This is a genomic window from Sulfurospirillum arsenophilum NBRC 109478 (assembly GCF_000813345.1).
In the GTDB taxonomy this organism is placed as follows: Bacteria; Campylobacterota; Campylobacteria; order Campylobacterales; family Sulfurospirillaceae; genus Sulfurospirillum; species Sulfurospirillum arsenophilum.
This window is the reverse complement of sequence record NZ_BBQF01000005.1, coordinates 1-57,671: the sequence shown is the minus strand read 5'-3', so window position 1 is coordinate 57,671 and position 57,671 is coordinate 1. Positions and strand designations below refer to the sequence as shown.

The 57,671-nt window shown below is 40.0% G+C and carries 50 protein-coding genes (1 of these 50 running past the window's edge); 20 read left to right on the top strand and 30 right to left on the bottom strand.

Annotated elements, in window-relative coordinates:
• On the bottom strand, window positions 1-378 hold the 5' portion of the coding sequence (locus tag SAR02S_RS12105) for a HesA/MoeB/ThiF family protein (RefSeq protein WP_041960100.1). It extends 408 nt beyond the left edge of the window; the window shows 378 of its 786 coding nt (coding positions 1-378); its start codon is at window positions 376-378; its stop codon lies beyond the left edge, outside the window.
• 40 nt (window positions 379-418) lie between these two features.
• Between SAR02S_RS12105 and SAR02S_RS12100 the strand changes: the two genes are divergently transcribed.
• Entirely contained in the window at window positions 419-694 is a 276-nt protein-coding gene (locus SAR02S_RS12100; protein WP_041960099.1) for a MoaD/ThiS family protein, read from the top strand.
• Here SAR02S_RS12100 and SAR02S_RS12095 read toward each other — a convergent pair.
• From SAR02S_RS12095 to SAR02S_RS12030, 14 genes are all read right to left on the bottom strand, one after another.
• Window positions 691-918, bottom strand: coding sequence for a MoaD/ThiS family protein (locus tag SAR02S_RS12095; RefSeq protein WP_041960097.1), 228 nt, complete (start codon window positions 916-918; stop codon window positions 691-693). The two genes, SAR02S_RS12100 and SAR02S_RS12095, sit on opposite strands and share 4 nt — an antisense overlap.
• Window positions 918-2,654 carry an aldehyde ferredoxin oxidoreductase family protein gene (locus SAR02S_RS12090; protein ID WP_041960095.1) on the bottom strand — a complete coding sequence of 579 codons (1,737 nt, stop codon included), beginning with the start codon at window positions 2,652-2,654 and terminating at the stop codon, window positions 918-920. The genes SAR02S_RS12095 and SAR02S_RS12090 overlap by 1 nt, the downstream gene beginning before the upstream one ends.
• 152 nt (window positions 2,655-2,806) lie before the next feature.
• Window positions 2,807-5,341 carry a glycosyltransferase family 2 protein gene (locus SAR02S_RS12085; protein ID WP_041960093.1) on the bottom strand — a complete coding sequence of 845 codons (2,535 nt, stop codon included), beginning with the start codon at window positions 5,339-5,341 and terminating at the stop codon, window positions 2,807-2,809.
• Window positions 5,342-5,574: 233 nt separating this feature from the next.
• Window positions 5,575-6,021: a hydrogenase 3 maturation endopeptidase HyCI gene (locus SAR02S_RS12080; protein ID WP_041960091.1), complete on the bottom strand. Its 447-nt coding sequence runs from the start codon at window positions 6,019-6,021 to the stop codon at window positions 5,575-5,577.
• A gap of 17 nt (window positions 6,022-6,038) precedes the next feature.
• A complete protein-coding gene (locus SAR02S_RS12075; RefSeq protein WP_041960089.1) occupies window positions 6,039-6,392 on the bottom strand; it encodes a formate hydrogenlyase maturation HycH family protein in 354 nt (117 codons plus the stop codon).
• On the bottom strand, window positions 6,393-7,214 hold the full coding sequence (locus tag SAR02S_RS12070; protein WP_041960087.1) for an NADH-quinone oxidoreductase subunit B family protein: 822 nt from the start codon (window positions 7,212-7,214) through the stop codon (window positions 6,393-6,395).
• Window positions 7,211-7,750: a formate hydrogenlyase complex iron-sulfur subunit gene (locus SAR02S_RS12065; protein WP_041960085.1), complete on the bottom strand. Its 540-nt coding sequence runs from the start codon at window positions 7,748-7,750 to the stop codon at window positions 7,211-7,213. The genes SAR02S_RS12070 and SAR02S_RS12065 overlap by 4 nt, the downstream gene beginning before the upstream one ends.
• Entirely contained in the window at window positions 7,747-9,486 is a 1,740-nt protein-coding gene (locus tag SAR02S_RS12060) for a hydrogenase large subunit (RefSeq protein ID WP_041960083.1), read from the bottom strand. Before SAR02S_RS12060 ends, SAR02S_RS12065 begins: the two co-directional genes overlap by 4 nt.
• 8 nt (window positions 9,487-9,494) lie before the next feature.
• Window positions 9,495-10,964 (bottom strand): hydrogenase 4 subunit F, encoded by a 1,470-nt coding sequence (locus tag SAR02S_RS12055; protein ID WP_041960081.1) that lies wholly within the window; start codon window positions 10,962-10,964, stop codon window positions 9,495-9,497.
• A gap of 1 nt (window position 10,965) precedes the next feature.
• On the bottom strand, window positions 10,966-11,613 hold the full coding sequence (gene hyfE, locus SAR02S_RS12050) for a hydrogenase 4 membrane subunit (protein ID WP_041960079.1): 648 nt from the start codon (window positions 11,611-11,613) through the stop codon (window positions 10,966-10,968).
• 2 nt (window positions 11,614-11,615) lie between these two features.
• A complete protein-coding gene (locus SAR02S_RS12045; RefSeq protein WP_041960077.1) occupies window positions 11,616-12,542 on the bottom strand; it encodes a respiratory chain complex I subunit 1 family protein in 927 nt (308 codons plus the stop codon).
• Window positions 12,543-12,554: 12 nt separating this feature from the next.
• Window positions 12,555-14,495, bottom strand: coding sequence for a proton-conducting transporter transmembrane domain-containing protein (locus tag SAR02S_RS12040; RefSeq protein WP_041960076.1), 1,941 nt, complete (start codon window positions 14,493-14,495; stop codon window positions 12,555-12,557).
• A complete protein-coding gene (locus tag SAR02S_RS12035; protein ID WP_041960074.1) occupies window positions 14,495-15,145 on the bottom strand; it encodes a 4Fe-4S dicluster domain-containing protein in 651 nt (216 codons plus the stop codon). Before SAR02S_RS12035 ends, SAR02S_RS12040 begins: the two co-directional genes overlap by 1 nt.
• 349 nt (window positions 15,146-15,494) lie before the next feature.
• Entirely contained in the window at window positions 15,495-17,672 is a 2,178-nt protein-coding gene (locus SAR02S_RS12030; protein ID WP_232294055.1) for a bifunctional diguanylate cyclase/phosphodiesterase, read from the bottom strand.
• Between the two features lie 265 nt (window positions 17,673-17,937).
• Here SAR02S_RS12030 and SAR02S_RS12025 point away from each other — a divergent pair, with 265 nt between their 5' ends.
• The 3 genes from SAR02S_RS12025 to SAR02S_RS12015 are packed head-to-tail and all read left to right on the top strand — an operon-like array spanning window position 17,938 to window position 20,775.
• Complete coding sequence (locus SAR02S_RS12025) at window positions 17,938-19,533, top strand: ABC-F family ATP-binding cassette domain-containing protein (protein WP_041960070.1); 1,596 nt, start codon at window positions 17,938-17,940, stop codon at window positions 19,531-19,533.
• Window positions 19,523-19,861: a translation initiation factor gene (locus SAR02S_RS12020; protein WP_041960068.1), complete on the top strand. Its 339-nt coding sequence runs from the start codon at window positions 19,523-19,525 to the stop codon at window positions 19,859-19,861. The genes SAR02S_RS12025 and SAR02S_RS12020 overlap by 11 nt, the downstream gene beginning before the upstream one ends.
• A gap of 2 nt (window positions 19,862-19,863) precedes the next feature.
• Window positions 19,864-20,775 carry an AEC family transporter gene (locus tag SAR02S_RS12015; RefSeq protein ID WP_041960066.1) on the top strand — a complete coding sequence of 304 codons (912 nt, stop codon included), beginning with the start codon at window positions 19,864-19,866 and terminating at the stop codon, window positions 20,773-20,775.
• Here SAR02S_RS12015 and SAR02S_RS12010 read toward each other — a convergent pair.
• From SAR02S_RS12010 to SAR02S_RS11965, 10 genes are all read right to left on the bottom strand, one after another.
• Window positions 20,770-21,465: a potassium channel family protein gene (locus tag SAR02S_RS12010; protein WP_041960064.1), complete on the bottom strand. Its 696-nt coding sequence runs from the start codon at window positions 21,463-21,465 to the stop codon at window positions 20,770-20,772. The genes SAR02S_RS12015 and SAR02S_RS12010 overlap by 6 nt on opposite strands.
• Window positions 21,462-23,021 carry a potassium channel protein gene (locus SAR02S_RS12005; protein ID WP_041960062.1) on the bottom strand — a complete coding sequence of 520 codons (1,560 nt, stop codon included), beginning with the start codon at window positions 23,019-23,021 and terminating at the stop codon, window positions 21,462-21,464. The genes SAR02S_RS12010 and SAR02S_RS12005 overlap by 4 nt, the downstream gene beginning before the upstream one ends.
• A gap of 46 nt (window positions 23,022-23,067) precedes the next feature.
• Window positions 23,068-23,274 (bottom strand): Rdx family protein, encoded by a 207-nt coding sequence (locus SAR02S_RS12000; protein WP_041960060.1) that lies wholly within the window; start codon window positions 23,272-23,274, stop codon window positions 23,068-23,070.
• A 60-nt stretch (window positions 23,275-23,334) separates the two neighbouring features.
• Window positions 23,335-24,567, bottom strand: a complete 1,233-nt coding sequence (locus tag SAR02S_RS11995) for an EAL and HDOD domain-containing protein (RefSeq protein WP_041960058.1) — start codon at window positions 24,565-24,567, stop codon at window positions 23,335-23,337.
• A gap of 76 nt (window positions 24,568-24,643) precedes the next feature.
• The gene (locus SAR02S_RS11990; RefSeq protein ID WP_041960056.1) at window positions 24,644-25,960 is read right to left on the bottom strand and encodes a M99 family carboxypeptidase catalytic domain-containing protein; all 1,317 of its coding nucleotides are present in this window, start codon (window positions 25,958-25,960) and stop codon (window positions 24,644-24,646) included.
• A 79-nt stretch (window positions 25,961-26,039) separates the two neighbouring features.
• Window positions 26,040-26,414, bottom strand: a complete 375-nt coding sequence (locus tag SAR02S_RS11985) for an HIT family protein (protein ID WP_041960054.1) — start codon at window positions 26,412-26,414, stop codon at window positions 26,040-26,042.
• Window positions 26,414-27,286, bottom strand: a complete 873-nt coding sequence (locus tag SAR02S_RS11980; protein ID WP_041960052.1) for a radical SAM/SPASM domain-containing protein — start codon at window positions 27,284-27,286, stop codon at window positions 26,414-26,416. Before SAR02S_RS11980 ends, SAR02S_RS11985 begins: the two co-directional genes overlap by 1 nt.
• A gap of 8 nt (window positions 27,287-27,294) precedes the next feature.
• Entirely contained in the window at window positions 27,295-29,121 is a 1,827-nt protein-coding gene (locus tag SAR02S_RS11975) for a GGDEF domain-containing protein (protein WP_041960050.1), read from the bottom strand.
• Between the two features lie 19 nt (window positions 29,122-29,140).
• The gene (gene glmS, locus SAR02S_RS11970; protein ID WP_041960048.1) at window positions 29,141-30,952 is read right to left on the bottom strand and encodes a glutamine--fructose-6-phosphate transaminase (isomerizing); all 1,812 of its coding nucleotides are present in this window, start codon (window positions 30,950-30,952) and stop codon (window positions 29,141-29,143) included.
• A gap of 13 nt (window positions 30,953-30,965) precedes the next feature.
• Window positions 30,966-33,491, bottom strand: coding sequence for a [protein-PII] uridylyltransferase family protein (locus tag SAR02S_RS11965; protein ID WP_041960046.1), 2,526 nt, complete (start codon window positions 33,489-33,491; stop codon window positions 30,966-30,968).
• Between the two features lie 115 nt (window positions 33,492-33,606).
• Here SAR02S_RS11965 and trpB point away from each other — a divergent pair, with 115 nt between their 5' ends.
• Complete coding sequence (gene trpB, locus SAR02S_RS11960; RefSeq protein ID WP_041960214.1) at window positions 33,607-34,815, top strand: tryptophan synthase subunit beta; 1,209 nt, start codon at window positions 33,607-33,609, stop codon at window positions 34,813-34,815.
• A 29-nt stretch (window positions 34,816-34,844) separates the two neighbouring features.
• Window positions 34,845-36,095 carry an FIST signal transduction protein gene (locus tag SAR02S_RS11955; RefSeq protein WP_052433635.1) on the top strand — a complete coding sequence of 417 codons (1,251 nt, stop codon included), beginning with the start codon at window positions 34,845-34,847 and terminating at the stop codon, window positions 36,093-36,095.
• A 76-nt stretch (window positions 36,096-36,171) separates the two neighbouring features.
• Here SAR02S_RS11955 and SAR02S_RS11950 read toward each other — a convergent pair whose 3' ends face one another.
• The gene (locus SAR02S_RS11950; protein WP_041960044.1) at window positions 36,172-36,576 is read right to left on the bottom strand and encodes a DUF350 domain-containing protein; all 405 of its coding nucleotides are present in this window, start codon (window positions 36,574-36,576) and stop codon (window positions 36,172-36,174) included.
• 121 nt (window positions 36,577-36,697) lie between these two features.
• Here SAR02S_RS11950 and mqnE point away from each other — a divergent pair, with 121 nt between their 5' ends.
• From mqnE to SAR02S_RS11930, 4 genes are read left to right on the top strand one after another with little or no spacing between them, the layout of a single operon-like run.
• The gene (gene mqnE, locus SAR02S_RS11945) at window positions 36,698-37,762 is read left to right on the top strand and encodes an aminofutalosine synthase MqnE (RefSeq protein ID WP_041960042.1); all 1,065 of its coding nucleotides are present in this window, start codon (window positions 36,698-36,700) and stop codon (window positions 37,760-37,762) included.
• Between the two features lie 22 nt (window positions 37,763-37,784).
• On the top strand, window positions 37,785-39,074 hold the full coding sequence (locus SAR02S_RS11940; protein WP_041960040.1) for an NCS2 family permease: 1,290 nt from the start codon (window positions 37,785-37,787) through the stop codon (window positions 39,072-39,074).
• Window position 39,075: 1 nt separating this feature from the next.
• Window positions 39,076-39,525: a phosphoribosyltransferase gene (locus tag SAR02S_RS11935; RefSeq protein ID WP_041960038.1), complete on the top strand. Its 450-nt coding sequence runs from the start codon at window positions 39,076-39,078 to the stop codon at window positions 39,523-39,525.
• Window positions 39,509-40,702, top strand: coding sequence for an MFS transporter (locus tag SAR02S_RS11930; protein ID WP_232294054.1), 1,194 nt, complete (start codon window positions 39,509-39,511; stop codon window positions 40,700-40,702). Before SAR02S_RS11935 ends, SAR02S_RS11930 begins: the two co-directional genes overlap by 17 nt.
• On the opposite strand, the gene SAR02S_RS11925 is transcribed toward SAR02S_RS11930, so the two are convergent.
• Window positions 40,699-41,748, bottom strand: a complete 1,050-nt coding sequence (locus tag SAR02S_RS11925; protein ID WP_041960037.1) for a response regulator — start codon at window positions 41,746-41,748, stop codon at window positions 40,699-40,701. The two genes, SAR02S_RS11930 and SAR02S_RS11925, sit on opposite strands and share 4 nt — an antisense overlap.
• 5 nt (window positions 41,749-41,753) lie before the next feature.
• Entirely contained in the window at window positions 41,754-44,849 is a 3,096-nt protein-coding gene (locus tag SAR02S_RS11920; RefSeq protein ID WP_052433634.1) for a response regulator, read from the bottom strand.
• A 292-nt stretch (window positions 44,850-45,141) separates the two neighbouring features.
• Here SAR02S_RS11920 and SAR02S_RS11915 point away from each other — a divergent pair, with 292 nt between their 5' ends.
• Window positions 45,142-46,605 (top strand): anion permease, encoded by a 1,464-nt coding sequence (locus tag SAR02S_RS11915; RefSeq protein ID WP_041960035.1) that lies wholly within the window; start codon window positions 45,142-45,144, stop codon window positions 46,603-46,605.
• Between the two features lie 15 nt (window positions 46,606-46,620).
• Here SAR02S_RS11915 and SAR02S_RS11910 read toward each other — a convergent pair whose 3' ends face one another.
• A complete protein-coding gene (locus SAR02S_RS11910; RefSeq protein ID WP_041960033.1) occupies window positions 46,621-47,307 on the bottom strand; it encodes a response regulator in 687 nt (228 codons plus the stop codon).
• Window positions 47,300-48,886: an ATP-binding protein gene (locus SAR02S_RS11905; protein WP_041960031.1), complete on the bottom strand. Its 1,587-nt coding sequence runs from the start codon at window positions 48,884-48,886 to the stop codon at window positions 47,300-47,302. Before SAR02S_RS11905 ends, SAR02S_RS11910 begins: the two co-directional genes overlap by 8 nt.
• Window positions 48,887-49,078: 192 nt before the next feature.
• On the opposite strand from SAR02S_RS11905, the gene SAR02S_RS11900 reads away from it, so the two are divergent.
• From SAR02S_RS11900 to SAR02S_RS11860, 9 genes are read left to right on the top strand one after another with little or no spacing between them, the layout of a single operon-like run.
• Window positions 49,079-50,134, top strand: coding sequence for an AbrB family transcriptional regulator (locus SAR02S_RS11900; RefSeq protein WP_041960029.1), 1,056 nt, complete (start codon window positions 49,079-49,081; stop codon window positions 50,132-50,134).
• Window positions 50,131-51,150, top strand: coding sequence for a [citrate (pro-3S)-lyase] ligase (citC, locus tag SAR02S_RS11895; RefSeq protein WP_041960027.1), 1,020 nt, complete (start codon window positions 50,131-50,133; stop codon window positions 51,148-51,150). Before SAR02S_RS11900 ends, citC begins: the two co-directional genes overlap by 4 nt.
• Window positions 51,147-51,446, top strand: a complete 300-nt coding sequence (citD, locus tag SAR02S_RS11890; protein ID WP_041960025.1) for a citrate lyase acyl carrier protein — start codon at window positions 51,147-51,149, stop codon at window positions 51,444-51,446. Before citC ends, citD begins: the two co-directional genes overlap by 4 nt.
• Window positions 51,443-52,330, top strand: a complete 888-nt coding sequence (locus SAR02S_RS11885) for an aldolase/citrate lyase family protein (protein ID WP_041960023.1) — start codon at window positions 51,443-51,445, stop codon at window positions 52,328-52,330. The genes citD and SAR02S_RS11885 overlap by 4 nt, the downstream gene beginning before the upstream one ends.
• Window positions 52,327-53,826, top strand: a complete 1,500-nt coding sequence (citF, locus tag SAR02S_RS11880; RefSeq protein WP_041960022.1) for a citrate lyase subunit alpha — start codon at window positions 52,327-52,329, stop codon at window positions 53,824-53,826. The genes SAR02S_RS11885 and citF overlap by 4 nt, the downstream gene beginning before the upstream one ends.
• The gene (citG, locus tag SAR02S_RS11875; protein WP_041960020.1) at window positions 53,827-55,173 is read left to right on the top strand and encodes a triphosphoribosyl-dephospho-CoA synthase CitG; all 1,347 of its coding nucleotides are present in this window, start codon (window positions 53,827-53,829) and stop codon (window positions 55,171-55,173) included.
• Window positions 55,174-55,227: 54 nt separating this feature from the next.
• A complete protein-coding gene (locus SAR02S_RS11870; RefSeq protein ID WP_041960017.1) occupies window positions 55,228-55,797 on the top strand; it encodes an aminodeoxychorismate/anthranilate synthase component II in 570 nt (189 codons plus the stop codon).
• Window positions 55,794-56,984, top strand: coding sequence for an ArnT family glycosyltransferase (locus tag SAR02S_RS11865; RefSeq protein WP_041960015.1), 1,191 nt, complete (start codon window positions 55,794-55,796; stop codon window positions 56,982-56,984). The genes SAR02S_RS11870 and SAR02S_RS11865 overlap by 4 nt, the downstream gene beginning before the upstream one ends.
• A gap of 12 nt (window positions 56,985-56,996) precedes the next feature.
• Window positions 56,997-57,659: a pilus assembly FimT family protein gene (locus SAR02S_RS11860; protein ID WP_041960013.1), complete on the top strand. Its 663-nt coding sequence runs from the start codon at window positions 56,997-56,999 to the stop codon at window positions 57,657-57,659.
• Window positions 57,660-57,671 lie beyond the last annotated feature (12 nt).

Here is a 57,671-nt window from a genome sequence, read left to right as displayed (position 1 = left end):
TTTTAAAACTTCGGCTTTAAAGCGCCCTATAGTTTTAGGTGATGAAAAATTTTGACGATTTAAGTTATGTTCTTCAAAAACATCGCCATCGCATAAAATGAGATTTCCCACACCTATGCGTGTCAGCATTTCAGAGACAAAACCACCCAATCCGCCACAGCCGATGATAAGCACGGTGGATTGAAAAAGAGCATACTGTTCTTGTGTTGAAATCGTTTTTTGATTGCGTTTGTAACGAAGCGGTAAAATGCCATTTTTAAGAGCCGTCTCTTCGACCTCTCTAAAGTTACATGTAAAGCGTTCCATTGCGGCATAAGACGATTGAAGTGGGAGAAATCCATCAATGGCTTGCTCTTTTAAAAACGTTAAAAGTTCCATTTTCTTTATCCTAGTGTATAATTTTATATAAGGATATTTTATGCACATTATACTCAATGCTTTTTCATTTTTACGTGAAAAGCTCAAACAAAAAGGCATCCCTTATTTGGATGCTACATGGGTTGTCGAGGATAAAACACGTATTGTTGATTTGATCGACTCTTTAGGGCTTGAACAAAAAGAGGTGGAAGCAGTTTTTCTGAATTATACCGTTGTTCCCAAAGAGACAGAGCTACATGAAAATGACCGAGTAGCCCTTCTTCCACCTGGAACACCAGGCTCATTCCGTCTTCTCTCTGGGCTCAAGGGAAATTAACCGCCACCCACTTTTGGGAAGAGGGCGATGAAGTCGCCCTCTTGTAATCTATAAGATGTTTCAACATGCCTTCCATTAACCATTAAGACACCTAGAGGCGATACGCGCTCAAGCTCCAATGCGTCTATGACCGTTTGAGCTGTTGTACCATTGGGATATTCTCTTTGCTCAACTTTAAAGCGACCTTCTCGGTACTGCGCAAAGAGTTTAACCAAAACGTGCATCAGAAATTCCAGAACTCATCAATCTCTTCACCTGTGAAATCCCAAGTGACATTGTGTGGAGGAAGTGTTTCATACTTCATAAACTCTGGTAACCTGTCATCTGCTTTGCCAAGTCCTGCTTTGATATTAAATTCATGTTCTCGTTTAAGAATGGTCTTACCCAAATTGACAACATCTTCAATCGTGAGATTACAGCCAAAGCGTGCATTAATCATGTCCACTAAAGCAGGAAGACATTTTGCATCATCCAATGCTGCAAAGGCAACAAAGATACACATACCCGTACTATCCACTGCAGCAGTTGCTATCTGGAGATTGCGTGCGAGTTCCACTTGCCCCTCTTTTTTGAGCGGATCGACATGTCCACCACTGTTGAGGATGTTGGTAGCAACAGCGTAGCCTGCAGTGTGATCTGCGCCCATAGGTGTTGTAGCATACGTAATGCCTTGACCTTTAACCGCTCGTGGCTCATATGCAGGAATACCTTGACCTTTAACCGTAGGAACTCTCACTAAACCATACGCTTTTCCCAAAACGTGCGTTCCAGCCCCTAGAATTCTTCCAAGTGGCGTTCCCGTTGGTATGTCATGAGAGAGTAATTCATACGCTTTTTTACCATCACCGTATGCGAGGATACCTGCATCGACTGCAAGTCCAAGTGTAACCGATGTTTCAATAGAATCGACACCCAAGTCATCCATAAGACCGTCCATCTTTGCGATCAGATCTAAATCTTGAATACCTAAATGAGCTCCAAGCGCCCAAATGGTTTCATATTCAAAGCCAGATGTGAGGTATTTACCTTCTTTATCGTTATAGACTTGTGAACATTGGATAACACAGCCTGCATGACAGCCATGCGTTGTTTTACCACCTCTGGCTTTAATGTTTTCAGCCATCGTCTCACCACAGATGTTTTCAGCGTGTTCCCAAGAACCTTCTCTAAAGTTACGGGTTGGAAGACCACCTGCTTCGTTGAGGATGTTAACCAAAACATTCGTTCCAAATGCTGGTAAACCTTGTCCACTGATAGGATTTTCTTGAAGCGCTTTGGTGAAGATTTTACTTGCTTCTTTGAATTTTTCAGGATCTGCAATGGTGACTTCTTTATAATCAGCTGCATCAACCGTGATACATTTAATTTTTTTAGAACCCATAACAGCACCAAGTCCACCACGTCCGTGACTTCTGAGTTTTCCACTAGGGTCTTTAACTGAGACATTCGCGATGTTCATGCGCATCTCTCCGATACGACCAATACTCATAACGGCTACTTTTTTATCGTATTTTGCCATCATCGCATCTAATACAGCGTAATTATCTTTGCCAACCAGCTCAGGTACGGGGATGAATTCAACTTTATTTTTGGTTACATGTAATTGATAGAATGTATTTTCATCTTTTGGTAGACCTTCAATAATAAGTGCTTTGATACCAAGTTTTGAAAAAATACCGGCACTCGTTCCACCAACATTGGACTCTTTAATACCACCTGTCAAAGGACTTTTTGCACCCAATGAGTTACGACCCGAATTTGAAGCGCTTGTGCCTGAAAGAAGACCTGGCGCAAAAACCATTTTATTATTAGGTCCTAATGGATGACACTCTGGATCAACCTCTTCAGCAACAATAGTAGATGTAAGTCCACGTCCTCCTAGTCCCATCCATTTGGAAGGAACCTCTTCGATTTTAAAACTAAGATTGGTCATGTTGACACGGTAAACTAAATCAGCCATTTTAACTCCTTTAAATACGTTGTTTCCATCATAATATTTAAAGTTTATAGCATGAAAATAGCAAAGTCAATGAAAGATCTTAAAACAAAAACATGCTTTTTTAGCATATCTTTTTTTACACATTCCCTTAAGAAAGCAGTGGCGAAATACCACTACTTTTTAGGTTTAAGAGATTGAAGTTCGATGATGCGAAGAATAATGGCAGAGTAATAAGGAATACTCTGAATCAAAAGAGTAAATGAAAAAACATAAATTTCGGTAATGCGTGTATAGTTTGTAAAGTAAAGTGCAAAGAACGAGATGGTAAGCAAAGATGCCAAAATCATCTCATGACGAATAGGGCTTTTAGCCACTTTCTTGGTATTGCCACCTTTTTCGGTGCGTTTAAAAGGTAGTCCATCTTTAACAAAACCATCGTATACGGCTTTAAAGATAACCAACTGAAGACTCATCGATGCGATGGCACTCAGCACGGTCTCTTTGATGCCCATTTTCACACGGGTATGGTACAAGATAAACGCATGCAAGATGTTAACCAAGAACGCCACTAAGATAGGAAGGGTAAGTGGTAGCGTTGGAATCGTTACACCTACAAAGATAATAAACGGTACCCAGAAGATGTTTAAAAAGGCAGTCAACGCACCAAAAGCATCTGAGAGCCAGAAGAACCAACCAGCCACAAAGTGGTACTTTTGATAAGGGGTGAGTGTCTTGGATGAAGGCATAAAATGTCGCCAATGCTTTTTCAAAATCTGAATGGCACCGTACGCCCATCTGTGACGTTGCGTTCTAAATGCCTCAACCGTATCAGGAAGAAGTCCCCATCCATAACGTCTGTTGGTATAGTGTGCCGTATAGCCTGCTTCAAAAAGGCGAAGTCCAAGCTCGGAGTCTTCAACAATGGTATACGTCGTCCAATCACCCACTTCGTGCATTGCTGAAAGTCTTGCCATTAGCATGGTTCCGTGTGCTACGATGGCATTTTCTTCATTTCGCTCAACCATACCGATGTCAAAGAAACCTGCGTATTCTGCATTCATCGCTTGCTTGATAAGTGAATCTTTACCATCACGGTGATCTTGTGGTGCTTGGACAAGAGCCACTTTTGGATCATCAAACAAAGGTACAAGATCGACAAGCCAGTTTTCGCCAACGACATAATCGGCATCAATGACAGCTAAAATCTCTGCTTTTTCATGGGTGTATTTGAGTGCTTCATTCAGTGCTCCAGCTTTAAAACCTTTACATGTAATGTTCAAAAAGACAAATTTTTCACCGAGTTTTTTACAATGCTCTTCAATAGGCTTCCAGTAAAACTCTTCAGGTGTATTATTGATGACGACCAAAACTTCATAATTGGTGTATTTTAAATGTGCTAGTGAGTCGAGTGTTTCAATGAGAACATGCGGTTGCTCTTTATATGCAGGCACATGAATAGAGACAAATGGTACATGATCTGACTTAAGATTAAGCGGTGCTAAACGCTCAGGCGCAATTCCCAATGTACATTTAAAGAGCTCATTAATTTTGGCTAACGTTATGATGACCAGAGGAATCATCAAGATAATTCCCATTGTCCACATAATCCACATACCAAAGTTCATATAGAATATGAATGGATAGGTTGCCGCCATTGCGAGACCAAAGCCCATCGCTTGTGCCGCTGCGGCATACGTTATCGCATGGGCAAAGTTGACGCGTTGATTTCTTAAACCAAAGAACGTAAGCAATATACCAAAGAAGACTGATCCTGCCATTTGGTAACGCCATAGTGGGTTAATGATGGTTTGTTTAATAAAGTGGAATTTAGGTTGTTTGTTGGTGTCAAAAAGACCCCAGTACGGTCCAACACTTCCTTCGTGAACACCTTTCCATGGCTGGTCGAAGGCTTCAACAATGTTATAAGTCCATTTTTGATCTTTTGCCATCTCCAAAAAGCCTGTAATCGCGGCAATTTGATTGGTCAGTGTTGCTTCAGCTTTTTCGTTGTTGTAGCCACTGCTTGGCCAGCCAAACTCCCCAATGGTAATAGGTTTTTTAGGATACATTTGAGCGATAGCATCGTATTTTTCTTTCGCAAATGCCAAAGTTTGCTCAATAGGCACTTTCTCCCAATATGGCAAGATATGCACACAGATGAAATCAACATGGCGCGCTAGTTCTGTATTGGTCAACCAAACGTGTTGAACTTCCGCTGTTGTAACGGGGATACGCGTGCGAACCGAAACACGGTCAATATACGCAAATAACTCTTCAGGTGTTAAATCAGCACGTAAAAGAACCTCATTTCCAACAATGATGGAAGAAATTCGAGGGCTGTACATTTTGACAAGTTCAAAGAGCGTTTCAATTTCTGATTCATTGGCATTTTTATCCGTTGAGAGCCACAGACCAACATCGACTTTTAATTTGGTGTCTTTGACATTTTCTAAAACATGCTTTGCATCTGCAATAGCATATGTTCGGACTTTTCGTGAAATGAATTCAATGGTTTTCATATCTTCAGCAATCTCAGCATCGCTTTTAAGTGCTTTCTCAAAACCTTTAAACGGTGTATAAGAGAGAGACTCTAGCTTTTCACCAATTTGCGGTGATATGACAATTTGATCACCCGATCTTGTCCATATAAGTATTTGTACAAGGGAGGTAATAACGAGGGAAAGTAGAATATATTTGAAGTATTTCAACCGTTTGCTCCGAAAAATATAGTGATAGAGTTCTTTTACGCCACATTGCTATCAGGCATGCAACTAAAAAGTTCAATGATTTTACAACAACTTTGTTTAAAAAAATGAAGCACTACGGTTTACATGTAAATGTTTTCTCTTTTACAAAGGGAAAAAACACATTTTGGGTAGTTGATTGGAAAAGCAGAAGCCTTGGACACGATCACATCCAAGGGTAGTAAACTAGATTTTACTTACGCGTCAATGATCGCATCAAACTCTTTGAGTTTATCAAGGGCTTTAAGGGCTGAAGTTTTGGCATTATCGCTCAATCCTTCGCTAAAATGCAAGACATTTTCAAGCAAAACACAAATGCCTAAAAAGATAGTTTTGGTGCAAATGTCTCTAAGGTAGCTTATAAGAATTGGGGTAGGGATATTGTGCGTAGAGTGAATGTAGGTACGCTCATCACTGAGGTCTAAAAACTCTATCTTATCCTCTTTAAAGCCGCTCATGGCATCGACGACAACGATGACATCAGGCTCGTAAGCACGCAAATGTGCAAACTCGTCTTCGGGTGTATCGTAACCAAAAAAGACTTTCCACTCGGGCAACTGTTCTTCTACCAGTCGCCCAACAGCAATAGCAACACCATCGTCGCCTCTAAGTTCATTGCCAACACATAAAAGTGCTTTTTTCACTTGATATTCCTTAAAATTTATGTGTTATGAAAATCTTTTCTAAGGACTAAATATCCTTCTTGTAAGCCCTCTAATATCTTTTTAAGAGGGCATTCCATCATTTGGGGTAAAAGTTTCATAGCGTGTTCTGGAAAGATTTCTATTTCAAAATATTTACTCAAATTTCCAATCTTAAATTTCAGATACTCACCGCCATGGTGTAAAATTTGTTCAAATTCATCTTCGCTAATTTCGAGTACTTTCTCACTAAAATCAATCGTGCCAACACCATGCCCTATGCATGTAGAGAAAATTTTGATCTGATCAAGCGTAGCATTACCCGATTTTGCGCCATCAAGATGTCTTTTTGTGAGTTTGTAAACTTCTACCACTTATTGCCCCCATTCGACTCTGTGGAGGCTGATTTTATCTTCCTCCTCACAAGGGACGTATTGGGTGTAAATTTCGTTGTGTAGAATACCTAAACACTCTGCGTATCTTGGATCAGGTTCTGTTTTCATCGCTTCGGTGATAGCAAGTTTGGTGGCTTTTGTATCTTTAACGTTACCACTTTTGACAAGGGCATCGAGGTATTTGTCGAAGAGCTTTCGTCCAAATACATAGCTCATAAGTCTTTTAGCCTGTACGAGTAGATCTCTCTCAAAAAGTGTATTACCAAGCACAGAGTCTTTTACCAGTGGTGGCATTTCATTATCATGCTCAAAACTCACTTTTTGGAGTTTTTGATCCAAAACACCAAGGGCGGTTGTGAGCCCATAAATGATGCTTGCAGGATGAGGAGGACACCCTGGAATATAAACGTCTACGGGTATAATTTTATCAATACCGCTGAGCACACTGTACGCATCGTAAAAAATACCTCCTGATGCGCCACACGCACCGAGTGCCACAACAATTTTAGGATCGGGTGTTGCTTCGTAAGCACGAAGGAGTGGATAGTACATCTGACGTGTCACAGGGCCTGTACAGAGTAAAATATCGGCGTGACGAGGATTGGCAACTAGCTTAAAACCAAATCGCTCAGGATCCCATAATGGCGTAATAGCCGCAAAAATCTCAATTTCACAGCCATTGCAACTTCCACAATCAACACGAAAAACACTAAAGCTTCTGCCTATATGCTTTAAAAGCTCAAGTTTTTGCTCTAAAGTATTGGCAAGTTCGATTTCTGTTGGCATTTCATATGTTTTCATTCTATCACCATCTCTTTGCCACTGGTAAAGGTTGCTACCGTAGCAGTTTTTTTACATGTAGGACACATACAAAGATAATTTTTAGCCTCTTCAAGCCTTTTGTCACTTACATTTGCCTTGCTTAAACACTCAAAACTATACTTAATCAGTCTTTTTGCACTAAAGGGTTTTTTACACTCAGTGCAATATTGAACATCAAGTTCGCCTCTTTGAATGAGGGCGGATTTGTCAAATTTGACAGCGAGTTCAAACTCTTCGCTTAACTTAATGGCACCCGTAGGGCATACTTCATCACATCTACCACAAAAGATACAACGTCCACAATCAAATTCCCATACGAGTTTACTTTTATCATCATTGAAGACAACCGTAATTGCATTGGAAGGGCATGCTATACCGCATGCGGCACAACCAATACAAAGATCATATATGTAAGCTGGTTTTCCACGAAAATTTGCTGCAACTTTGTAAGGCTCAAACGGGTACTTATGGGTAATTTCGCCGTATTTTTTACTAATATCAAGAAGTTTCATCATCGGAGACTCCTCATCGGACTATTTTTGAGTGTTTTAGAAAAATCTTTTAAATCTTTGTTTGTTAAAATTTTACTCTTTTTGCTCTTGATGTCAACAACGGTGATACGCTCAGTACACGAGTAGCAAGGATCTAAGCTACAAACGATAAGTGCGGCATCGGCAATGGTGTTACCCCGGAATTGGAAACGAAGGCTTGGCCAGTTGTTGTAGGTAGCAGCACGGCATCTCCATCTAAAGACTTTTTGAGCACTACCTTGCATAATCCAGTGGACATTCTCTCCCCTTGGCGCTTCTACATACGCTAACGCGAAGTCTTCAGGTTTAACGTGGAATTTTGGATCGACAATGATCGCCGTTTGAGGCATGAGTTCAAAGCATTGACGGATAATAGAAACCGAGCTTTTAAGTTCCATATAGCGAACCATCTCTCTAGCAAAAACATCGCCGCCTTCTACAAACGAGACATCAAATTCAATCTGTTTAAAAAAGTCGTACGGATGGTCGTAGCGTGTATCGCGCTTGATGCCACTTCCTCTTATATTTGGACCCACAGCAGAGAAATCACGAGCAACTTGTTTATCAAGAATACCCACACCCTTCCATCGTTTCATTTGACGTTGATCATCCATAACGGCATCCCATACTTCTTCGACTTGTGTTTCGATGATTTGTAAGATGCGTAAACTCTCTTTGATCTCAATGCCTGTGATATCACGTCTAAGTCCACCCATGACAACATTCCCATAGGTTTTTCGACCACCCGTTACCAGTTCGGCGAGCTTCATAGAGTATTCACGGATTCTAAAAATGTGCATAAAAGCATTGTAGTTACCCGTAACTTCACACGCCAGTCCGATGTTTAAAAGATGACTGTGAAGTCTCTCTATCTCAGAACAGATAATACGAATGGCTTGAGCGCGGGCAGGTATTTCTAAATTAATTGCCTTCTCCGCAGCTTCAATACATGCAATCGCGTGGGCATAACCACAAATACCGCAGACTCGCTCTGCCAAATAGCCCATTTGGTCATAGTTCATACGGTTTTCAGCAAGTTTTTCCATGCCTCTGTGTTGGTAAAAAAGTCTATAGTCTGCATCGACGATGGTATCGCCATCACAAAAAAGTCTAAAATGTCCTGGTTCATCTGCTGTAATATGCAAAGGTCCTAGAGGAACATCGATGATTCCAGAGCCTTCTGGTCTTAAAAATTCATATTCAGGCTCATCGTAGTGACTACACATATCAGGACGATAACGGTAGTCCATCGCATCTTTTCGAAGAGGAAAGAGATCATTTGGCCAATCATCACTGAGCACCAAACGTCTTTTGTCAGGTAATCCTTCTGCAACAAGTCCGAACATATCGTACGCTTCTCTTTCGTACCAAACACAAGCAGGAACCAACGGTGTAACCGATGGATACGTGAGATTATCTGGAGAGATGAGAACTTTGACTGTGACAAAGCACTTTTCATCCTGAGCTATCTCATCACCTGCAAACATTTTGCCACCCTCCATTGAGAGTGCGTAGTAGAGGGCATAGTGTTTATTGATGCTTCTCTCATCATTGGCAATCATCGTTGAAAGGTAGCCACCCATATCATAATACAAAAAGCGAACAGCCTCAGGAAGGTCGTTGAGTTCAACCAACGCAGTGACTTGATCTTCGCATTGCCTTGTGACTTCTAGAATTTTAATTTTTGTAGCCAGTGCTTCTATAAATTTATCGCATTTCATGGTGAGTCCTATTTTTTCATTATAGTTTTAACGCTCTCATCAAGGAGAAACGTGAACGAATCAAACTGCCACACACCAAACGCTACAATTAAGATAGCTAAGGCAATCAGTGGAAAGTTTTCGGTGAATTTCATCTCATCGTTATGAACGACTGTTCCTTCGACTTTGCCAAATGTGGCAAGAAAAAAGTGCGAAAAGTCAGCAATAAAGATGATGGCTAAGGCAACGGCAAAAATACCCATTAAAAGGTACGCTCCATCGATGGCAGCGGCTTTAAAGATTAAAAATTCACTTACAAAAATCGCAAATCCAGGTACACCAACCAATGAACAGATAGAGATGCCAAAAAGGACGGCAGTTAAAGGTGCAATGCGTATCATGCCCCCCATCTTAGTCATATCTTTAGTACCGTAGATTTTGGCGATATTTCCTGTAGAGCAAAAGGCTAATGCTTTGGTAAAAGAGTGTGCGGCACAGTGAAAAAGTGCTGCAAACAGTCCAATGGCTCCACCGACGCCTAGGCCAAAGGCAATGACACCCATGTGCGCAATGGAATGGTATGCAAACATTCGCTTGACATTGTGTTGGCGAATGAGGAAAAAAGAAGATATAAAAAGGGTAAGTGTACCGCTGATGATCATTACCGATTGTACAAAGTCAAAACCAACCCCATTCGCGACGATGGCATAGTAGCGAATAAGCCCTAGCATGGCACATTTAAGCAATACACCTGAAAGTAGGGCAGATGTAGGAGCTGGACCTTCTGCGTGAACATCGGGTAACCATGTATGTGTAGGCGCAAGTCCTGCTTTCGTTCCAAATCCAATCAATGCAAAGATAAAGACAAGTTTTAATGCCATAGGATCTAGACTTGCCGCATTCGCAAGAAGATTGGTATAAAGCATCGCTTCACCCTCGATTTTGCCATTTGCTGCAGAGTAGAGTAGAATAGTTGCGTAGAGTGCAAACGCTAGTCCGATACTACACAAAACGATGTATTTGTAACCACTTTCTGTGGATTTTTTATCATTTTTAACGGCAACAAGAAAAACAGAAGCAAGTGTCGTTGCCTCGATGGCAGCCCACATAAAGGCGATATTATTACACAGTACACTTAAACTCATGGTCCATGTAAAAATGAAACTTAAAGCAAAATAGTTTTTGACTTCTTTTATCGTAATATGCCCATCTTCTAACTCCCACTTCATATACGTAGTAGCATAGATGTTGACAAGTAAACCCGTAATGGCAATAAGTGATAAAAAGATAGCTCCCAATGAATCCAAGAAAATGAAATTATGAAAAAGGGAAAGCTCAGCTCCGTTCACAATTTTACTGACAGCAGAAAGTAAAACTGATGAAACAATCACGCTCAAAAGGATATGTAAACTTTGTAAGAGCTTGAAATGCAGTGGCATCAAAAACATGACCACGCCAAAAACAAAAGGTATGATTAGTATTAATAGTAAAATATCCATTTTAGCCCCTTAAATTAACCGCTTTAGATGTATCAAGACTTCCATATGAGGCGTAAAATCGTTTCGCCAAAATACTCATAATAATCACAGCAAAAATCGCATCTGTCAAAATACCGACTTCAACAAGTTCATGAGAGGTATACGCCATAAGCGCTAGGCTTAAATGTATACCATTTTCAAACAGACAGTACGAGAGAATCTGTTTTAGAAATGAGGTTCTCAAAATAAAGCCAAAAATTCCCATCATAAAGATAAAAGAAGCAGCAAAAAGCGGCAACACATCTTTGAAAATTGAGAAATGAATAAAAACTTTATAAAACATCATCGCAACAGCAAGTGAAAAACTTAGAGCAACAACGGGTGATATGAAAAATCCACCCACTGGCTCATCTTCAACAACTACACCCAATTTATTGACAAGTCTAAGTAAATAAAGAGGCACAAAGACTACTTTAATGATAAATGCTGTGATGGACCATACAAGTAATTCGTGTGAACCGTATTTAAAATATAAGGCCAAGAAGATCGCGACCAATAAAAGCGTTTGCAAGGCATACGCTATTATGCTATGACGGTATTGTCTTAAACTAAATACCGCAAAACTTGTTCCCATCATTAAAACCGTAAAGATATCAATAATATTTGCCATAGTTAAATTCCCATAATATAGAGTGCTAATGAGGTACATGAAATCGCAAGCGCAAAGAGCATGGTTCTTTTCATCCCTTTGTTGATGGTAAACCTTGGTCCAAAGTTATCAATAAAAACGCCCATAACATAAAGAAAGCCTATCTCTGCCAAGAAAATGATTAGCGATAAAATTGGATTATCGACAAGACCCGCCCATGGCATAAAAATGACAAGGAAGAACCCTAATACCGTCATTTGTTTAAGTAAGATTGCTATGTCAATGATGGCAAAATCTTTACCACAAAACTCTCCCAAGACACCTTCTTGTAACTCTTGTTCCGCTTCAGCCAAGTCATATGGTTTTCTACCTGTTTCGACATACATTACCCACAAAAATGCTGTAGAAGCAATGGAGAATGAGGGAATAGCATAACCATAATCGCCATCTTGTACCAAAGCGGTGATAAAAGGTAAATTACTACTTCCTGTTCCCATCATCACAACGATGAGACAAATCACAGCAACTTCTTCCGTATAGAAACCGATGGTTCCCTCTCTACTAGCGCTTACCCCCGCAAAAGGGTTGGCAGTATCAAAACCAGCAACAATAAAAATAAACCGAAAAAGAGCACCAAAATAGAGTAAAACAAATATGTCAGAAAATTGTGACAAAGCAACAGAATCCGTGCTATATGTAATTGGTAAAGCACAAAACATCACCGCAGCGCTCACAAAGAGCAAGTACGGAGAGATTTGATAGATATAACTTGTACTGTATGATTTAGTTCTTCCTCTTTTTAACAATTTATAAATGTCATAATAGGTCTGAAAAATGCTCGGTCCTATTCTTGACTGAAATTTGGCTCTTAGCTTTCTTGAAATTCCATCAAAAAGAGGAGCAACTAATATCGCTGAAACAAGTTGTAATAATAGATAAAAAAAGTCCATTTCTTCTCCTTTTTATAGAAAGTAATACCCAATAATGAGTACCAAGCAAAGATAAATTAAGATATAGCCCGCATAAAGATTGGTTCTTCCGTTTTGAAAGATACCAATCTTATCCGCAATAACCATGACAGAATGAATAATGGGTGCATAAAGCTTATCCCAAAAGAGATCGTGTGTTTTATGTTTGTAGACTGCTTTTGAAAAGTATCCATCAATCTTGATCTCTTGTTCGTGTTTCAAAATAAAACTAAGAGCATTTCTAATGTCACCTGTAAAGGAGTTTGAACCGATTTGCATACTTTTGTTGTAAAGAAAACCACATGCCCATGGCTCGGTAACTCTTACCTCTTTATTGTTTGCTTTTAAAAGGTAAAGAAAGACAAAAGGAAGGATGGCGCAAAGAAACATAACCATAATGATGATAGGCATGGAGATCAATCTATCTGCGCTCACGCTTGTTTGCGGTATCAATGTTAGAACAATCTTTGAGAGCATATCGACTATATTATTCATAAAAATGCCTATTCCGACACAGAGACTTGCCAATAAACCTAATGGTAAGAGTTGTATAAAAGAGACTTCTTTGGCTTCTTCTACACTTTTGGTATCACGTGCTATCCCTAAAAATATTGAACCATATACTTTTGAAAATGCCATGATAGCCATAGCCCCGGTAATTGAAAGGGCAATGATTGCAAGTGAAAAGAAAAAGCGTGATGCAGCACCTTCTTCAATACCGCCCATAACCATTGTTTTATAGATCACCCATTCGCTAGCAAAGCCATTGAGTGGAGGTAATGCACAGATGGAGAGTGCTGTAACAAAAAAGATGATGGATGTGATAGGCATTTTTTTATGCAATCCACCAAGGGCGTCCATATTGCGTGTTTTTGTTGCAGTGAAGACATTGCCACTTAACATGAAAAGTAGTGATTTGAAAACGGCATGGTTTAAAATATGAAAGAAGGCAGCAATAAAGCCCAGTAATGCGATCATAGGTGAATTGGTTCCAATCCCGTAAAAAGCACCACCCAATCCTAAAAAGATAATGCCTACGTTTTCACATGAGCTATAAGCGATGGATGCTTTGTAGTCGTTGGAAACGAGTGAATAAATAATTCCAAATATACAGCTGAGTGCTCCAACAAAGAGTAATATATAACCAAATTGAACTAACTGTGGCAAAAGGAGTGCAAATTTTATAAAAGCGAAAAGTGCTACTTTGATCATAACCCCACTCATAAGCGCCGAAGCGTTTGAAGGGGATTGACAATAGGCTAGAGGCAACCAGACATGGAAAGGAAACATACCAGCTTTAGAGCCAAACCCTATGAGCAGTAGGACAAAGAGGGTAAGGCTCATACCAAATCCCATGTTGAGTTCATCAAACGCGCTAAACTCAAAACCACCTGCAATACTTGCCATAATTAAAAGAGCGACCATCAAACAAAATGCTCCAATTTGGGCAATTCCCAAATAAATCATAACGTTTCTTCCAGCACCTTCACCATCATTGACCAAAATGAGAAATGCGGAGATAAGTGTCATAATTTCCCATAAAAGCATAAAAGAAAAGACATTATCACTTGCGATGACTAAGAGCATGGAGAGAATAAAAGCATTAAATAGCGAAGCAAAAACTGCTAAATTGGCTTTTTTTTCATAAAACATTGCATAATCAAAGCTAAAAAGTGAAACTGCAAAAGCAATTAAACTAACTAAAAAGCTAAAAAACATTCCTAGTGAGTCAAGCCTAAAAAGAGGTGAACTGATAAAATTTCCAGGTAATCTCCACACTAACGTATTTTCAAGGTTAGAAAAGAAAAATATCGCTGCATAAAGTGAAATGAGACTTGCTAAGCCAAAGCCTATCTTTTGAGCAAGGATCGGTTTTTTATACAGCAGAAGGGAAAGAAGTGACGTTAAAAAAAAGAGAGTGAATATGGTTTGCATTATGCTTCCTCTTTGTTGGATTCTAGAGTCTCAGCGGAGGCGGGTTTAGGTTCTTTGGGTTTTTTAATTTCAGGAGCGGGGATGTTGGCAAATGTAACATTAGGCACGATAGCTTGTAAAAAAGGCGTCATGTCCCCTTTGACTTTTTTACCAAATTTACATTCACCTAGAACGGGGTCAACCATCACTAATGCACCTGTTGGACAAACGCCAACACACGCAGGACCACTTTCTATACCATCGCACATATCGCATTTAATGGCAATGCTTTTAAGCCCACTGATACAACCCGCTTCTAAATGTCGTTCTACTTCATCTAAAATGGAAGGGGGAAATTCAGCATCAATGTTTATTGCCCCATAAGGACAAGCAATTGTACAGAGTTTACAGCCAATACAGATCTCTTCACATAGCTCAACACATGCATTGGCGATACGAAGGGCACCCGTTGGGCAGACATTGGCACAAGGCGCATCATCACATTGACGACACTGGTTGGGCATTTTACCACTCTCTAATGTAAGCACATCAAGTCTTTTTTTGGAGAGTTTCCCCCTCATGTAGGCGTGTTTAATGCATGTTTTCATACAGGCATTACAAGCAATACAGAGGTCTGGATTTGTAATAACGAATTTATGAGCTTTAGGCATAGACTGTCCTCTATGGGTTATTTAGCTTAATTAATAAATTTAGTATAGCAATTTAATAACTATATCATTGCTATCTGACTTAGATATGATATTTACTCTTTTCGTGCAAGGAATTATATATTAACTTTATAGCATGAAAATAGCTTAATATTAAAATTTATATTTTATTTAAAATAACTTTTCCTCATCGTACAAATACACCTTATTTTAATGATGCTCTTTTTCTTCTAAAAGTTTTATTTTATTAAGAAGTATTGTTTTTTTCAATGTCTCTATGTAAAGTATTTTTAAATATAAGTGTGTCACAGTAGATTTAGGCGTTGAGTTTGTTAAGCATTTCTAGATGTATTTAGGGAAGTGTTTTTTCTTTTAGAAAAGTAAAAAGCGCTTCTTTCGAGAGTGGTTTTGAAAAATAGAAGCCTTGGAAACGATCACACCCAAAAGTAGTTAAAATCTCTTTTTGTTCTTTGGTTTCAACGCCTTCTGCAAGAATATGCATTCCAAAGTTTTTTCCAATCGCAATGATGTTTTGTACCATTTTAGCAGAAGCTGCATCTTCAAAAATTTCGTCAACAAAACTTTTATCAATTTTGAGTTCATCAATAGGGAGCTTACGCAACATACTCAAAGAAGAGTATCCTGTGCCAAAATCATCCATTGAGATTTGAATGCCCATTTCCCTGATCTGTTCTAAGAGCGGCAAGATGTAGTGAATATCTTCAATAAAAAGATTTTCGGTGACTTCGAGTGTAATGGAGAGACGATGCATTTGCGTGTTTTCAATAATGCTTAAAAGATGTTCTAAAAAACCAGGATCCATAAATTGACGCACAGAGATATTAATAGAGACTTGAAAAGCATGTTCTAGGCTGAGATGAAGTTCCCGCATCTCGCTACAGGTCGTCTCAATGATAAATCGTCCGATTTTTGGCATAAGCCCAGACGCTTCAGCTAAAGGTATAAAATGATTGGGTGGAACATATCCAAGCGTTGGGCTATTCCATCTTACAAGTGCTTCAACACCATGAACACAACCGTTGATGTCAATTTGGGGTTGATACGCCATGGAGAGCTCATTCTGATTAATGGCTTTGCGAAGTTCTTGTTCGATTTTGACATTTTTTAAAAAGCCCTCTTGCATTGAACTTGCAAAAATATGGGCACTATTTTTGATTTTTTTAGACTCATAAAGGGCAATATCTGAAGCACGAAGTAACATATCAAGACTTTCTCCATGATCAGGATAAATTGAAATACCAATACTTGCTCCAATGTTGAAGTGCAGTTCATGGACATTATAAGGGCGAGAGAGCGCATCGATAAGGCGTGAAGCAAATAAGAGCAGTTCTTTACGCTCATGCAAACGTGTTATGAGCACAAATTCATCTCCACCATAGCGAATAATCAACGAATCAGGCGGTGACATAACACGCAGACGTTTGGTGATTTCCACTAAAACATAATCACCAAATTGATGACCAAAACTATCATTAATATTTTTAAAATGATCCATGTCAACATAAAAAAGGCTAAATGTAGGGGCGTTTTTGTAAGCCCAGTTAAAAATATTTTGATGCAAATAACTGCGATTTGGAAGTCCTGTCAGTTGGTCATGGGTCGCTTGTACAATAAGGTCATTTCGACGTTTTTCTTCCGCGTTTGCAATTAAGCGAAAAAGAAAGAAGAAGAGTGCGCCTGAGCCAATAAAAGCGGCAAAGTAAAACATAAGGCTTTGAAAGAAATCTTTAATAACCGTATCAAGATAAGTGTGAACAATGATCCAAAGTTTATAGGTTTTATTGTACTTAAGAGATGCAAGGTATCGTACACCATCATTATGTTGATACCCAAAAGAAACCAGTGGTTCATCACGCCTTAGTTCTTGTGGCGTAAGCCCATAATTATCAAAAATGATAGTGTAAACACGTTCCATCACCTCTTTTGGAAATGGCGACTGATAAGCCTTTTCATAATTATCTTTACCTAGAGAGTTGTACTGTTGGTATAGATCGTAATCACGAATGACTGAGACAACAAGGTTTTGACGATGGTGAATCGTACTCATCAGTGTATCAAAGGTACTGGTAAGTCGAAGCAGGGTTGTCATTACAAAAAGTGGATTCCCTTGTTCATCGCGTATGGTCTTACGAATAGGCATACCCCATTTTTGCAAAGGTTTTGAAAAGTAGGTACGTCCAAAAACCATGCCATTTTTGGAGAGAGCTTCTATAAAAGAATTGCGGCTTTCAGGCTGCTGCATAAGATTTGTGACTTGCTTGGGATCTTTGTGTGAACTTGCAAATATAAAATCACCCTCTGGATTTGTAACGCCAAAGGCTACAACATCTGGGTTTTGCAATAAAGATTGTGAGTGTTTTTCGATACTTTGTGTCTCATAAATATAGTGTCGATCTTCAAGAATGGAAGCGCCTAAAATATCCATTAAACGTTCTTGTGTATCAAACAAAGAGTGGGTAGCGTTCGCCATAATTTCAACGATATTTTCTTGAGATACTTGGTATTTCAAGTAAGTACTTTGCCATTTAAGGTATGAAGCTGTAAGAAATAAAGCTGTAGCACATAAAGTTAAAACATAGAAAATAAGCCAAATGTTTTTCTTTAAACTTGCCACAGAATGTCCTTCTAAAAAGGTTTGAGCTTCTTTAATTGTAACATCTTTTTAAGAAAAGAATATCATAAAATGTTACAACAGTTTTACATCACTACGATGGTGTAAATTTTGAAACAAGCAATATAGTGCTATAATTCGCGAAAAACAAAGAGAGAACCTAATGGTCGAAGTGAACAACTTAACGATGCGTTTTGCGCATCAGCTTTTATTTGAAAATATTAGTCTAAAACTAGACAAAGGTAAACGTTATGGACTTATCGGTGCGAATGGTGCAGGTAAGACAACTTTTTTGAAAATTTTGTCAAAACAAATTGATGCAACCAGTGGCAATATTTCAATTGAAAATGGGTTACGTGTAGGTGTTTTAAATCAAAATCAGTATGCGTTTGAAGATTTTACGCTTAAAGATGCTGTAATGTATGGAAATAAGCGCTTGTTTGATGCGATCAAAGAGAAAGAGCACTTGTACGCAACGGGTGATTTTTCAGATGATAAAGTTAATGATCGTTTAGCGGAACTTGAGATCATCTGTGCAGAAGAAGACCCGACGTATGAAGTGGAAGTCAATATTGAGAAAATTTTGGGTTCACTTGGGTTTGCTGTTTCTGAACAAGAGACCTTGATGAGTGAACTTACGGGTGGGGATAAGTTTAAAATTTTGCTTGCACAAGTGCTTTACCCAAAACCAGATGTTTTATTTCTCGATGAACCTACCAACAACTTAGACCTTGAAGCGATCTCTTGGTTAGAAGCACAACTCATTCGTCATGAAGGAACCATGGTAGTTATCTCTCACGATAGACACTTTCTAAACTCTGTTGTTACCAACATTCTTGATGTTGATTTTAAGAAAATTCGTGAATTTACGGGCAACTATGACGAGTGGTATTTAGCTGCTAATTTGATTGCCAAACAGCAAGAGACAGACAGAGATAAAAAGCTTAAAGAAAAAGATGAACTAGAAGCCTTCGTAAGACGCTTTTCAGCCAATGCCTCTAAAGCTAAACAAGCAACTTCACGTCAAAAACGTTTAGAAAAACTAGACATTGAAGAGATCCAAACTTCTTCTCGTCGTGATCCAAGCATTGTTTTTCGTATGGGCCGTGATATTGGTAATGAAGTTTTAGAAGTTGAAGGTATTGAAAAAAGTTATGGAGACCAAAAAGTACTTCATAACATCAGTTTTAAAGTTGAAAAAGGCGAAAAAATAGCACTCATTGGACACAATGGCGTGGGTAAAACGACACTGTGCAACATTCTCATGGAACAACTCTCTTCTGATACAGGAAGTGTTAAATGGGGTGCAACGATCACTTCAAGCTATTTTCCTCAAAATGCTACCGATATGATTACCGGTGATTTTCAACTGTTTGAGTGGTTACAACAGTACGATGAGAAAAAAGATTTGGACGAAATTAGAAAGTGTTTAGGTCGTATGCTCTTCTCTGGTGAAGAGCAAAAAAAGAGTGTGAAACAACTGAGTGGTGGTGAAAAACACCGGATGATGCTCTCTAAAATGATGCTTCAACGAGGTAACTTTTTAGTGTTAGATGAGCCAGATAACCATCTTGATCTTGAAGCGATTATAGCGCTTGGTGAGGGACTCTTTAAATTCCCTGGTAATGTTATCTGTGTTACCCACGATAGAGAGCTTATTGATGCATTTGCAACGCGTATTATTGAATTACACCCTGATGGGTCAGTGATTGACTTTAAAGGTGATTACGAAGCCTTTAGAGAGACGTATGGCAGATAATAAAGCGCTTTTTTCTATCGGCTCTGCACTCGATCGCGAAGAGGGGTGGTCTTTTGAGGAAGAGAAATCTTCTTCAAAGCCCACGGAGATTAAACTCCCCTCTAAGCATTTTTTGGTTTTAAAGATGGAAAAACGTCAAGGTAAGCCGGTCTCAATCGTAGGTCCTTTTTTTCTTGAAAAAGAAGCCCTTACAAAACTCTGCTCTTTGGTAAAAAAGAAGCTTGGCAGTGGCGGTACATGTAAAGAAGAGTGGATGGAGTTTCAAGGGGAATGTCGTGAGAAACTCAAAAGTATTTTAATGGCTGAGGAATTTCGATTTAAGGGATAAGCATGAGCTATGTACTGAATGCGCTTTTACCAATTTGTTTGATTATTTTTGCAGGCTATGCATTTAAACATGCAAAATTTCCCTCTATTGATTTCTGGCCAAAGATGGACAAGTTTACCTACTATGTTTTGATGCCCTGCCTTTTAGTGTATGAGTTGGCGGTTGCTAAAATTGATCTTACCCATACGGTGAATCTTGTTTTCACATCTCTCAGTGGCATTTTCGCTATTTTGATGATTCTCATTCTTCTTAATATGATTCTTCATTTTCAAAACAGGGCATTTACCTCTATCGTTCAAGGTGGAATCCGTTTTAATACCTATGTCTTCTTAGCGCTTGTAAATGCGGTTTATGGAGACAAGGGCTTAGTATTAGCTGCAATTGTTATCGCGTTTGCCATTCCCTTCATCAACATCTTATGCATTTCAGTTTTTGCTATTTTTTTAAGAGAGGGTAACTTTGCTTTGATCTCTTTTTTAAAAACCATCATCAAAAACCCTCTTATTGGTGCCTGTGCTATTGGCGGGCTTATCAATGTCAGTGGTATCCCGATACCTGTATTTCTCTTAAAAAGTGTCTCTATTATTAGTCATGCCGCACTTCCTATGGGATTGTTATCCGTAGGTGTTGGATTGGAGCTAAAGTATTTGAGAGATGCCAAAAAAGAGTTGGTGGTTTCAACAGTAGCAAAACTTATTATTTTCCCACTGATTGCGTATGGGTTATCGCTTTTATTTGGGCTTGAGGGTATGAGCTTAAGCATTGCTGTTATCTTTGCTTCAATGCCTACGGCTACTTCTTCGCATATACTTGCTAGGGAACTTGGAGGCGACGTTTCTTTGATGGCATCAATTACGACGCTTGAAACCTTAGCGTGTGTTGGAACGCTCTTTTTGATCGTTCCTCTTTTATAGACTAAAATCCATTTTAAAGCGTTCAATCTCAGCACTTTTCCCAATGACAACTAAAATATCGCCATGATCTAACTTATGGTTGTGCCCTTCAGTAATGAAGACAAACTCTTTTTTGAGCTCTTTATCGTGCAAGCCAATCAGAAGCATATTGTAACGCTCTGTGGGGTAACACTCATTGAGCAGTAACCCATTAAGAGGCGAATGGGATGTAATTGTGATCTGCTCCATATTGATGTCTTCTTCACCAAAAATGGTTGCGTCAATGACTTGCATGATCTCAGGCTGCGTGATGAGCTTGTAAATTCTTTTACCACAAATTTGATAGGGATCCAATACGGTACTTGCACCCGCAATTTCAAGTTTATGAATAGCATCTTTCGTGTGGGTCGTAGAGACGATTTGCACTTTTGGATCTAAGGAACGAATGGAGAGGGTTAAAAAGACGTTGTGAACATCTTCTTCAAAAAGTGTAAAGACGAACTTGACATCTTCGCCAATACCAAGTCCTATGAGTATTTCATCATCACTGTAATCTGTAATGCGTAAATCAAATCCAAGTTTTTTTGCTCTAGGCATTAAACTGGCATCGTTATCAATACAGGTAAACTCAAACCCTTGCGCTTGAAGTCTTGCTCCAATCTCAATGGCAGATCGGCTAAAGCCAAAAAGAAGAATTTTGCTTTCCTTCATCGGGCACTCCCTTTGTCATTAAGTTTACGAAGAACGTTAATATGATGTTTACGCCCCATAATAATAAGCATATCGTGGCTTTGAAGTTCAAAATCAGGCGTTGGATTGAATTGAAATGGCAAGAGATTGTCTTTGCATAAAACACCAAAGAGAATTAACCGTTTCTCTTTTAATCCCAGTGCTTCAACTGTTTGATTGACAAAGCATGAGTGCTCATGAATCGTTACAATATCAAAAATAACACCCGTATTTTCAGTAAGCATCTCATCAAGAGCTGCATACGAGATAGGTTGTGAAATATACTGAGCTCCCATAAGACCTATTGTTTCATCAGCACTAAACGCGTAATTGGCTCCGGCTAAAAAGTATTTCTTTTTATGGGTATTTTTAATCACACGTGCAATAATAATAATTTGTTTACTGAGACTTCGAGCAGTCAGTGTTATAAAGACATTCAGCTCATCACTGTTTGTGGCACAAATAATCTGTGATGCACGTTTTCCAACACCTATCTCACCTAAAATACGACTCTTAGAGGCATCGGCAACAATACCAATGAGTCCTCGCTGCTGCGCGAGCTTGATTTTTTCTGCATCATTGTCGATGATAACCAATTTATACCCATCTTCATGTAACATCTTAGCAACTACCTCGCCGACGCGTCCGTAGCCACAGATCACGATGTAATCTTCCAGTTTGTCCACTTCTGCAAAGAGACGACTCTCTTTCAGTTCGATGAGTTTATTTTGAAATGAAGAGACGATGATGGAGGTCAAAAATGCAAGGGTTGAAACACCTAGTATGATGAGAATCATAGAGACCACCATACCTTCTGTCGTTACAGGCACGATATCACCGTAACCTACGGTTCCCATCGTTACAATCGCCCAATAGACAGCATCAAAAAGAGTGTTGATCTTAGGATTTTGGTTTGTTTCAAAGATATAAATGGCCGAGCTTCCTGTAAAAATAACGAAGCTGGCAAAAATAGCTAAGGTAAAAAGCTCAAACTTTTTTTCTGTAATGATCGCTGTAAAAGTCTTCATACTTCTCGCATAACGAAAAAGCTTGAAAATCCTAAAAAGCAAGAAGATACGTAAAAAGCGAAGTGGGCGGTAACTTGGTAAAATGGCTAAAAGATCGATAATGGCGAGTGGAGAGATAACATACTCAACTTTTTTCTTAACGATAGCAAGGAGTGCTCGCATTAATGAAAAGGGAAGATTGTTGTTAATGGCATATTCGTAACGGTCTAAGAAAATTTTATGACTATCGGAGTGGATCCAAAAGCGCAAAAGGTATTCAATGACAAAAATAATCAAAGAAAATTGTACAAAGGTATCTAAATGTGGGTGACCATCGGGATTTTTAACTTCATAAAGTAGGAAGAACACACTTATAACGACGAGTATGACCATAAAAATATCGAAATAAAATTTTAGCCTAGAGTGTTGATGCTCCAGAAGTGTTCTGCAAAACTCTTTTGCGCGATGGTAGCTAGACGAAGCGTCTAAAAAATAGGCAAATCGAACAAACAGGGATGTTATATAGCCCACATTAAACCTTTGTAGAAAAGTGTTGACAAGCCTTTACATGTAAAGACTAATAGCCTGCCTTTTGCAGCAGTGTAACGATTTCTCCCGCTTCTGGAAAACGTTCTATCGGGGTACCAATTTTTTCAGTTTTTGAAAAAATCGTAGTCTGATCGACAACAATATCAAAAAAACCACCCGTTTTTGGGCTGAGTGATACATTTGCATTTGGATAGACACTTAAAATCTCATCTTTCACACGGAAAGCTCTTGGCATGTATCCTCAACGAGTGCAATAATAAATAATAACGTTCATCAAAAACTCCTCTTTAAAATTTTAATGTTGTTCTGTCTCTTCTACAAAAATGGTTGCTTTGGTGCAAGCATCAAAGAGCTGTTTGGTACTAAAGCAAGGGTAGTTTTCCAATGCTTTGATGGTTGCCTCTGTATTACAAGAATGGTTCATTTCTGTTGCAATATTGAGTAGTTCTCCTAAAAAGCCTTCACGAAAGAGCAGGGCAGTTTTGATCTCATCATCCAGTTGGGCATTATTTAAAAATTCAAGCATGGGGATGTTCAGATAGGCATCAATTAAGGAGAGACTTCCTGTTAAAAAAGCTTTGTTGGCAAGTTCTGGTTTATTGCATGCAAGGGCTAATTCTTCCATGACTTTAGCACGAAATTTTGCATTGTTGAAAATCTCAGCACCAAAAGGACGGTTTTGCGGTGTACCGTAGAGAAAAAGCCCAAGCCATGAAATAATTTTCTGTGGACCTAAAAGGGCTACCATTTGTTTGATTGAGGTAATCTTTTGTTGAAAATGGTATGCTCCTGAGTTTACGTGGCGCAGAAGGTTATAGACAAGATCTGGACAGGTTGCAAACTTGTGAGAGATATGTTCTACATCGCTATTTTCTTGAATACAGTTGATGAGCCTAAGTGCATTGAGGGTATTGGGTTCTATTTTTTTACCACTTAAAATAATGGGTTTTTCAAAAAAGTAACCTTGAAAAAAGAGAAAATCAAGTTGTGAGCATGCTTCATGTTCTTCCATCGTCTCTATTTTTTCAGCTAAAAGAGGAATAGTGTATTTTTTAAGTTTATCAATGGAGGCTTTGAGATTAGGTATTCCAATAGCTTGAATGTCCACTTTGATCATCTCAATATACGGGAAGAGCGGTTCATAATGTTCGATCATAAGATCGCTACAATCAAAATCGTCTAGAGTGAAATGGTAGCCCAATGAGTGTAGGTGTTTGACGCGCTCATACAGTGCGAGTGATACTTTGGTGTGTTCTAAAATCTCAAAACCAAAATGCTCTTTAGGAAGCAGTAAAATGACATCACTAAAAAGCATTGTTTCATCAACATTGATATACCCCATCTTATGACCGAGGATAGATGCAAGTCCAATATTGTGGATAAGATTGACAATGACACGTGTGGTTGCTTTGGCACTGTCTTGAAACGTAGCCATGTTGTTAACGTCACATGAGCGGTAAAGGAGCTCATACCCAAAACATACGCCGTCTTTGTCAAAAATTGGTTGTCTACCCACATAGGTACTCACAAGGCGCTCCTTTGTTTTCATAAAGTCATGTATCTATACGACACAAAAGCTTGATTCTTAGAGTTTGCCACATAGGCTATTTTTTATTTTTTTTCTCATCTTCAAATTTAATATTGACCATACCGCAAAACTTTTTATCTTTGTAATAGTGTACCATGTATGTCGTTTCATCTTTATCAATTGCATAGCTTTTGATGAAATCTTTTGGCTCCACTTTGATGCCACCTTCACTCACGACACCCTGTTTTGAAAATCCAATAATATTGATGCGGTAGCCGTTGATAGGATCGATTTGGAAACTGCTTTTAGCATTGATTAACGAGCCAATTTTAGCGGTTGTTTTCTTTCCATCAATGATTAAGCTAACATCATTGAGTGAGTGTTCAAATTCGATAAAATCAGGCTTCAATGTAGAAACCAACGTATTTCCATTCATGATTTTGTATTCATCTTTATCTTTAATGACAGCAACTAATGGATTATTACTGCTATAGACTAATTTATCTTTGCTCATGGGGAAGAATTTGATATAGGTTTTAAGCGTTGCAAGGTCCATCGTAATTTTGGTAGGAGGAATCTCTAACATGCCATCGTCTTGAAGAAGTTTCTTGATGTTCTCTTCTGTGAGTTCAAATGAGCGTGAATATTTGATGTTCATCACATTCATAAATTTTTCGATGGTTTTGAGTTGATAAAAGACTTTTTGTGAAAGATTCGTAATGTTTTTACTGGTTTCAATCGCAAAAGCAGGCTTGTTATTGGTAATAGAAAAGTAGGTAAGACTTTGTTGCATTGCTTTATCTTGGGCCTTAGTATTCGTATTTTTGACGTTAAATTCGTGGACATCTTCGATGAGCTCTACGTTCGTCTCTTGATTAACTTTTTTAGCGATCTCCCCTAGATTGCCATACTTGGCATTAGGGATTTGTTGTTGATCAATGATGGTTGCTTGTCCCCATGCTTTTGGGTTAAAGTTTTTATCGATTTGGTGTTCACGGTAGAAACCTTGACCATCATGCAAATTTAAAGTGAGATCAACTTTAGGGGTTAAAATGAGTTTTTTGATCTCGGTTACGATATCAAAATCTTTATCTTTCGTCTCAATTTTGGCAAATTTACGATTCATATCACCGTTTATGCCACGAGAATTTTTGACAATACTGTCAAAGTTGAGATTTGGAACAATCCAAAGATTACCGCTTTCGATTTTGTAGTGGCGCGCTAGAAGCATCGGTGCAAAGTAGCCTCCAGGTTCATCACCATGAATTCCTCCAACAATTAAGAGCGTACTTCCCTCTTTGCCGCTCTCTTTTTTGATGAGAGAGTAGTGTAAATTAGCGCTAAACGCATACGTTGAGAGTAAAAAACAGAAACCTAGGAACACTTTTTTCATTCGTTATCTTTAATGGTTATTTTTTTTAAATTTTTCCAAAGATATTAGCAAAAGGGAGATTAAAATTCGCCCAAAAGCGTTATACCGTGGCTAACTTACCTTGTAAAACGGTAACAAAATTCTCAAAACGAGGAAGCTCTAAGTGTGATTCACGCTGTTTCACGCCCCACATGGACTCAGGAAAGTGTGAATCTTCCTCAAATCGCGCCATAATATGGATGTGAACATGAGGGACATAGTTACCAAACATTGCGATGTTAATCTTTTTAGGATTGTAGTATCCACGCATTGTCTCTTCAACAATAAGCATTGCTTTTAAGATCGCTTCTTGTGTCGTTTTATCACAATCACTCAGCTCTTTATAGGGTTTTTGGGTAAAGATTTTAACCCAAGGGATCAGGGCATTTTCTTTTTCAATATAAAAGTACTCATTTTCATAGAGTTTTTCTGACATTATTTCTCCTTAAAACGGTGTTTGTAGGTGCATTTTTGGCATAAACTTTCAACGGCTTGATGGTGCTTAAATCCTTCAACAATCGCTTTGGCTCGTGATGAATTAAGAATATCATAGAGGGAGTTTACATGTAAATTGCCTAGTTCCATGACGCCATCTTTATCAAGGCAGCAAGGCACAACTTTGCCATTGCTAAGAATCCCAAAATGAGAACTAAGTCCTTGACAAGTACCCTCACTGTGATGGGGTGACTGAAGGCTGGGCCACTCAAAATAGTTATCGAAATGAAGCAGTATCTTTTCGCTCAAGCGGATAGACTTTGGTCTGTTTTGATAAACCGTATTTACATGTAAAGGTATGTTAAATTCTTTTTCAAGTAAAGCAAAAAGCATTTCATTAAACATTTTTTCACTCTCTTTTGCATCCATGTTCCAAATGCGAAGATTGATAAAAATCTCTTTTTGAACTCTGTTTTTCAGTCGGCAAAGTTGCAAAATAGGTTCCATATACGCCTCAAAAGAGAGTGGCATGCTGTTTTTATTGTAGCTATTGAGTGAAATATTAATCTGCTTGATGGCAGGATGCATGAGTGTGTGAAGATCGTGCTTGTTTAAGTAGTAACCACTGGTTGTAAGCATCACTTTAAATTGTTTGTGTGCTGTTATATCCAAGTACGCTTGAAGGTTTGAAAGTGTTAACGCGTCGCCACCCATGTGGTAAGCGATCTCTTTAGTGTAAGGCGCTAATTCATCCAAAACATGTTCAAAAAAAGGAAGTGACATCGTTTGTGTAGCAAGAATCTTAGGTGGACAAAAACTGCATGCGAGCCCACAGATATTGGTGAGCTCAACATAGACGCGGTAAAATTTCATAATGGCCTTTAAAAGTCGTTTTTGAGTTCTGACTCAACCATAGATGCATTAAAGCGTTTGATACAGTTGCGACCACTATCTTTAGCAGTATACAGTGCAATATCTGCAAACTTAATGCACTTCCAGAGTGAATCTGAATCTTTCGGGAAGATGGATGCACCCACACTGAGCGTTTTGTAAAAGGTCGAGCCATTGCTGGATTGAATAGCTGATTTTTCAAAAGCAATGCGTATTTTTTCCGCGATATTGGTAACCATCTCTTCTTCGCATTCATACAACAGTACCAAAAATTCTTCACCACCAAAACGGAATGCAGTATCAGCATCTCGAATATTTTCTTTCAATACATGTGCGAGTACTTTGATTGCGCGATCGCCCACATCATGCCCATACGTGTCATTGACCATTTTGAAAAAGTCAATGTCAATCATTAAAATGCCATAGACAATGCCATTTCGTTTCGCTTGGGAGAGTGCTTTTTCGATGTACTCATCTAAATATTTACGGTTGTAAAGTCCCGTAAGTGCATCGGTTGTTGAAGAGACTTTTAAAATCTCAGTTAAGTTTTTACTTACCAGCTCTGGACGCGCGGCATCGATGTAATTTTGAATTTTAGGCAGTTGCTCTTTTGTATGTTCGAGATCTTCTGCTGATTGTGTCCAAATGCTCAGGAGTAACTCAAAATCACTGCTTATGAGATACGGAATACAGAGATGATGGGCGCAGTTTGTACATGATTCGCAGATATTTTTAAACTGATCAGAATAGACGGCTTGTTTGGTTCGAAGTGCTCTGCACGTTGGATCAACGATGCGTTTTTGTGCGGATGCATCAAAAACAATGGTTGGGCTGATAGCCTCTTTGCCTGATTCAATCAATACAAAATCTTTAAGTCCTAAATCGTGTTGTAAAATAGAGCCAATACGTCTGTAAACTTGCTCTTTGTCTTCGTCAAATTCAATGGTACGTTTGAATTGATAAATATCGGAGAGTTCATGCACGATGGCTTGTGCATCAAGGAGCAGGTCGGGTTGGTGATTGGGAGAAAGAGCTAAAAACTTTTTAACGGTTACTTCAATGTCGTTGAGGGTGTTTTCAAGTTTTTCTAAAAGTGAGTTAATCCAAAACATAACATTGTGACACTCTTTATCCGTGCCACTAAAGCGTACGCGCCTACTGTAATCACCCTCTTGTGCTTTGTTCATGACAAACGTAATAGAGTTAAACAACTCCATCAATGGATGCATTGAACGGTTTATGATGATGAAGACAAACAGCATGATAAAAATAGAGAGAAGCAAAATACCAAGCGATGTCAAAATACCATTTGTTCGTACTTCGCTTATATCAAAAACAATGCTGATGGCTCCAAGCACTTCTCCTTCTTTTGCTTGGTGGCACTGCATACAGTTAGGTGTTCCGTGTTCTTTAGCAACATAAGGTGTTGTAATACGAAGTTTTGCAGTGTGGGAACTCTCTTCATTGTTTTTGTGAACGACACCTGTTTTAAGCGTTACTTCATCAATGGCATCGCGTGCGATCTCGTTATTGAACCCTTTACCAAACTGTTTGATGACCGACTCACTGCGTACAACCCAAAGCGCTTGAACCCCTTTGGCAGTGCTGATCTTGTTAAGGAAAAATTCACGTTGTTCCATTGTCCCACTGAGCATGTGTGCAGAGAGACCATCTTGAACCAAATCAGCGATGATTTGCGCCTTCTCTTCGGCATTTTTGATCCCAAGATTGCGGATCGAAAGAGCGGAAATAATCATAAGAATCATAAAAGAGATAAAAATTGTTCCTACAATGACCAAAGAGAGCTTTTTTTGCATCGCACGTCCTTACATGTAATTATTCTACAGTCACACTTTTCGCTAAATTTCGTGGCATATCAACATCATTTCCAAGGCGAATTGAAATCTCTAAAGCAAGTAGTTGGGTAATGAGCATCATCTCAAAAAATTCACCCATCATATGGTTTTGTGAGGTTGTTTTAATAAAATCATCGGCTAATTCAAACGGTTCTGGACTGATGATGAGCAGTGTAGAATCTCTAGCGCCTAGCTCTTCGACGTTGCTTTTCATCTTATCATACAAAAGATTTTTTGGCATTAACGCAATGGTGAAAAGTTCGCTATCCGCAAGCGCAATAGGTCCATGTTTCATCTCTCCAGCGGGATAGCCTTCGGCATGAAGATAGCTGATCTCTTTGAGCTTCAATGCTCCTTCAAGGGCTAGTGGATAGAAAATGTCGCGACCGATGAAGAAGAAGCCATGCCCATGCAGGTAACGTTTGGAGAGACGGCGAATTTTTTCATGAATAGTTTCATTCACTTTTAAAACAAGCGGTATATGAAGAAGTGCTGCAATTTCACTTTGTAAGGTTGCTACGTTAATGCTTCCTTTTTGCTCACCAATGAAGAGTGTTAAAAGCCAAAGGGTAATGACTTGTGTTGCAAAAGCTTTCGTGCTCGCGACGCCTTTTTCGATGCCAGCACGTGTTAGGATAGTCATATCGGCTGTTCTCACGATGGAAGAGTTATCCACATTACAGATGGCGAGCGTTTGCATACCACTCTGTTTTGCCATTTTAAGGGCTTCGAGGGTATCGGCAGTTTCACCGCTTTGAGAGATAACAATAAACAGTGTTTTAGTATCTAACAATGGCTCTTTGTAGCGAAATTCACTGGCAATTTCAACGTTACAACGAATTTTTGCCAAGCGTTCAAACATATAACATGCACTGAGTGCTGCATGGTAACTTGTACCACACGCGCAGATTTTTATGGCATCAATATTTTTAAGATCAAGCGTGGAGAGTTCATCTAAGACAACGGAATTGCCTTTGATGCGTCCCATTAATGTCTCGCCTACGACAAGAGATTGCTCGTAAATCTCTTTTTCCATAAAGTAGCGGTAGCCATCTTTTTGAGCAGAGAGTTTATCTTGGGTGAGTGGTTTAAAATCAAGATGTTGTGGTACAAAATTTTTAAGAAGGGTAATCTCTTGATTTTTTGCCCAACCGTATTCTCCGTCCTCTAGGTAAACGACTTCTTTGACAAGTCCAATAAGGGGTGCATCTGAGGAGCTAAAAAAGACTTCGCCATCACTGCTTTTTCCAAGTAGGAGCGGTACGGCATTTTTAGCAAAGAAAATCACATCGGGTTCTTTTTTCGTGATGAGCAAAATGGCATATGCACCATGCAATGATGTAATGGTCTTCTCAAATGCTTTAAAGCAATCACCGAGTTCTCGTACATTTTTTTCAAAAAGATGAACCGCAACTTCGGTATCGGTTTGGCTCAAGAACTTCACACCATCTTTTAAGAGTTCATCTTTGATCTCTTTATAATTTTCAATGATACCGTTATGGATAATGTAGGAAAATTCGCCCCAGTGTGGGTGCGCATTAGCTTCGGTTGGCTTACCGTGCGTTGCCCATCTGGTGTGTCCGATGCCTACACCAAAGCCAGAAGAGTTAAAGTTTTCTACTTTATGGTCTAAGTTGGAGAGTTTTCCTGTAGCTTTAAAAGCGGTAATGTCACCATCTTTGAGCACAGCAATACCTGCTGAATCATACCCTCTATACTCAAGCTCTTTTAGTCCACTGATCAAAAAATTTCGTTTTTCTTTTGTTCCAATATAGCCAACAATTCCACACATATACGTTACCTTTTTAGTAAAAATAATCTAAAATATCTTCTCCATTGTTACATAAACCGACTGTCTTTTCGATTAAAAGAAGGTTCCTCGTTCGGTTCTTAATGGTCTGAATCTTCGCCATTGCAATGTCTATGCCATGTTCATCAAACACACTCATAAAGTACGCCATAAGACCGTGTTGGTTCTTGGTGTTGACGTGCATAAGCGCATACGACTTGGAGTGTTCACAGTTGATGTCAAGCTCCCCTTTAAGAATGATCGGTTTTTTTAGGGTTACTTTTTTGCTCATATCAAACGAGTTGTCGATAAGCTCGCGAATGAGTTCAATATCATTCTCTGTGACTTTTTCATTGAAGTCAATTTGGAAATATTTTTTGCCATCAAAAAGCTTGTAAATATCCATCTGTACAAGATCAAGATACGAAAGTTTTCCTAAAAGATAGCCAATGTTAAAACTCTTACCGCGAATAACAGTGATGCTTAGATGCGAGTCATTGGTGATTTTGTAGCTGTAGTGATCTTCTTTTGTTGCTTCTGCCTCTTTGACAATTTGGACAATCGCATTTGGTTTTTGCTTCAAGAAAAAGAAGTTGGATTGAACAGAAAGTGTTTTTTTCTGAAGCGCTTTGGAGAGTTCTAAAAACTCAGGACTCTTTTTAAGACTGTTCTCTTTGCGCAGACGTTTGGTTGTCTCATCAATCAGCTCTTCTTTGTCGAACATCTCAAGACTATAGTTGTAAAACTCACGCAGTAGTTTGGCGATAAAGCCTGTGTAGATGTTGTCATTGACCGCGTTGGTGTCGGCATAGGTGAGGATGTAGAGCATTTTTAAAATCTGTGGGCTTTGAAGCTTTGAAATAAACGCCAATACGACCTTTTCGTCGTAAATATCTTCACGGTTTGCCGTGTTACTCATGAGTGTATGGTATTTAATCAGCACGATGCCTGTCTCAATGGCTTGTTCGGAAAACTGTAATTTCATAGCATATGCTCTAAAGATTTTTGCGCCAAGTTCACTGTGGTCACCCTTGCGACCTTTACCGATGTCGTGGATAAATGCGACCAATTTCATCAATGCTCTACCTTCAGGACAGAGGTCATCAAAAAGGGATTTTATAAAGGGTTCTTTGATGTTTTCAAGATGGTACAGTGTATGCAATGAGTGAATGTCCACGGGTAATTTGTGGTATCCATCAAATTGGGCAAGGTTGAGAATTTGACGAAATGGCTTCACGAGTTGTTGCAACAAAGAGGCTTCGTACAAAAGGCTAAACAGCGTGTAGAGATTTGCTTGGAAAAGTAGGGCACGAAATTGTTTATAGATTTTTTTTGAGTTATGGGATGTGAAGTGAGCGTTTTTGATGTAACTCACGTAGCTGATGTCAAAACTAAGACTAGGGTCGTCAAACTGCTGGAGTTGCTCTAGCACCATACTCAGACTTGGGCTTGGTTTTTTAAGTGAGGCAAAAACACAGCTGTCAGCGACATACAGCCCTTTTTCAACGCGTCCCTTTTTAAGCGCGCTCAAACGCGTTGGATGAGTGAGTATGGAGGCGGTAAGTTTACGCATAAAGATTTTACATGTAACGTCAATCGTGTGCATGGAAGCCATGGTTCGAGAGGCGAGTTGCATCTGTGCATTTTTAAGAATTTTGTTTTGAAAACCCAGTTTTTGAGCCACATCGGGAATAAACTCTAAGTTCAGTATGTCTTGTTTTTTCTTTGCACTGAGGTGCAGTGCTGAGCGCACTCGAAATAAAAACTCTAAAGAGCTTCTAAATTCTCTATACTCCTCTTCATCGATGATCTCAGGGACGCGATCACGAATGCGCATACTTCCAAAGAGAATTTTACAGATCCATGAGAGGGTATTGGCATCCCTAAGCCCTCCAACACCTTCTTTGATGTTGGGCTCCATACTCATCGGATGCTTTGCACGTCTTTCTTCATTGGCTGCAACAATTTGGGCAATGACCTCTTTTTTTTGCCATTTTTGGATTTTGAGAATTTCACGCTCCGTCTCCATCCACAACAGTTTGGAACCGCATAAAAAACGAGACTCTAACATCGCTGTTTTGATGGTCAGGTCTTGATTGCTGGCATCCACAAGTTCTTCGAGTTTGTGCGTGCGGTGTCCTAACTTCATTCCTGCATCCCATGCAAGGTAAAGCATAGACTGAATGAGCGGTTCGATGTTGTATCCCGGTACTGCTTTGTAAACGACCATGAGGTCAATGTCAGAGTAAACGCAGAGCTCTTCTCTTCCGTAACTTCCCATGCCCACGAGTACGACAGGAATGGAGTTGACAAACGGCATATAGTTACCGAAGTATTTGCGCAAGGTATATTTGTAAATGAGGATGATAAATTGGTCAATTTTTTTGGCGTGTTTAACGAGAAAATCTTTGCCTTGATTTTCGACAAATATTTCATTGAGTGAGCCAAGATAGTTTTTGATATGCTCTTTAATTAGCTTTGATATTTCAAAATCATCGGCATTTTTGTCAATAAGGTCTTCAATAATTTCTTCGATTTCCATTATTTTTCCTAGTTTCCTGTTTCTGTAAGTTATAATACTAAAAAAGTGCTTGGTTGTAACCAAAACGTGTGATGAAGTTGTGACCAAAGAGCTTTACATGTAAAGGAAAAAGATGATGCAAAAACCGTATTTAAAAGCTTTCCCTGACGCGAATGGTTATTTTGGAAAATTTGGTGGAGCTTTTTTACCACCTGAACTTGTAGAGCAGTTTAAAAAGATTGAAGAGGCGTACTTGACCATTGGCAATTCGCACAATTTTATTCGTGAACTTCGCGATATTCGCAAACATTATCAAGGTCGCCCGACACCTGTGTATTATGCAAAACGATTGAGCGAGTTTGTTGGAGGTGCTCGCATTTATCTTAAACGTGAAGACTTAAACCACACGGGTGCGCACAAACTGAACCACTGCATGGGTGAAGCGCTTTTGGCAAAATACTTAGGCAAGAAAAAGCTCATCGCCGAAACAGGAGCAGGGCAACATGGTGTGGCACTTGCTACGGCGGCGGCGTACTTTGGGTTAGAGTGTGAGATTCACATGGGTGAAGTGGACATCGCCAAAGAGCATCCCAATGTGGTTCGTATGCGCGTACTGGGTGCTAAAGTTGTGCCTGTAAGCTTTGGGGCAAGAACGCTGAAAGAAGCGGTGGACTCTGCTTTTGTGGCGTACTTACAAGACCCTGAAAACAGCATCTACTGTATCGGTTCTGTCGTTGGACCGCATCCGTTTCCGATGATGGTGCGTGACTTTCAAAGTGTTGTAGGCATTGAAGCTAGAGAGCAGTTTTTAGAGATGACGGGAAATCTTCCTGACAATTTGGTTGCTTGTGTCGGTGGTGGAAGTAACGCTATGGGGCTTTTCTCGGCATTTATAGATGATCCGTGTGAGATGTATGGGGTAGAACCGGGCGGAAAGGGTACAAAGCTCGGTGAACATGCTGCGAGTTTAACGTATGGTAGTGAGGGTATACTGCATGGTTTTAACTCCATCATGCTTAAAGATGACAAAGGCGAGCCAGCGGCAGTCCATTCGGTTGCCAGTGGCTTAGACTATCCCTCCGTTGGACCAGAACATGCGTATCTAAATTCCATTGCTCGAACCAAAGTTGGCATTGCTAATGATGCGGAAACCATTCAAGCGTTTTACGATCTTTCGCATTATGAGGGTATCATCCCAGCCTTAGAGAGTGCGCATGCAGTCGCCTTTGCGATGAAATTAGCGAAAGAAAAACCGTATGAGTCTATCTTGGTCAATCTCAGTGGACGAGGCGATAAAGACATTGATTTTGTGGTAGCAAATTATAAGCCTGAGGATTATCTCTAAACCAACGATCCAAGGCAGAGGAGTAAGGTATGAAAACGTTTAATACCTACTACAAAGATGCGGAACAATTTCGTCTTTTTGTGGAGACGAATGCCATTAAGGATACGCCCCAACTTTTAGTACAAATCTTTTGTGCTTTCAGCGATGTTGAGATTATTCAAGCGATTATGAATGTTGTGAGTGGGATGCTTCCTTCGTGCCATATTATTGGGGCGACAACGGATGGAGAGATATTGGGTGCGAATGTGCATATCCATACCGTTGTCATCTCCCTCACTCTTTTTGAGCACACAACCCTTCAAAGCTATGGTATGGAGAGACAAAGTGACTGTAAGCAGTTAGGTAATGCGATGGCACAAACACTCATCCAAGAGGATACCCGCGCAGTTATCACCTTTGTGGATGGCATTAGCACCAACGGAGAAGAGTATTTAGAAGGCTTTGCCTTGGCACACAATGTAACGGTTGCAGGAGGGTTGGCAGGGGATTTATCCAAATTTGGCAAAACTTATGTTTTTACCAAAGAGCTGATTACATGTAATGGTGCTGTTGGTGTTGCTTTGAATAATCCAACGTTACACGTTTACAGCGATTATAATTTTAATTGGAGCTCGATTGGTAAAGAGATGACCATTACGCATGCTGAGAAAAACCGTGTTTATACGATCGATCATAAAACGGCTATTGAGACGTATGCAAATTATCTAGGCGATGAGGTCGCTGCGATGATTCCTAATATTGGCATAGAATTTCCTCTCATGCTTTCACGTAATGGCATTTCTGTAGCGCGTGCTGCGGTGGCAAAAAATAGTGATGGTTCGATTACATTTGCGGGTAACCTCAAGACGGGGGATAAAGTTCGTCTCGGATTTGGCAATGCCGAGCTCATTTTAAACGATGCCATGAAATCTCTTGAGCGAGTGGATGCAAATCCGATCGAGTCTATTTTCATCTATGCCTGTATGGCGCGCAGACGTTTTTTACAAGAGGCAATCGGCTTAGAAATAGAGCCGTGGACTCAGATAGCACCGGTGTGTGGATTTTTTACTTATGGAGAGTTCTTTAGCACACCAACGGCAAAGCTACTTTTTAATCAAACGATGACCATTTTGGCGTTAAGTGAAGGCGGCTCTGTCATGAGTCGCAAACCTATCCCGTGTACCAAGCCTATATCGAGGCAAATGGTAGATTTTGCCAATACCTGTAAAGCGCTTTCGCACTTCATCAATAAGACCACAGAAGAGTTGGTTGAGAGCAATGAAAAGTTAAAAGATACGTGAGGATGTTTCCGAAAGGATGATAGAAGTGTTTAGGTGAACGCTATCATCCTTGGATATTCGTATGTTAATTATGGGTTTAATAACTCATCGATCCAGCGTTAAGCAAACCAATAGCAATCGACATCAATGCCATTAAAATTCCTACAGCGATATTTCCATTATTGATGTGTGTTTCAACAGAAAATTTTCCACGTAAACGCGTCATGGCAAATGCAAAAAGAAGCTGTATAACCATAGCGATGATTGCCCATGTGACGAAGTCAACATAGGAGATAGAGTTTACAAGAGCACTGTAAAGAGGGATACAAAGCCCTAGAATTGCTCCGCCAAATCCAAGTGCAGACGCCGTGTTATTTTCCGTAAAAATCATTCTGTAGTCATCATAAGGCGTGACTTTGGCATAGAGAAAGAAAAACAGCACAAGAACAACAAGGGCTGTGACAAAGAAAACCCCGAAGGAGAGAAAGTAGCTAAGAAGCATAGTATAGCCTTTCTTGGAATTATAGCTTAGAAATTTAAGATTGAGATTGAAATGACTTTAACCTCTCTTTATAAAAAAAATTGCTAAAATCTCCCTTTATTTCTTTACTGAAAGTAACTCAATGACTCTTATCGAAAAGTTAGAAAACAACGAACGACTTAGCCTAGAAGATGGCATAGCCCTCTACGATCTTGATCTTTTTACGTTGGGAAAATACGCCAATCAAAGAAGGCGTTTCCTTCACGGCAACAAAGTCTTTTTCAATGTCAACAGGCATATCAACCCCACCAACATCTGCAAAGACATCTGCAAATTTTGCGCTTTTTCAGCCAACCGAAAAAATCCAAATCCTTACACAATGACCCACGAAGAGATTTTAGCAATCTTGGATAATTCTGTAAAAAACAATCACATCACCGAAGTGCATGTGGTTTCTGCGCACAATCCAGATGCTGGGTTAGAGTGGTATATGGAGATTTTTTCCAAAATCAAAGCACGTTTTCCTTCTTTACATGTAAAGGCATTGACGGCTGCTGAGATCAACTTCTTAGCAACGGAGTACAACCTAAGCTTTGATGAGGTCATCGACAAGATGATCGAGTATGGTGTGGACTCGATGCCCGGTGGTGGTGCTGAAATCTTTGATGAAAAAGTACGCGAGTACGTTTGCAAAGGTAAAGTAAGCTCCTCCGAATGGTTACAGATCCATGAATTGTGGCACAAACGAGGACATGAATCCAATGCGACAATGCTGTTTGGTCATGTGGAAAAACGTGAACATCGCATCGATCACATGCTCCGTCTTCGCGACTTACAAGACCGCACACATGGCTTTAACGCGTTCATCCCCCTTGTCTATCAACGTGACAATAACTATTTAAAAGTAGATGATTTTTTAAGCTCTACTGAAATTCTCAAAACCTTTGCCATTAGCCGTTTGATGCTCGATAACATCAACCACATCAAAGCGTACTGGGCAACTTCAACGATCAATCTTGCTCTTGTGGCAATGGAGTACGGTGCAGATGATCTTGATGGAACGATTGAAGCTGAAGCGATTCAATCAGCTGCGGGTGCGAACAGCGCTAAAGGACTTGGTTTACAAAGTATTTTAGAACTTATCGAAACGAGTGGCTTTACACCGGTTGAACGCGATAGTTTATACAACGAACTCAAAATTTACTAAATATCTTCACAAAGGATCGACTTTGGACTTTTTCAAACTTGAACAAAATGGTACGACGGTCAAAACCGAGTTTACAGCTGGTTTTACGACTTTCTTAACCATGATGTACATCGTACCTGTCAATGCCATTATTATGAGCAAAACGGGTATGCCCATGGAGGCATTGATCACGGCAACGGCTTTGATCACTATTTTTTCATCCATTCTCAATGGCCTTTGGGCAAATACGCCGATTGCTATGAGCGTTGGTATGGGGCTTAACGCGTACTTTACGTTTGGATTAGTCCTTGGTATGAAAGTGCCTTGGCAAACCGCCCTTGGCGTTGTTTTTCTCTCAGGTCTTCTTTTCCTCATTCTCTCGTTAACCCCACTTCGGGTGTGGATTATGAAGAGTGTACCACATGATCTTAGACGTGCGATTAGTGCGGGTATTGGCTCTTTTATTGCATTTATTGGTCTTAAAAGTATGGGTATGGTTATTGCCAATCCCGCGGTTTTAGTGGGTGTGGGTAACTTTAAAAATCCAAATGTTTTACTTGGCGTTTTAGGACTTGTTTTAGTCTTTGCATTCTACTCATGGAGACTTAAAGGTGCATTTATCTTAGCGGTTGTGACTACGGCTATTGTTGCGTGGGTTGCAGGTATTGCTCCTTATCCAACGGAGTTTTTCTCCATGCCAGCTTCGGTCAGCCCGATCGCATTTGAGCTTGACATTAAAGGTGCCTTAACGCTCTCCCTTTTCCCTGTCATTATTACATTTTTGATTACCGATTTGTTTGACTCATTGGGTACCCTTGCGGGTGTTGGATACCGTGCAGGTTTGTTTACGGATGATGGAAAAGAGCTTCAAAAAACACTTGAAATTGACGCGCTCGCGAGTACAGCATGTGCAGTTGTTGGTGTCTCAACCACAACGGCATTTATAGAAAGTGCGGCAGGTGTTGAAGAGGGTGGACGAACGGGTTTAACCGCCGTGGTAACCGGTCTTTGTTTTATTTTGACGCTGTTTATGATGCCTTTGTTTAAAGCGATTCCTGAAAACGCGATCTATCCTGTTTTGGTGATGGTCGGTGTTTTGATGTTTGGTGAGCTTTCGCATATCAATTTTAAAGATACAGCCATTGCGGTTTCAACCTTTTTGATCGTTATCATGATGCCTTTAACCTTTTCGATTACAAATGGTTTGGCATTTGGTTTAATCTCGTATGTGTTGATCAAGTTGATCAAAAAAGAGTTCAAAGATATTAACTTTGGTATTTTGTTTCTGACATTTGTTAGTTTAATCGTATTTATCGTACAGGAAGGACATTAATTTGCGTTATTACAGTTATGAAGAGTTTAAAGTTGACGTCAATCATTTGGCAAAAGAGATCAAACCTTACGCGCCTGATGTTATTTTAGCCGTGGCACGTGGTGGTATGACATTAGGGCATTTTTTAGCAGAAGCATTAGAGATGAGAGCGCTTTACTCCATCAATTCGATTCACTATGAAGAGACACACAAGCTGGATACCATCAATATTTTTAATATTCCAGATTTGAGCAAAGCAAAACGTGTGGTCATTGTCGATGATATCATCGATAGCGGTGAGACGATGATCGAGATTCAGCGAGTACTCACTGCCAAATACCCCGATGTAGAGTTTAAAATCGCAGCAGTGTTCTATAAAGAAAAAGCACTGCTTCGCCCAGATTTTGCGGCTCGAGAAACCACTGAGTGGATCGAGTTTTTCTGGGATTTTCAGATTGACACCTACAAATAGAAAAGGAAGCATTAGCTTTCTTTCTCATTTTCTCTCTACGCATCAACTTCTTATTATTTACACCTGTACGATTCTTACCCTTTGTACCCTTTATGCGGTACAGCCCATTCAACCCCTTTTTGAAAAAGAATTTAGCTTAAGTCGTTTTGAAGCGGTCATCTTTACAACGGTCATCATGCTTCCTTTAGGGTTTGCACCGATCTTTTATGGCTACATCTTAGAAACCTTTTCGTCTAAACTCTTTTTGAGAAATGCTGTCTTAATGTTGGGCATTTTAGAACTCTGTTTTGCATGGAGCGACACGTATCCTGTGCTTTTAGCCATTCGTGCTTTACAGGGTATTTTAATTCCAGCTGTGCTTACCTCTTTGATGAGTTATATCAGTTTTATTACACCTAAAGAGAAGGTGCAACAAGCCATAGGCTATTACATCGGTGCGACCATCTTGGGTGGTTTCATTGGGCGTTTACTCTCAGGACTTCTCAGTGATTTTTTTGGCTGGAGACTCTTTTTTGTGCTTTTAGGCATTGCGCTCATCGTCATGTTTGGCGCTCTGAGTTTTTTAAGTGAAGAGGTTAAAGTAGATTTTGTGAAGCCTAAACTTTCTCAAGTGTTAGGTGTCCTCAAAAATAAAATATTTTTTAATATTTATGCCATGATGTTTTTCATCTTTTTTGTGTTTCAAGCGCTGCTTAACTTTATTCCTTTTCAACTCAAAACATTCAGTTCAACCATGGGTTATGGTAAGGTGGGCATGATGTATGCGGGTTATATCATTGGTTTTATTATCTCCATTCGTATTTTGTGGATGATTCGTCTTTTTGGCAATGAGACGAAGACGATTATTTTTGGGATTTTAACCTATCTTATCGGATTGCAGATCTTTCATATCAATGATTATTTAGTGATGTTTGGTGGAATGTTTGTCTTTTGCGCAGGCTTTTTCATTATTCATTCGGTTTCCTCTGGACTTATTAGCAAACTTGCTCATGAAAAACGTGCTATCTCTAATGGACTTTATCTTTCGTTTTACTATGCGGGTGGAACGTTTGGAACATTTGCTCCGGGTGTTTTTTATGAGTATTTAGGATGGCACGTCTTTTTAGGACTTTTAGCATTAACCGTAATTGCAACCCTCTTTTTTGCAGCCAGATTACAACAGTCCCTACGTTCCTAACTCTTTACATGTAAAGAGTTTGATAGTGCTTCTGGCTCATCGTGGAATTTTACCATAACCTCTTTGATCTCATCCATACACGCTAAAAAGGCATCGACAAGCTCAGGATCAAAATGCTTCCCTTTTTGCGCGACAAGATACTCAACAGCTCGATCTAAGTTCCAAGGCTCTTTGTAAGGACGCTGGGATGTTAAGGCATCAAAGACATCAGCAATGGCTACAATGCGCCCAGCGAGAGGAATATCAAACCCTTTAATGCCATAAGGATAACCCGTTCCATCAAAGCGTTCATGGTGTGTAAGTGCTACAACGCGTGCCGTTTGAAGTAGGGCGGATTGATGATTGCCAATAATCTCTGCACCATTCAGTGGATGTGCTTTGACGATTTCCCACTCTTCGGGTGTAAGTCCACTCTCTTTGCGCAAGATATGATCGGGTGTTCCGATTTTCCCGATATCATGCATTGGCGCAGAGAGAAAAATAAGTTCAGCTCGTACATTATCCAAGCCAATTTTTTTGGAAATGATTTTGGTATAAGCACTCATACGCAAAATGTGTGTCCCTGTCTCATTGTCTTTGTACTCAGCAGCTCGCCCTAATTGTCGGATGACTTCCATGCGCGTAAGGACGATCTCTTCGGTACGCTCTTCCAGTTTTTGTTCCAGATTTCGTTGGTATTGAAGGAGGGTCATTTGCGTATTAACCCGTGCTAAAACAATGGACGAATGAACAGGCTTTGTGATGTAATCAATGGCTCCTAGCCCTAAACCTTCAGCCTCATCTTCACAGTCGCTCAATGCCGTAACAAAAATAATAGGAATATTGCGCGTTAGTGGATCATTTTTGAGTTTTTTACAGACTTCGTAGCCACTCATTTCTGGCATCATGATGTCCAGTAAAATCAGATCGGGAATGTCTCCTGAAGCGATAAGGTTCATCGCTTTAATGCCACTGTTGGCTACTTTAACTTTGTAAAAAGGCTTAAGAATTTCGCTTAGAATTACCAGATTTTCAGGGGTGTCATCGACAATAAGAATGGTTTCCATAGGATTTAGTCCGCCTTTTTAGGTGTGTTTTGATTCAGTAATGGCTCAATCAGTGCTATAGCATTTTCAAACTCGAAGGCTTTGATCTGCTCAAAAGCCTCGAGGAGTTTTTCATCGGTGGATTGTGAAAGCATCATGGCATCATCCAGTGCTGTTGCATCAGAGCTTTTCAGCTTTTCGATAAGCTTTTGCAGTGTCTCATTTTCAATGGAAGTAAAGGTTCCAAAAGGCTCTACTTGAGTAGAAAGGGCTTGAATAATGGCACTTAAAGAGCGAATCTTTATGTCAATAGCTTCTAGCAGTGGCGCATCGTTGTCTATAGGATGCAAAGAGCGTTCAGCTTGTTCTGCCAATGCCGAGAGCTCTTCCATACCAAGCGTTCCTGCAATGCCTTTGAGCGTATGACACAACCTTTTAGCGCCATCAAGGTCATTGGCGACAACATAGTTGCGATAGGTTTGCATAAAGTGTACTTGATCTTTGGCAAAACTTTTCAGCAGTTGGCGATAGAGTTTTGCATTGCCTCCAAGGCGTGAAATGGCTTGAAGACTGTTGATACCTTCGAGTGCAAAGTTATCTGAAGAAGATGTGCATACAGGAGGTATTGATGCTGTTTTATGGCAAAAGCGTGCGATTTCTTGAAGGAGTTTTTGAGAGTCCACCGGTTTTGGAACGTAGCCATTCATTCCTGATGCATAACAGCGCTCCTCATCACCTTTCATTACATTGGCAGTCATCGCAACGATAGGCAACGTGAGTTTGAGTTCACTTCTAATTTTGCGTGTTGCTTCAAAACCATCTAAGATAGGCATCTGGCAATCCATCAAAATAAGATCCGGTAATGGATTTTCAATGAGCCATTCAAGCGCTTCTTGCCCATTGTTGACAATATAGACAATAATCCCCACTTCGTTGAGAAGTTCTTGTGCTACCTCTTGATTACTTGGATTGTCTTCTACGAGCAATACCGTGATGCCATCTAAAGACTGAATAACCTGCGTTTCATGTGCGTGATGTAATGGTTCAATAAGACGCTTGTGCCCGTACATACTGATAAGAGTGTCAAAAAGGGTAGAAGCGGTGATCGGCTTCACCAATACGGCATAGGGTTGATCGATTCCCAATTTAGCGATAAGTTCTTCTTTATCATACGCGGTTACCATCATAATGGATGCAATTTGATGCTCATAGCGTTGTTCTATGAGCTGGAATAGCGTAATGCCATCCATCCCTTCCATCTTCCAGTCAATAATCGCCACATCGGCTTGAAAACCGTTATTTAAAAGATCCAAAGCCTCTTTTGCACTTTTACATGTAACGCATCCAATGCCAAAATGGTATAAAATTTCAGAGAAAATTTCGAGAGCTGTTTCATTGTCATCTACGATCAAGACGTTGAGGGCTTTTGTGATTAAGGGCTGTGTTGGAGCGATAAACGAAGCATCGATGTGCAAAGGAATTTCAAACCAAAACGTACTTCCCTCGCCAAAAACACTCTCGCACTGAATCTCTCCTCCCATCATGAGTACCAGCCCTTGTGCGATGGTAAGACCTAGTCCTGTCCCTCCATAATTACGCGTGGTGGACATATCTGCTTGAGAAAAAGCGTTAAAAAGGTATTTTATTTGTTCAGGCGTAATTCCTATGCCTGTATCTTTGATCTCAAAACGGATTTTTTGGATACCATTGTTCTCTTCCAAGGCTTTAAGACGGATGATAACCTCGCCCTTAGGAGTAAACTTTACAGCGTTAGCAACAAGGTTGAGCAGAATTTGTTTAAGACGTAAGGGATCTCCACGGTAGCGATGTGCGGTGACATTTCCCATATCTATAAGCAGCTCTAACCCTTTTTGCTGGGCACGCATGCTTATAAGATCTGTGACGGACACGATGAGCTCTTCGAGTTGAAATGGAATGGCTTCGAGTTGAATTTTGTTGGCTTCTATTTTTGAAAAATCTAAAATATCGTTGATAATGTCCAAAAGATGATGTCCTGCTTCCGCAACTTTGCTAAGGTAGTGGCGCTCTTTTTCAGGTAAATCTTTGCGTAAAATAAGCTCTGTCATCCCGATGATGGTATTCATAGGGGTGCGAATTTCATGACTCATGTTGGCTAAAAATTGACTTTTAGCTTGATGTGCGTAGGCTGTTTTTGCCATAGCAATTTTAAGCTCTTCTGCTGCACGATGCAATCGTTGATTGGTATAACTCACTTTGGTTTCAGCCAGTTTACGTTTACGAATCTCACGTTTGAGAATGGAAAGCCATACGATGAAACCGATCACGATAAAAATACCTATCGTAACAATCTTAAAGCTTAAAGAGTAGTCGACTTTTTCTTGAACATTTATTTTGATATACCGTTTAGTGAGCCTCTCTTTTTCTACGTCCGTAATGGCATCAATGCCTTGATTAATCAGAGACAGTAATGATGCATCTTGAATTGCCATCACAAGTTCAAATTTGTCTTTTAAAATACCTACAATTTTGATGTTTGAAAGTCCGCTGTTTTGCAGTGCTTCACTGACAACAGGCGCCATTTCCAAGAAGAGGTCAGCTTTTTTATGCTCAACTGCCAATAACCCTTCTTGGGTATTTTTAACGACATACGTTTTTATATCTGGATAATTGTCTTGCAAATAATGTTGAACAGATGAATGCTCACCAACCGCAATGACAAGGTTTTGTTTTTGAACTTCTCTAAGATCGCTGATGAAATTGTTTGATTTGAGGGCTGCTAAAACGAGGTTAAAGCGCAAAAAAGGTTTGGTTGTTACTACATTAGGCGATACATCTTTGGTAATAATCCCAGGAAGAATGTCCAAAGCACCTGCGTTAAACTCTTGGAGCACTTGATCCCAAGTGTTATGGAACGTATAAGTGAAGTTAAGGTTAGTTTTTTTTTCTAAAAGAGTGAGGTAGTCTGTGATCATACCGCTTATATGCTCATCATTGACAATCACAAGTGGTTCCCATGAACTTTGGCTGTACACAAGCGTTTGTTTAGGAAGTAGAATCTCTTTTTTGGAAGATGCTAGCCCCGTCATTGGGGCAAAGAGTATGGCTAGAAACGTAATAAAAAACACCCATCTTCTCATCATTGGTTGAACCTTAGAGTCGTGTTAAAATTAGTATAACGCGATCTTCTTTAATCCTATTTGAATTTACTTCTCAATAAATTAAATTATTCTTTATAAAATTATTTAGAAACGTACCCTAGGAAAATATACTCCATCATGAGTCTTTATGAAATATATGTAACAAAATGTAGCATTTAACAGTGTGCACACAATAGCCAAAATACTAAAAAAACAGCTAATGTCTTTTATATTGCTTATGTATTTCTAAAAGTGCTACGATATGAGGCATTACAGCAAAAGGAGAATGAATTAAATGGAAAATGTTTCAAAATTTCGATGGATATCCTTGCTACCAATTGTAGTTACTCTTGGTATTGCGCTCTCTCCTGCCCCTTCAGGACTTGAGCAACACGCTTGGTATTTCTTTGCTATCTTTGCAGGTACCATAGCGGCATTAGTGATGGAATCATTCACTTTTGCAGCGGTTGGTCTTATGGGTGCGACCATTGTTACCGTTTTCGCCCCTTGGGTGCTTTTTAGCGCAAAAGAGCTTGCAAATCCAAAATTTAAAGCGCCAGAACAAGCGATTAAATGGATGCTCACGGGTTGGAGTAGTACAACAGTTTGGCTTGTGTTTGCAGCTTTCACGTTTGCACTCGGTTATGAAAAATCAGGACTTGGACGACGTATCGCCTTGATGTTGGTTAAACTCATGGGACGAAGAACGCTTCTGCTTGGCTATGCGGTTATGCTCTCTGATGCACTTGTTGCACCCTTTACGTCTTCGAATACGGCACGTAGTGGTGGCATCATTTTCCCAATTGTGCGCAATTTACCACCGTTGTATGATTCAAAACCAAACGATCCATCATCACGAAAAATAGGCGGGTATGTTATGTGGGTTGCTTTTTCAACAACAGCTGTTACAAGCTCTATGTTTTTGACGGCTTTAGCACCAAACCTACTGTGTGTCGAGATTATCAAAAAAATCACCAAAGTTGAAATTTCATGGACAGACTGGTTTTTTGCAGCAGCACCTTTTGGTATCGTTATGTTACTTTTACTGCCACTCTTGATCTATTGGATTTATCCACCTGAAATTAAAGAAGGTGAAGCAGTGCCAAAGTGGGCAGCTAGCGAGTTAGAAAAAATGGGAAAAATTACGCTTAATGAAATTATGCTAGGACTGATTGTTTTTACAGCGATATTATTTTGGATATTTGGTGCGAACATCATTAATGCCACCACCGTAGCACTTGTGGCGGTTTCATTCATGATGATTTTAAAAATTGTTAAATGGGATGACATCGCTGGTAACAAGACCGCTTGGAATACCATCGTACTACTCGCTTTTTTGGTGTCACTAGCAGAAGGACTTTCACGTACGGGTTTTATCCATTGGTTTGACAACGGAGTAGCCTCTTATATGGAAGGTTTTTCACCTATTGTTGCGATGTATGTGCTTGTAGCCATTTATTTCTTTTCGCATTACATGTTTGCCAGCACAACTCCTCATGCAACAGCGATGATGCCTGTTATGCTTGCCGTTGGTATGAGTGTTCCAGGTATGCCAATCAAAGAGTTTGCATTGCTTCTTGCTATGACACATGGTATTATGGGGGTTATTACACCGTATGCAACAGGTCCTGCTCCACTGTATTATGGTGCTGGGTATATTACGGGTAGAGATTTTTGGAAGCTTGGTTTTATATTTGGAACCATATTTATTGTTGCATTGTTAGGTATTAGTGCGCCTATTATGTTAGCAGTCCGCTAAGTAGACGTAGCAATATTATTCTGTCGTCTTGAGCCTGTACTTACGCTCAGGACGACCCACCGAGCCGTACAGAGAGTCAACTTCAACTTTGGCTTCAGAGACCAAATACTCCAAATACCTACGTGCAGTCGTGCGGTTAATTCCTAATATTTCTGCAATTTCACTCGCTGAGAAAAAAGCTTGGCTTTGGTGTAAAGCACTCAAAATCTTTTCCAACGTAATACCATCTACCCCTTTAGGTAATCCTACATGTAAAGGTTTAGTAGGTTGCAAGGTTTTGTTGAAAAACGCATCGACTTTGCTTTGGGAGAGCTCTTCTTGGGAGATGACTTTCTCTTTGTAGTCATGAAATTTTTGCAAAGAAGATTGGAAGCGGTAAAACATAATGGGTTTGATGAGATAGTCAAAAACACCATACCGCAAAGACTTCTCTAACGATGCCATCTCTTTGGCGGCGGTGATGAGGATAACATCGGTGTGGACAGCATTGCTTCGCATCCAGCTTAGAAAATCAATTCCATTGCCATCGGGAAAATAGACATCTAAAAGAAGCAGATCAGGGCGCATGAGTTCGATGTACTCTTTGAGTTCGCTGATGGTATTTGCGATGGCAATCACTTCAAAATTGGCTATTTTTTCCACCATACTTTGGTGCAAAAGCGCAATTCTTGGATCATCTTCAGCAATCAAAACTTTAATCATTACGGCTTCCTTTAGGAATATGAATGCTCACAATAGTACCATAATTTCCTTTGCCAAAAGAGACAAATCCACCCAGCCACTCTAAGGTACTTTTAACAAAAAAGAGACCGTATCCGCTGTGCAGTTCGCCTTTCGTGGTGAAGCCTTTTTCAAAAATCTTTTCATGGAGGGATTCTTCGATACCCAAGCCTGAGTCTTCCACTTCAAAAATAAGATCATTGCCAATGTCTGTGGCAAAGAGCGTGACCTCTTTTTTTTCTGAAAGTTCGGCTGCATCGATCGCATTGTTGATGATATTGCCTAAAATGGTTAAAAGATGCTTGGAAATGGAAGGATCAATGCTCTCTTGAAGAAAGCTGTTTTCATCGAGAATGATTTTGACCCCTTTGTCAAAGGCAAAGTAGTATTTTCCGATAAAAATAGAAGCGACGAGAGGATCGTGAATCACGTTTTGAAACTGCTCGATAATTTTTTCATCAGGCAGATGGTTTTCGCTAATCAACGCGATGGCTTTGTCGTATTCTCCTATTTGAATATGCCCTGAGATCAGGTGTAAAAGGTTGGAGAATTCATGCTTTTTCTCTCTGAGTCTCTGCGAATACTGTTTAACGCGGGTTAACTCCCACACCAGCGCATCCATCTCCTCTTTTTTTCGACAACTTGCGACCATGCCAACGGTTTTGGTTTCATGCGTTACGGGTGAGAAATTGCAGATATAATCAACACCATCTACCTCAAGGGTAACGTCTTTCATCTCTTTACATGTAAAAAGATATTTTTGCAAAGAAAGGGGAGGCTGCTTCGTGCTTTCATCCAACTGAAAATAACTTTGTGCCACTTCATTGCAGAGCGTTATCTCGCCCTCTGTATTGGTCGCAATGATCGCTTCTTTGACGGCATTTAAAATCGCCTCTTTTTCAAGGAAGAGGCGGCTAATTTCACTGGGTTCATAGCCTAAAAGAGAGTTTTTGATTTTGCGTGAGAGGCTAAATGCCATGATAACAGTTAAAAACATCGCTCCGTAAAGATAAATGAGGAACTGATGATACCGCTCTGCAATAATTTCTTGTACGCTCTCCTCCAAATAACCCACCGAAACAACGCCAACAATGTCACCATTTTTTCCAAACACAGGAGACTTCCCTCGGATGGAAGGACCTAGTGTTCCTGTGGCTTTTGAGGTGTAGTAGAGTCCTTCTTTAAGCGCTTTTCTATTGTCTTCGCCTATCATAGATTCTCCCACAAGCTCTTTAGTAGGATGGGTAAGTCGAATGGAGTCGTTATCTCCAATCACAATAAACCTCGCATCAATAGAAGCTTGAAGTGGATCAATGATGCTCATCAAACGACCCTGTGGATCTTTTTGTTCGACCAATGCGATGACTTCAGGCATCAAAGAGATGGTTTTGGAGATAGCAAGGGCACGTTGACCTATCTGTTCTTCCATCAGTTCTTTTAAAATATGCCCCAAAAAGAGGCTAAAGGTCAGTAAGGTTACTAAAACCAGCATGGTTGAAAATAGGAGTATTTTGAGCAATAATTCTTCATGGAGAAAGGATGTTTTTTTAAATTTTTGCATACTGTTATATTTCCTTTTCAGTCGACTCATACCGAAAGTATTTTTGAGTTTCAAAATATAACATAATTTTAAGCATCTTATGCACAAAATGCCCATAAATAGCCACATTTGAGCTTAGTTCGGCTTAGTTGTTCTTAATGAAAAAAAAGGTATCATTATCATGACTTACAAAGATCATTTGATGGATGTTAAATGCAATGGTTTAAAGGCTTTTTACCTGTAATAGCATCGCTTTTTATAGGGATTTTAGGAGCCATACTTTTCTCTTTTATCAACGTACCATTGCCATGGCTTTTGGGCTCAATTGTAGCTATTGCCCTTGTCAGCCGTTTTCCCAACATTCCCCTTCGTTCCCCAAAACTCTTTTCCGCCCCTGCACGAGCTGTGCTTGGTATTACCATCGGTAGTGCCTTTAATCCTACGATTTTACACTATTTGGGAGACTTCGTCTCTAGCATTGTTTTAATTTTACCGTTTGTGCTTCTGATTACTTTTTGTGGAATGATTTACTATTGGAAGTGGCTTAAGTTCGATAAGATGACTGCCTATTTCAGCTCCATGCCAGGAGGCCTTTTGGAGATGGTAACGTTAGCCGAAGTCATGGGTGCAAACGTTTATAAAGTCACCATGACACAATCCGTTCGACTTTTATGCATTGTTTTTACACTGCCTTTTATCATACAAACGCTCTCTCATGTCCCTTTGGATGGTAGAGTCAATATTACGCAGCCTCTTTTTCAGAGTGACCTTCATGAGATGCTGATTTTAATCTTCTGTGCGATTCTTGGTTGGTGGGGTGCTTTAAAGCTCAAAATTCCAGGTGGTACGATGATTGGACCTATGATTTTAGGCGCCATTGTGTATAGCTCAGGTATTGTCCATTCTCGCCCACCCAATGAGATTATTAAACTGATTCAACTTATTCTTGGAACAACGGTAGGTTTTGTCTTTGTCGGTGTTACATGTAAAGAAATTGCTAAAGTTTTTGCGCAAACGTTGGGTTATTTTGCCCTTTTAGCGCTTATTTCAGCACTCTTTGTGTTTGTAGTTTCAGAGATGACCGAGTTTCCCCTTATCTCCATTTTGTTAGCTTTTTCACCAGGCGGTCAGTCTGAAATGAACTTAATAGCGATCATTGTAGGAGCGAATTTGCCGTATGTTGCGCTTCATCATATTGTGAGAATGTTTTTAGTCATGAGTGTTGCACCTGTTTTTGTGAAATTTTTACGTAAAAAAGAAGACAAATGAGTTTTGTCTTTTCTGAAATTCCCCATACCAGCACCGTAAGACGGCAAAAGGTCAATGACTTTTTGCAAAGTGTTGATCTGGAAATGTCAGAAGATGTCGAAATTTTCGTGATCGCCAAGGAAGATGATCGCATCGTTGCCTGTGGAGGGCTTAGTGGTAAAGTGCTTAAAAACATTGCACTGGATGAGTCCATCAGAGGGGAAGGCTTAGCACTAAGCCTAATGAGCGAGCTATTGAAAGTGGCGTTTCGCGAAGGCAGGCATGATCTATTTTTATTTACGAAACCAGACTATGAGGAGGTTTTTGAATCGTGTGGGTTTAAGTATATTGAGCAAGCAGATCATCAAGTCATTTTGATGGAGAACAGCTATAATATCGATCTGTATAAAAAAAGATTGCGTAAGTATAAACATTCGGGTGATGTGGTTGGCAGCATCGTGATGAATTGCAATCCTTTTACCTTGGGGCATCGTTATTTGGTGGAGCAAGCGTGTGAAAGCTCCGAGTGGGTACATCTGTTTGTGGTGAAGGAAGATGCTTCCTTTTTTACGTTTAAAGATCGTTACCGCCTGATTTGCGAAGGCTTGGAAGATCTTGAAAATCTCACGATACATGAGGGTTCAGACTATATTATCTCTAAAGCGACGTTTCCGACTTATTTTATTAAGGACAAACGTCAGATCGACTCACTCTATACCGAGCTTGATCTCAATATCTTTAGAAATCATTTAGCCCCACAATTGGGCATTACACACCGATATGTTGGTGTTGAACCTTTATGTGCCGTGACCAATGAATATAACCAACAGATGAAAAAATTACTTGTTCGCCCGAGTGAATTTCCAGCCATTGAGGTGGTTGAGCTTGGACGCATTGAGTATGGTGGTGAGCCAATTTCGGCTTCGAGAGTCAGAAAATTGATGCAACAAAACCGTTTGGAAGATATCTTACCATTGGTGCCTCCCACAACGTACGCGTTGATTGTGAAAATGATGTCTAAAGAGGAAGTAAAATGAGCAAAAAACTAGAGACCGCGCATGCTGGAACACTCGAATCAAGCGATGCGTTTGTCCGTGTGATTCCCATTGATGAAAAAGGAATCGTGATTGAGTTGGAGAGTAGTGTTGAAGAGATTTATGGTGATGCTATACGCGCTCTGATTTTAGAGGCGGCAACGGCTATGAAAGTAGATGGGATCAAGTTGATCGTTCAAGACAAAGGAGCGCTGGATTATGTTATCAAAGCGCGTGTTCAAACGGCTATTTTAAGATCATCTGGCGAGAATGAGCCTGATTGGAGTGCATTATCATGAAACAAAAACTACGAAGAAGTATGCTCTTTGTACCAGGTTCTAACACGGGAATGGTCTGTAACGCGTTTATCTACAAGCCAGACACGGTGATGTTTGACCTTGAAGACTCCGTTGCTCTCAGTGAAAAAGACTCAGCACGCATGATGGTTTTTCATGCTCTGCAACACTTTACGTACAAAAACATTGAAACAGCGGTACGTGTCAATCCTCTCAATTCTCCTTTTGGTCTTTTAGACTTAGAGGCGTCTATACGAGCTGGCGTGGATATTATCCGTCTTCCAAAAACAGACACCGTGGATGATGTATTAGAGATGGAACAAGAGATCTCACACATTGAAAATCGTATCGGGAAAGGGAAGAAGACGATGCTTTTGGCCGCCATTGAAAGTGCCCTTGGTGTAGTCAATGCTGTGGATATTGCCAGATGTTCCAAGCGTCTGATGGGCATTGCTTTGGGTGCAGAAGATTTTGTGCGTGACCTTCATACCCAACGAACCAAAGAGGGACATGAGCTTATGGCAGCACGAAATCAAATCTTACTCGCGGCACGTGCGGCAAAAATCGGCGCCTTTGACTCTGTCTTTTCGGATGTCAAAGACAAAGAGGGGTTTATGCACGAAGTAGATCTGATCAAAGGGCTTGGTTTTGATGGAAAATCACTTATCAACCCCACTCAAATCCCATGGCTTCACAGTGCCTTTGCCCCAAGTCAGAAAAATATCAACTGGGCAATAGAGGTTCTCGAAGCTGCCAAAGATGCGAAAGAGCGTGGACTTGGCGTTATTTCACTTGATGGTAAAATGGTCGATGCACCTATTATTTTACGTGCAGAGTGGATTATGGATTTGGCGCGTGCGTCTGGTGTTTTAGGAGAAGAGCAATGAAAGATCTACAAAAACAGTTTAAAACTGAAAATTTAACCTCTGTTAATGCGCCTTTTTTTACATGTAAAGAAAAAAAGAAAGGTGAAGACCGAAGGGCAAAGCTGTGTGAAAGCATTGAAGAAGCTATAAAACGCTCAGGTTTACGAGACGGCATGACCATCTCCTTTCACCATGCATTTCGCGGTGGCGATCTTTTGATTAACAACGTGATGAACATCATCGCTAAAATGGGCTTTAAAAACCTTACATTGGCGTCTAGTTCACTGGCTTCAGTGCACGATCCTATTATCGAACATATTAAAAGCGGGGTGGTAACACAACTCTATACTTCGGGGCTTCGTAGTAAACTGGGTGAAGCCATCTCTAAAGGATTGATGGAAAAACCTGTACAAATTCACTCGCACGGTGGACGTGTACATTTGCTTCAATCGGGCGAGCTTAAAATCGATGTGGCCTTTTTAGGAGTGCCTGTGTGCGATGCATTTGGCAATGCCAATGGTTATTCAGGTCGCTCAAAATGTGGCTCTTTAGGTTACGCGATGATCGATGCGCAGTACGCCGACTATGTTGTTGTCTTGACCGAGTCTTTAGAAGAGTACCCCAATGTGCCTGCTAGTCTTCATCAAGATCAAGTGGATGCTGTAGTTGTAGTAGAAGAGGTGGGTGATCCTTCTAAAATCGGTGCGGGTGAAACCCGTATGACGACCAATCCTAAAGAGCTTTTATTGGCGAGTCATACGGCTAAACTTATTGAGCATTCAGGACTTTTCAAAGAGGGCTTTAGCATTCAAACAGGAACGGGTGGCGCCTCGCTTGCCACGACTGTCTTTTTAAGTGAAAAGATGGAAGAGAAGGGTATTCACGCTAGTTTTGGACTGGGTGGCATCACCGGTACGATGGTCTATATGCTCAAACGTGGTCTCATCAAAACGCTTCTTGATGTCCAAAGTTTTGATGAATTTGCCGCGAAATCTTTGGGGGAAAATAAAAACCACATCGAAATCAGCGCGAACGAATACGCCAATCCAAGCTCCAAAGGTGCTTCTATTAAACAACTAGACATCGTTGTTTTAAGTGCCCTTGAGGTCGATCTTGATTTTAATGTCAATGTCATCACAGGATCAAAAGGCTTTTTACGAGGAGCTTCTGGTGGACACAGTGACACGGCAGCGGAAGCAAAACTCTCCATCATCGTAGCACCGCTCACACGCGGACGCCTTCCGACGGTGACAAAACGGGTCAATACCATCGTAACACCAGGTTGTAGCGTGGATGTTGTCGTGACCGATCAAGGCATTGCGGTCAATCCTAAAAATATAGAGCTTAAAGCACGCCTTAAAAAAGCAGGGCTTCAAATTGTTGAGATGCAAGAACTTTATGACCGCGCCATTGCTTTGTGCGGTGAGCCTGCTGAGATCAAATACACGGATAAAGTCGTTGCGGTCATTCGCTACCGTGATGGCTCGGTCATTGACGTGGTGAAACAACTCGCGTAAATGATAGGCAAACCAACATCGATAGACGCCATTTTAAGAGCCAAGGAGGAGCGTGCTTTCAAGCAAAAAGAGCTTTTAGCACGCTTCCCTGAAGCTTCTCTTATCTCCCTTTCCATTAACATTCCCAGTTCCATCAAACTCTCGCATGAAGCCATTGTTGTACATGAGTGCGCGCATCAAAGTATTCTTTCAATGTTAGAAGAAGAGCGCATTGAACTGTTGACTTTTGAGTCAAAAATAGCACCCACAGGAGCAGAATCTCTCTTTACATGTAAAGCCGAAGCCAAGATACTCAAAGCCTTTACATGTAAACTTGAAAACACCCATCCACTAGGGCGTTTGATGGATATTGATGTGCTGGATTTTAGAGGGGAAGTTCTCTCACGAAGTGCGCTTGGATTTGCAAAACGCCAATGTTTTGTCTGCGGTGATGAAGCACAGCTCTGTGCAAGGGCTCAAAAACACACTTATCGTGAACTTACCTTACATATTAATGCACTTGTAGCTGAACATGCTTTTGCCAACTCAATGGCTTTATGGTGTGAACGCGCTATGAAAACCGAAGTGGAACTCACTCCCAAACCTGGATTGGTCGATCGAACCAACAGTGGCGCACACCGTGATATGGACATTCATACGTTTTATGCCAGCATTGAAGCCATCAAGCCGTTTGTTGTGCAGTGGATTCAAACAGCGCAAACCTATGCCTATGAAGATGCCAAACAGAGTTTTGTAAGACTGCGCAAAATTGGCGTTGGTTGTGAAAAAGCGATGTTTGAAGCCACAAAAGGTGTGAATACCCACAAAGGAATGATCTTCTGTTTGGCCGTTTTATGTGGTGCCATCGGTCGTATCAGAGGGAGAAAGCAAAGCTTTACATGTAAAAGCTTACAAGCCCAAATGCAAGCACTGTGCGACAATTTGGTCGAGGATGATCTTTTACATGTAAAGCCGAACAGTGCAGGGGCACGCTTCTTTTATGAAACGGGCAGTGCGGGCATTCGTGGCATCGCACAGAGTGGTTTTGCGATTGTTTTTGAGCGAGCTTTGCCATTTTTTGAAGCGCGTAAACAGGAGGAGGGCGAAGAGATAGCCCTGAAAAAGACACTGCTTTTACTCATTTCATTGCTTGATGATAGCACACTGTGGTCACGAGGTGGCGTGGAAGGACTCAATTACGCTAAAACAAGGGCAGATGAGCTTTTACATGTAAAGAGTAAAATGGAAAACTTGGACACACTTTTAAATGATTTTGATGTGGATATGACGCTTAAAAATCTTTCTCCTGGAGGCAGTGCTGATCTTCTGGCAATGACGTGGCTACTGGCGCAGATAGTCAATTTTTAAGTAAAAGCGTGTTATGATTATTAAACCTAGCTTATTTACAATGGATGAACACTTATGGTTTTAATGATAGACAATTATGACAGCTTTACCTACAATATCGTGCAGTACTGCTTAGAGCTCGGTGCCGATCTTAAAGTCATTCGCAATGATGAACTCAGCATCGAAGAGATCGAAGCGCTTAATCCTTCGAAAATTATCATCTCTCCAGGTCCTGCAACCCCCAATGAAGCAGGGGTCAGCCTCGATGTTATCAAACACTTTGGCGGTAAAATCCCTATTTTAGGCATTTGTCTAGGTCATCAGGCGATTGGACAAGCCTTTGGCGGTAAAGTGGTACGTGCTAAACGCATGATGCACGGCAAAACATCTACAACCAAACAACTTCACAACAGTTGCCTCTTTGATGGGCTTCCTGAAACCTTTACCACAACACGTTACCACTCGTTGACAGTAGAGCAAGAAGGGCTTCCTGATGTTGTGATTCCAACGGCGTACAGTACAGATGATCACGAAATTATGGCATTGCAAATCAAAGACAAACAAATTTATGGCGTTCAATTTCACCCAGAGTCCATTTTGAGCGAACATGGACATGCCATCTTAAATAATTTCTTAAAACTATGAGAGAGAGACTTTATTTACTCCTTATCCTTATTCTAAGTGGTGCTTTACTGACCTATGGTACGCAAAGTATTTCCATTAGTCACGATGAGGCAAATATCTTTTTTAATGGTACAAACATTGTTCACTACCTTGCGCTCTATTCAACACAACTGCTAGGACAAAATGACTTTGCACTGCGTTTGCCATTTATCCTTTTACATCTTGCTTCCATCATTTTACTCTATAAAATCGGCAAACTCTTTTTAAAAAAGCGGGTTGATCGTATCTTCTCTGTTGCCATTTATGCCCTTTTACCAGGCGTTAATGGTATTGCACTGTTGGTCAATAGTGGTATCGTCGTTATCTTCTTTAGTCTTTTGTTTACTTACTTATATCTCAAAGAGTATAAAGTCGTTTCTCAATTCGTGCTCGTCGTGTGTCTTTTTGTCGATAACTCTTTTGCTATTTTTTATATTGCATTGTTCGTCTATGCATTAATGAAACGCAAAACTGACCTGTTGCTTTTAACACTTATACTGTTTGGCACATCCATGTATCTGTACGGTTTTGATACAGGTGGAAAACCCAAAGGCTATTTTATAGATACCTTAGGTGTTTATGCGATTGTCTTTTCTCCATTACTTTTTTTATACTTTGTTTATGCCATGTACCGCATTCTTATTAAAGAAGAAAAAAACCTTTTATGGTATATCTCCTTCTTTTCTCTGGTCGTTTCATTGCTTCTCTCTTTACGCCAGCGTCTACTGCTCGAAGATTTCGCTCCTTTTGTGGTACTTTCCGTTCCCTTGATGATTAAAGTCTTTTTTAACAGTTACCGTGTCAGACTCCCCGCATTTCGTAAACTGCATACAATTTTCTTTGTAATCGTGCTTGTTTCCTTATTTGCCAATACAATGCTAAGCTTCTTTAACAAACCTTTGTATGCGTATATGGATGATCCATCTAAACATTTTGCCATTAACTATGACATTGCCAAAGAGCTAGCCGATGCGCTTAAAGCCAAAGGCATTACTAAAGTGATGACGAAAGATGATAAATTGGCTCTTAGACTTAAGTTCTATAATATAGAACGTGGTGGAGCATATAAACTCACAACCCAAAGAGAGATAGACGAGGGGTTTGAAAAGATCGATATTGCTTACTATGGTAGAACGGTTAAAACCTTTTATCTTTACAGAGTTAATTAAGAAGAATCGAAAATGAAAAAAGCGTTTACAATGCTTGAGCTCGTGTTTGTTATTATGATTGTCGGCATTTTATCGTATTTCGTTTCTTCTAGTTTTCAACGCAACCCTCTAAGAGAAGCTGCCGACCAAGTTGTCAGTCATATCCGCTATACTCAACACCTTGCTATGCAGGATGATACATTTGCCTCTAATGATTCTGCATGGTATAGAAAAAGATGGCAAGTTCGTTTTTCTACAGCGGGCGGAGTCCAATCATATGCCATTATGTCCGATATCAATAGTGATGGTAACCCAAATGCTTCTGTTGGTGGTATTATTGAAGTTGCGAAAGATCCTTTAAATCCGATTCAATATCTTATTGGCACGCCTACAACCTCTTTTTTTAATAATACAAAGCCAGAATTTATGAATAAAAAATTAGATTTAACAAGTACATATGGTGTTACAAGAATTACGGTCGCAGGTGGTGGCACAGGTTCAACTGCAAATAGAATTCTTTTCGATTCGATGGGACGACCATATAGGGGAGATACTAATGCTTTAAATGGAGGAGTCATAGCAAGTCCTTCAGATCGAATTGCTATGACTCCCATTACAGTTACTTTAATAGATAGTAATTTGAATACTATGGTGATTACAATTGAGCCTGAAACAGGTTACACACACATTTTATAATCCCCCTTTTCG

What these genes read in the sequence shown, in the direction of transcription:
- SAR02S_RS12100 (WP_041960099.1), top strand. Translation starts at nt 419, where the DNA reads ATGCACATTATACTCAATGCTTTTTCATTTTTACGTGAAAAGCTCAAA.
- SAR02S_RS12095 (WP_041960097.1), bottom strand. Translation starts at nt 918, where the DNA reads ATGCACGTTTTGGTTAAACTCTTTGCGCAGTACCGAGAAGGTCGCTTT.
- SAR02S_RS12090 (WP_041960095.1), bottom strand. Translation starts at nt 2,654, where the DNA reads ATGGCTGATTTAGTTTACCGTGTCAACATGACCAATCTTAGTTTTAAA.
- SAR02S_RS12070 (WP_041960087.1), bottom strand. Translation starts at nt 7,214, where the DNA reads ATGAAAACATATGAAATGCCAACAGAAATCGAACTTGCCAATACTTTA.
- SAR02S_RS12065 (WP_041960085.1), bottom strand. Translation starts at nt 7,750, where the DNA reads ATGATGAAACTTCTTGATATTAGTAAAAAATACGGCGAAATTACCCAT.
- SAR02S_RS12060 (WP_041960083.1), bottom strand. Translation starts at nt 9,486, where the DNA reads ATGAAATGCGATAAATTTATAGAAGCACTGGCTACAAAAATTAAAATT.
- SAR02S_RS12055 (WP_041960081.1), bottom strand. Translation starts at nt 10,964, where the DNA reads ATGGATATTTTACTATTAATACTAATCATACCTTTTGTTTTTGGCGTG.
- hyfE (WP_041960079.1), bottom strand. Translation starts at nt 11,613, where the DNA reads ATGGCAAATATTATTGATATCTTTACGGTTTTAATGATGGGAACAAGT.
- SAR02S_RS12045 (WP_041960077.1), bottom strand. Translation starts at nt 12,542, where the DNA reads ATGGACTTTTTTTATCTATTATTACAACTTGTTTCAGCGATATTAGTT.
- SAR02S_RS12040 (WP_041960076.1), bottom strand. Translation starts at nt 14,495, where the DNA reads ATGCAAACCATATTCACTCTCTTTTTTTTAACGTCACTTCTTTCCCTT.
- SAR02S_RS12035 (WP_041960074.1), bottom strand. Translation starts at nt 15,145, where the DNA reads ATGCCTAAAGCTCATAAATTCGTTATTACAAATCCAGACCTCTGTATT.
- SAR02S_RS12025 (WP_041960070.1), top strand. Translation starts at nt 17,938, where the DNA reads ATGGTCGAAGTGAACAACTTAACGATGCGTTTTGCGCATCAGCTTTTA.
- SAR02S_RS12020 (WP_041960068.1), top strand. Translation starts at nt 19,523, where the DNA reads ATGGCAGATAATAAAGCGCTTTTTTCTATCGGCTCTGCACTCGATCGC.
- SAR02S_RS12015 (WP_041960066.1), top strand. Translation starts at nt 19,864, where the DNA reads ATGAGCTATGTACTGAATGCGCTTTTACCAATTTGTTTGATTATTTTT.
- SAR02S_RS12010 (WP_041960064.1), bottom strand. Translation starts at nt 21,465, where the DNA reads ATGAAGGAAAGCAAAATTCTTCTTTTTGGCTTTAGCCGATCTGCCATT.
- SAR02S_RS12000 (WP_041960060.1), bottom strand. Translation starts at nt 23,274, where the DNA reads ATGCCAAGAGCTTTCCGTGTGAAAGATGAGATTTTAAGTGTCTATCCA.
- SAR02S_RS11990 (WP_041960056.1), bottom strand. Translation starts at nt 25,960, where the DNA reads ATGAAAAAAGTGTTCCTAGGTTTCTGTTTTTTACTCTCAACGTATGCG.
- SAR02S_RS11985 (WP_041960054.1), bottom strand. Translation starts at nt 26,414, where the DNA reads ATGTCAGAAAAACTCTATGAAAATGAGTACTTTTATATTGAAAAAGAA.
- SAR02S_RS11980 (WP_041960052.1), bottom strand. Translation starts at nt 27,286, where the DNA reads ATGAAATTTTACCGCGTCTATGTTGAGCTCACCAATATCTGTGGGCTC.
- SAR02S_RS11975 (WP_041960050.1), bottom strand. Translation starts at nt 29,121, where the DNA reads ATGCAAAAAAAGCTCTCTTTGGTCATTGTAGGAACAATTTTTATCTCT.
- glmS (WP_041960048.1), bottom strand. Translation starts at nt 30,952, where the DNA reads ATGTGTGGAATTGTTGGCTATATTGGAACAAAAGAAAAACGAAATTTT.
- SAR02S_RS11965 (WP_041960046.1), bottom strand. Translation starts at nt 33,491, where the DNA reads ATGGAAATCGAAGAAATTATTGAAGACCTTATTGACAAAAATGCCGAT.
- trpB (WP_041960214.1), top strand. Translation starts at nt 33,607, where the DNA reads ATGCAAAAACCGTATTTAAAAGCTTTCCCTGACGCGAATGGTTATTTT.
- SAR02S_RS11955 (WP_052433635.1), top strand. Translation starts at nt 34,845, where the DNA reads ATGAAAACGTTTAATACCTACTACAAAGATGCGGAACAATTTCGTCTT.
- SAR02S_RS11950 (WP_041960044.1), bottom strand. Translation starts at nt 36,576, where the DNA reads ATGCTTCTTAGCTACTTTCTCTCCTTCGGGGTTTTCTTTGTCACAGCC.
- mqnE (WP_041960042.1), top strand. Translation starts at nt 36,698, where the DNA reads ATGACTCTTATCGAAAAGTTAGAAAACAACGAACGACTTAGCCTAGAA.
- SAR02S_RS11925 (WP_041960037.1), bottom strand. Translation starts at nt 41,748, where the DNA reads ATGGAAACCATTCTTATTGTCGATGACACCCCTGAAAATCTGGTAATT.
- SAR02S_RS11920 (WP_052433634.1), bottom strand. Translation starts at nt 44,849, where the DNA reads ATGATGAGAAGATGGGTGTTTTTTATTACGTTTCTAGCCATACTCTTT.
- SAR02S_RS11915 (WP_041960035.1), top strand. Translation starts at nt 45,142, where the DNA reads ATGGAAAATGTTTCAAAATTTCGATGGATATCCTTGCTACCAATTGTA.
- SAR02S_RS11910 (WP_041960033.1), bottom strand. Translation starts at nt 47,307, where the DNA reads ATGATTAAAGTTTTGATTGCTGAAGATGATCCAAGAATTGCGCTTTTG.
- SAR02S_RS11905 (WP_041960031.1), bottom strand. Translation starts at nt 48,886, where the DNA reads ATGCAAAAATTTAAAAAAACATCCTTTCTCCATGAAGAATTATTGCTC.
- SAR02S_RS11900 (WP_041960029.1), top strand. Translation starts at nt 49,079, where the DNA reads ATGCAATGGTTTAAAGGCTTTTTACCTGTAATAGCATCGCTTTTTATA.
- citC (WP_041960027.1), top strand. Translation starts at nt 50,131, where the DNA reads ATGAGTTTTGTCTTTTCTGAAATTCCCCATACCAGCACCGTAAGACGG.
- citD (WP_041960025.1), top strand. Translation starts at nt 51,147, where the DNA reads ATGAGCAAAAAACTAGAGACCGCGCATGCTGGAACACTCGAATCAAGC.
- SAR02S_RS11885 (WP_041960023.1), top strand. Translation starts at nt 51,443, where the DNA reads ATGAAACAAAAACTACGAAGAAGTATGCTCTTTGTACCAGGTTCTAAC.
- citF (WP_041960022.1), top strand. Translation starts at nt 52,327, where the DNA reads ATGAAAGATCTACAAAAACAGTTTAAAACTGAAAATTTAACCTCTGTT.
- citG (WP_041960020.1), top strand. Translation starts at nt 53,827, where the DNA reads ATGATAGGCAAACCAACATCGATAGACGCCATTTTAAGAGCCAAGGAG.
- SAR02S_RS11870 (WP_041960017.1), top strand. Translation starts at nt 55,228, where the DNA reads ATGGTTTTAATGATAGACAATTATGACAGCTTTACCTACAATATCGTG.
- SAR02S_RS11865 (WP_041960015.1), top strand. Translation starts at nt 55,794, where the DNA reads ATGAGAGAGAGACTTTATTTACTCCTTATCCTTATTCTAAGTGGTGCT.
- SAR02S_RS11860 (WP_041960013.1), top strand. Translation starts at nt 56,997, where the DNA reads ATGAAAAAAGCGTTTACAATGCTTGAGCTCGTGTTTGTTATTATGATT.